The sequence below is a fragment of the Azospirillum griseum genome, from assembly GCF_003966125.1.
Classification (GTDB): Bacteria; Pseudomonadota; Alphaproteobacteria; order Azospirillales; family Azospirillaceae; genus Azospirillum; species Azospirillum griseum.
Genome location: NZ_RXMA01000022.1, coordinates 1 through 57671, shown reverse-complemented (window position 1 = coordinate 57671; position 57671 = coordinate 1). Strand labels below are relative to the sequence as shown.

Sequence of the window (57671 nt, the reverse complement as noted above, 5' to 3'; positions counted from 1 at the left end):
AGCCGAACAGGACCTTGTGCTTCAACAGGCTGTTGGCGTACTGCACCAGGATCGACGGGAAATATTTCGGCGACCAGCCCGACAGGTCGATGTAGACGTTCGGCTTGTGGGTGGCGACGGCCAGCGCCTCTTCCTGCCAGGGAAAGGACGGGTGGGCGAGGATGATCGGCATGTCGGGGAAATCCGCCGCCACATCGTCCATGTACATCGGGTTGGAGTATTTCAGCCGCAGCCCGGCCCCGCCCGGCATGCCCGCCCCGATGCCGGTCTGGCCGGTGTGGAACAGGGCTGGCAGCTTGTACTCCGCGATGACCTCGTACAGCGGGTAGGCCATGCGGTCGTTGGGGTAGAAGCCCTGGACGGTGGGATGGAACTTGAAGCCGCGCACGCCGTATTGCTCGATCAGCTTGCGGGCCTCGCGCACGCCCATCTTGCCGCGCGCCGGGTCGATGCTGGCGAACGGGATCATCACGTCCTTGTTTTGGGCGACCAGTTCGGCCACCTCGTCGTTGGGGACGCGCGGCATGCCGGTGCAGCATTCGGCATCGACCGGGAAGATGACGCAGGCCATCTTGCGCTGGCGGTAATACTCGGCGATCTCCGGGATGCCGGGCTGGCCCAGATCGTTCTTGAAGTATTTCGCCTTGGCCTCCTCCATCGCCAGCGCCTCTTCCAGCAGCGGGGCGCGGCAGGATTTTTCGGCGTGGGTGTGGATGTCGATGGCGACCAGCTCGTCGATGTTCATCAGGCTGCTCATGGTGGGGTGACTCCGGCCTTTGGGCGTGGGGAGAGTGTTTGCGGGACAGCGTTGGGGTGTGGTCCGTCGTCGCAGGGCGGGCGGACAGTTGACATATCATCACTATAATATTTTATAACATTCATGGCGATACCATATCGCGTGGGCCTCTGCTAGGATCGCTCCCAACCGCACAATCAGAGCCGTTCCGTCATGACCGACCGCCGTCCGACCCGCCGCGCCGCCGCCGCGCCCGTCCTGTCCACCGCCACGGAGCCGGAGGCCGACGGGGCCATCGATTACGGGCTGTTGGGCGAATCGGTGGGCTTTCTGCTGAAACGCGCGCAGATGGCGGTGTTCGCCGATTTCATCGCCACCTTCGCCACCGCCGATCTGCGACCGGCGCAGTTTTCGGTTCTGGTGATCGTCGGGCGGAATCCGGGGCTGAAGCAATCGCAGGTCAGCGCCGCGCTCAGCATCAAGCGGACCAACTTCGTGCCGCTGCTGGATTCCCTGGAGGATCGCGGGCTGGTCAAGCGCAAGATGGCGGCGACCGACCGCCGGTCGCACGCGCTGCACCTGACCGCCAAGGGAACCGCGCTGCTGAAGGACCTGACCGCCCTGTGGGAACAGCACGAGCGGCGCATCGCCGACAAGCTGGGGGCCGATGGCCGCAGCCAGCTTTTGGCCCTGCTGAACGGTCTGGACGGCTTTGGCGGCGGGGACGGCCTGGACGAGGCCGATCTCGCCGAACTGCCGCCGCCCGCCGCCAAGCCGCGCGGACGCCGCCCGGCCAAGGCCGCCGCCGAACCCGCCTGACGGCCAAATCCGCCGGATGGGGGATTGCGTGCGCCCGGTCGGTGTGGTGCCGGACCGACCGGGCGCAGCCCCGCTCTGACGCCTCTGCGGCGAAGCCTCAGCGCGGCGGCAGGCGCAGAGCGCCATCCAGGCGGATGACCTCGCCGTTCAGCGCCGGGTTGGCGACGCAATGGGCCACCAGATCGGCGAACTCCTCCGGCTTGCCCAGACGCTTGGGGAAGGGGATCGACGCGCCCAGGCTGGCTTGCACCTCTTCGGGCAGATTGTGCATCATCGGCGTCAGGAACAGGCCGGGGGCGACGGCCAGCACACGGATGCCGAACTGCGCCAGTTCGCGCGCGGCGGGCAGGGTCAGCGCGGCGATGCCGCCCTTGGACGCCGCATAGGCGGCCTGGCCGACCTGCCCCTCGAACGCCGCAACCGAGGCGGTGGAGACGACCACGCCGCGCTCGCCGTCCTCCAACGGGTCCAGCGTCGCCATGTCGGCGCTGGCCAGACGCAGCATGTTGAAGCTGCCGATCAGGTTGACCTGAACGACGCGGGCGAAATCCTCCAGCGGCTGCGGGCCGTCGCGGCCCAGAATGCGCTTGGCCACACCGATTCCCGCGCAGTTGACCAGCACGCGCGCCGCGCCATGGGCCGCGCGGGCGGTGGCGATGGCGGTTGTGGCCCCCGCCGGGTCGGTCACGTCGCAGACAACGGCAACCCCGCCGATGTCCGCCGCGACCGCCTGGGCGGCCTGCGCGTTCACGTCGAACACCGCGACCTTGGCCCCGGCGGCGGCCAGCGCGCGCGCCGTGGCCGCGCCCAAACCCGAACCGCCGCCGGTGACGATGGCGGCCTGTCCCTGGATCTTCATGGAATGCTGTCCTTGTTCGTGGCACCGGCGGGGCGGCACCGGATCATCAGAATTCGGTGACTTTCTTGGCGCGCTTTTCCAGGAAGGCGCGCAGCCGGTCCTTGGCGTCGTCGCTGCCCTGGGCCACGGCGGCCATCAGCGCCTCCATCATGAAGCCCTGGCGCGGGTCGGCCTCGGCGATGCGGGGCAGGGCGTGGATGACGGCGAAGTTGGTGATCGGCGCGTTGACGGCGATCTTGCCCGCCAGTTCCATCGCCTTGGCCAACCCGTCGCCCGGTTCGACCAGATACTGCGCCAGCCCCATGCCATAGGCGCTTTCGGCGTCGTGGACCCGGCCGGTCAGCATCATGTCGGCCATGCGGGACGCGCCGATCAGGCGCGGCAGGCGGATGGAACCGCCCCCTCCGACGAAGATGCCGCGCTGGCCTTCCGGCAGGGCGAAATAGGCGGAGCGTTCGGCGACCCGGATGTGGGTGGCGCAGGCCAGTTCCAGCCCGCCGCCGACGACGGCCCCCTTCAGCACCGACACCACCGGGACCCGGCCGAACTCGATCCGTTCAAACACCCGGTGCCACATCATGGAGTGGGACACGCCCTCCACCGTGCTGCGTTCCGACAGTTCGGACAGATCCAGCCCGGCGGAGAAATTGTCGCCCTCGGCGGCCAGAACCACGGCCTTCACGCTGTCCGGCAGCGCGGTGAAGAAGGCTTCCAGCCCCAGGATGGCGGTGTCGTTCAGCGCGTTGCGCTTTTCCGGCCGGTTGAGGCGCAGGACCGCCACGGGACCGATTTGCTCGGCTTGCAGGAAGGACGGCAGGACGCCGGTCAGGATCGGTTCGCTCGCGGTCATGGCGCTCACCACTTAATTCTTTTGAATGATGGTTATATTTAATAACAGTTAGTGGCGCGGCGGTCAACCACCGAAACGACGCTCAGGCGCGACGAAAACGCACAGCGCCCATCGCCCACCACCCAACAAAGGGGTGTGGACCTGCGGTGGGCGCTGTGGTGGCTGTCGCTGCGGTGTGGGCGATCAGTCGGCCGTGGCGGCGGCCAGATGGGCGCAATAGGCGCGCCAGCCGCCAAAGCCGGTGATGTCCGGCGCGCCGATCACCGCCGCCGCTTCGCACAGAAAACCGCTGACGCGCCGTCCGTCCGCCAGCATCACCCGCCCAACCCCCAGCGGGGCCGGGATGGCGGCGACGAAGCGGCCAAAGGCGTCGGGCGTCAGCGCCCAGATCTCACCAGCGATGGAGCCGCCGGTTTGCCCGTCCGCCACCCGGACCAGACCGGGGCGGGCGGGTTCGCCGGGCAGGGCGTGGAAGCGGTAGAGCGGGGCGGTGCTGGCGGTTTCGACCAGCCGCGCGCCCAGGTCGGTCAATTGCCGGTTCAGCGCCATGCCCTGCAAATGCCCACCGACGACGAACAGCTCCAGCAAGCCGCCGGTGGTGTAGGGGTTGGGGCGGCTTGCTTTGGGCCGGGTTGGCGGCAGCGGCGCGCCGCTGGCCCCCAGCGGCAGGGCGGCGGCCCGGTGCAGCGCGGCGGCGACGGTGCCGACCGCCTCCTCGGCAAAGGCGGGGGCGAGCAAGGTGATCCCGGCGGGCAGGCCGTTCGCCTGGAATCCGGCGGGCACGGCGATGCCGCACAGATCCATCAGATTGACGAAGTTGGTGTAGAGGCCAAGGTTGCTGTTGGCCCCGATGGGGTCGGCCTCCAGCTCCGCAATCGTGTAGATCGTTCCGGAGGTGGGCAGCGCCATCAGGTCGATCCGCTCCCACACCGGGGCGGCCTGCGCCCGCAACGCTTCCAACCGGTAGGCGGCGCGGAAGGCGTCGATGGCGGTCGGCGTGGTTCCGCCCTGAATGATCTTGCGGGTGACGGGCAGCGTGTCGTCCGGGTGCGCGGCGATGAAGTCGCCCACCGCCGCCGCGCGTTCGGCCACCCAAGGGCCGCTGTACAGCAGGGCGGCGGCCTCGGCGAAGGGGGTGAAGTCGATCTCCACCCGCTGCCCGCCGCAGGCTTCCAACCGGTCCAGCGCCTCTCTGTGGATGCGTTCGGCCTCGGCGTTGCCGAAGAAGCGCAGCTGGTCCGGGCGCGGCGTGCCAAAGCGAAAGGGCGCACGCGGGGCGGCGGGCGTCGGCGGGGCCTTGCGGCTGTAGGGATCGGCGGGATCGGGGGCGGCCATCACCGCCAGCACGTCCAACGAATCCTCCACGGTCAGGGCGAAGATCGACACGCAATCCAGCGACCGGCAGGCCGGGACCACCCCGGCGGTGCTGATGAGGCCCTTGGTCGGTTTCAGGCCGACGATGTTGGTGAATCCGGCGGGAACCCGCCCCGACCCCGCCGTGTCGGTCCCCAACGCGAAGCTGACCAGCCCGGACGACACCGCCACCGCCGACCCGGAGCTGGAGCCGCCGGGGATGAAGGCCGGATCGAACGGGTTGCGCGCCACGCCATAGGGGGAGCGCACGCCGACCAGCCCGGTGGCGAACTGGTCCAGGTTGGTCTTGCCGATCAGCATGGCCCCGGCGTCGAGCAGCCGTTGCACCCCGGTCGCCGAGCGGTCGGGGTCATAGGCGTAGGCCGGGCATCCGGCGGTGGTCGGCAAACCGGCGGCGTCGATGTTGTCCTTGACCGCGAAGGGGACGCCGTAGAGTGGCAGCGCTGCCCGCTCGGCGGCGGGCAGGGCGGCCAGCGCCTGCGCCCGCGCCAACAGGTCGGCGTCGGCAACCCGGCTGATCCACACCTTGTCATCCCCCGCCGCCGCGATCCGCGCCAGCACCGCCCGCGCCACCGCCACCGGGGACAGGGAGTCGTCGCGGTAGCGGGCCAACAGACCGGCGATGTCGAGGGAGCCAATCTCGGGCGTGTCGGCGATGGCGTTGGGCATGGTGGGGCCTCGTCGGGGCTGAAAGGGGAAGCGTCACAACTGCATGCGAGATTGCATGCAAGTTCCGTGACGCGCAACAGCCAAGTCATGGCAAGGGATTGACGGAATTGTGGCCGGTGATTGTGCCTGATTGTCGGGCGTGTATGAACAAAAAACAGGCAAGTGAACCGATCCGTTGAAAACGCACTCTCTTTCGGCGAAGCGCGCCGGTTCGGCTGCCCATCGGGCGGGCGTGGCGGGATGGGCGGTGCGTGGGTGGATTTTCGCAACCCACGGATTGAGCGCGATTTTCCCCACTGGCACACCCCTTGCTGACGGAATCGCCTGCACAACACAGCGGAGAGTGGCGCATGACCGCATTCGACCCAGACCGTCACATCGACGCCATGGCCCCGGCCCTGGGGTTGGACATCCGCCCGGAGTGGCGGGTCGGTGTGGCCGGTTTCCTCGCCGTGGCGGCGTCGATGGCCCGCCTTGTGGAGGAGGTGGTGGACGATGGCATGGCCGAGGGCGCGCCGGTCTATTGCCCTGGCGAGATTCAGCCCGCCGACGCACGCCGGGGAGAAACGCCATGACCGCCGCGCAAGCGCTGCCCACCAGCGCCACCGCCATCGCCCGCGCTGTTGCGGTGGGTGATCTGTCGGCGCGCGAGGTGGCGGTGGCGGCGCTGGACCGCATCGCCACCGAGGATTCCCGCATCGGGGCCTTCACCGACGTCACCGCCGCCCGCGCGCTGGCGGAGGCCGAGGCGGTGGACCGCGCCCGCGCCGCCGGGGAACCGCTGGGGCCGCTGGCCGGGGTTCCCTTTGCGGTCAAGAATCTGTTCGATCTGGCCGGTCTGCCGACGCGCGCCGGGTCCCGGATCAACCGCGACCACCCGCCCGCCGCGACCGACGCCGCGCTGGTGGCGCGGATGACGCGGGCCGGGGCGGTCACGCTGGGCGGCCTGAACATGGGCGAATACGCCTATGACTTCACCGGGGAAAACGCCCATGACGGCCCGTCGCGCAACCCGCACGACCCAACGCGGATGTCGGGTGGCTCGTCGGGCGGCTGCGGGGCGGCGATCGCGGCGGGCTTTGCCCCGCTGGCGCTGGGATCGGACACCAACGGGTCCATCCGCGTGCCGTCGGCCCTGTGCGGCGTGTTCGGGCTGAAACCGACCTATGGACGGCTGACGCGCGCCGGGGCCTTCCCCTTTTGCGACAGCCTGGACCATCTCGGCCCCTTCGCCCGCTCCGCCGGGGATCTGGCGCTGTGCTACGACGCCTTGCAAGCGGCGGACGGGTTGGATGCGGCGGGGACGGATGCCGCCTGGGCCGGGCGACCGCCGGAACCGACTCTGCCGGAGCTGGCCAAGGGGGTGGAGGGGCTGCGCGTGGCGGTCGCCGGGGGGTATTTCCGCCAGGGTGCAACGGCGCAGGCGCTGGACGCGGTGGACCGGGTGGCCCGCGCCCTGTCGGCTGGTCGCGAGGTGGAGTATCCCGATGCCCAGCGCGCCCGCGCCGCCGCGTTCCTCATCACCAACGCGGAAAGCGCGGCCTTCCATCTGGACCGGCTGCGGTCGCGGGCGGCGGAGTTCGACCCCGACACCCGCGACCGTTTTCTCGCCGGGGCGATGCTGCCCGCCGTGTGGCTGGCCAAGGCCCAGCGCTTTCGCCGCTGGCACCATGACCGCGCGCTGGAGCTGTTCGCCGGGGTCGATCTGATCCTGGCCCCCTGCACCCCCTGCGCGGCCCCCCGGCTGGGCCAGAAGACCATGATGCTGAACGGGGCCGAGGTGGCGGTGCGCCCCAATCTCGGCCTGTACACGCAACCGGTGTCCTTCATCGGCCTGCCGGTGGCCGCCGTGCCGGTCTGGGGCGACGCGGACGCGCCCAACCCGCTGCCGGTCGGCGTGCAGATCATCGCCGCGCCGTGGCGGGAGGATCTGTGCCTGCGCGCGGCGGCGGCGGTGGAGGCGATGGGCGTCGCCCGCGCCCCGATGGCCTCTCTGCCAGCCGCCCGCCCTGATGCGTTGACCCCGTGAGGCCACCCGCAATGGACACAAACGCCATGGACATCAACGACCCCGAGACGCTGGCCGAAGTGACCGCGTTGTTTGCCCGTTACGAAACCGCGCTGGTGACGAACGACCTCGCCACGCTCGACGCGCTGTTTTGGAACAGCCCGCTGGTGCTGCGCTTTGGTGCCGGTGAAAATCTGTACGGGATCGACGCGATCCGCGCCTTTCGCGCGGCGCGCCCGGCGGGCGATCTGGCCCGCAGCCTGTCCAACACCGTCATCACCTGCTTTGGCCGCGATTTCGCCACCGCCAACACCGAATTCCGCCGCGACGGATCGGGCAAGGCGGGCCGCCAAAGCCAAAGCTGGGCGCGCCTGCCCGAGGGCTGGCGCATCGTCGCCGCCCATGTCAGCTTTGTGTAAAGTGAGCTTTGTGTGATTCAGCCGTTCGCTGACAACGGGTGCGGGGCCAGCGGGTGGGTGCTGGCGATGTATTCGGCGGACGCGGCGCGGACGATCTGCACATGGGCGCGGATCGCCCGCGCCGCCGCGTCGCCGTCGCCGCACAGGATGGCGCGCACGACCTGATCGTGCTCCTCCCAGCTTTTGGCCAGACGGCCCAACACATGGAACTGCGCGCGGCGGAAGGCCGCCACCCGCCGCCGGGCCGCCAGCACCGTGTCTTCCAAGGCGGCGTTGTGCGCCCCGCGATAGAGCGCGGCGTGAAAGCGGCTGTTCAGCGCCTCATACGCCTCGCGGTCGCCGGAACGCACCAGCGCGGCGGATTCCGCGTGCAGCGCCTCCAACGCCTGTCGTTCGGCGGGCGTCATCCGTTGCGCGGCCAGCCGGGCGCAGACGCCCTCCAGCTCGGCCATCACCTCGAACAGCTCATACAGGCGGTCTTCGCTGATGGTGGCGACGATGGCCCCCCGGTTGGGGCGGTTTTCCACCAGACCATTGGCCGCCAGCAGGCGCAGCGCCTCGCGCACCGGGGTGCGCGACACCTGGAACCGCGCGGCCAACTCCACCTCTTCCAACCGCACGCCGGGGGGCAGCCGCCCTTCGACGATGTCGTCGGCGACGCTCTGGACGAGCCGTTCCACCAGCGTTCCGCGCGCCGGGGGCGTGGTGGTCTGTCGCTTTGCCGCCCGCATGGGGTGTCCTCCGGTCACGAGGCGGGCCGGATTGCCCGCTCGCTCCGCCATGGGAGATACGCTGTTGCGGTCCCTGTTTTCAACGGTCTCCTGCGCGGATCGGCCCGGCGTCGGCGTTTTGCGTGCAAGATTGCATGCAATTTCACCGCTGGATCAGCCATTGATCAAAAAACAGGCTGTTCAGTTTCTATCCAATCGCGAAAAATCGGTAGAAAACTGTTCTTTATCAGGTGATTGGCGATTGCACACAATCTGGCACAGCGCTTGCTCTCTCCTCTGACAGGTCTGAAGCTTCATCCGTCGAAGGGGATTGAGACATGGTTGATCGTTTGCGCCTTTCCCGCCGTTCCGTTCTGGGGACCATGACCGCCGCCGGTGGCCTGGGTGTGCTGGGGTCGGCCTTGCCCTTCGCGCCCGCGTTGGCCAAGGATCTGACCATCGGCTTCATCTATGTCGGGCCGCGCGACGATTTCGGCTACAACCAGGCCCACGCCGAAGGGGCGGCGGCGGTGCGCGCCATGGCGGGCGTGAAGGTGTTGGAGGAGGAAAAGGTCCCGGAAACGGTGGACGTCGAAAAGACGATGGAAAGCATGATCAGCCTGGACGGCGCGTCGCTGCTCTTCCCCACCTCCTTCGGCTATTTCGACCCGCACATGCTGAAGGTGGCCAAGAAGCACAAGGATCTCGTCTTCCTGCATTGCGGCGGGCTGTGGACCAAGGGCAAGCACCCCGACAACGTCGGCAGCTATTTCGGCTACATCGACGAGGCGCAATATCTGTCCGGCATCGTCGCCGGTTACGCCAGCAAATCGAAGAAGCTGGGCTTCATCGCCGCCAAGCCGATCCCGCAGGTTCTGCGCAACATTAACTCCTTCACGCTCGGCGCGCGGTCGGTTGACCCGACCATCACCACGTCGGTCATCTTCACCGGCGATTGGTCCATGCCGGTGAAGGAGGCGGAGGCGGCCAACAGCCTGATCGGCCAGGGGGTCGACGTGCTGACTTGCCATGTCGACAGCCCCAAGGTGGTGGTGGAAACCGCCGAAAAGCGCGGCGTCTTCGTCACCGGCTACCACGCCAGCCAAGCCAAGCTGGCCCCGAACGGCTATCTGACCGGCGCGGAATGGAACTGGCCAAAGGTCTACACCGATTACGTCAAGATGGTGCAGGGCGGGGTGAAGCCGCCCAATCTGGTGCGCGGCGGCCTGAAGGAGGGGATCGTCAAGACCTCCCCCTATGGCGTGGCGGTGTCGGAAAAGGCGCGCGCGCACGCCGACGGCGTCAAGGGCCAGTTCATGGCGGGAAGCTTCGTCATCTACAAGGGGCCGCTGAAGGACAACAAGGGCAACGTCGTCGTCGCGGCGGGCAAGGAGCATGGCCAGACCGACATCGCCCTGGAATCGATGAATTGGCTGGTGGAGGGGGTGGTCGGCAGCCTGGGGTGAGGCCCGGCGATCCGCCTGGGGGCTGGTTGACGCTCCCCCCGTCCGGTGCGGCGGGGTGGAGCGGGCGACCGGTTTCCGTCCGCGCCGACGCGCCACCATCGCGCGCCACCATCGCAAGGGGCCTGCCATGCCGTCCTTCCTGTCCTCCCTGGCCGTGCCCGCCGCCGCGCTGGCGGCGTCGCTGGCGCTGTTCGGCCTGTTCGTGGCGTTGGTCGGGGTCAACCCGCTCGACGTCTACCAACTGATGTACACCGGGGCGTTCGGCTCCTGGTTTTCCTGGCAAAACACGCTCACCCGCGCCGCGCCGCTGATCCTGACCGCGCTGTGCACGGCGCTGCCCGCGCAACTGGGTCTGGTCATCATCGGCGGCGAAGGCGCGCTGGTGCTGGGCGGTCTGGCGGCGGCGGCGGTCGGGCTGGCGCTGGAGGGGGCCTCCGCCCTGATCGTCCTGCCGGCGATGGGGTTGACCGGCATGGCCGCCGGGGCGCTGCTGATCGGGGCCGCCGGGGCGCTGCGCCACGGGCGCGGCGTGAACGAGACCATCGCCAGTCTGCTGCTGTCCTACATCGCCGTCGCCGTGCTCAACCACATGGTGGAGGGGCCGTTGAAGGACCCCGCCAGCCTCAACAAGCCATCCACCGCCCCGCTGGCCGACGATTACACCATCGGCACCCTGCCCGGCATGGATGTGCATTGGGGGTTGGTGGTGGGGGTGGTGTGCGCGGTGGCGGCCTGGGTGCTGATGCGGCGGACCACCTTTGGCTTTGCCGCGCGCATGGTCGGCGGCAACCCACGGGCCGCGCGCATGGCCGGGCTGCCGGTGGGCCGCCTGCTGATCGTCACCACCGCGCTGGCCGGGGCGATGGCCGGTTTGGCCGGGATGGTGGAGGTGGCGGCGGTGCATGGCCGGGCCAACGCCTCCCTGATCGCCGGTTATGGCTCCACCGGCATCCTGGTGGCGTTCCTGGCCCGGCAGAATCCGTTGGCGGTGATCCCGGTCGCCATCCTGTTCGGCGGCATCGGGGCCAGCGGCGGCCTGCTGCAACGCCGCCTGGGCCTGCCCGACGCCAGCGTTCTGGTGTTGCAGGGCATCATCTTCGTCACGCTGCTGGCCAGCGAGGGGCTGCGCGGTCGCCTGCGCCTGCCGCGTCTGGCCAAACAACCGCAGGAGGCCTGACCATGGACGACACCGCGCTGGGTTGGTGGGGGGTGCCGCTGGCGGTGCTGGCCGGGGCCATCCGCGTGTCCACGCCCTTTCTCTTCGTCAGTCTGGGCGAATGCCTGACGGAAAAGAGCGGGCGCATCAATCTGGGTTTGGAAGGAACCCTGGTGATGGGGGCGATGAGCGGCTACGCCGTGTCCTACGCCACCGGGAATCCCTGGCTGGGGGTGTTGGTCGCCGGGCTGGCGGGGACCGTCTTCGGCGCGCTGCACGCGGCCATCTGCTCGCTGGACCGGGTCAACGACATCGCCGTCGGCATCGCCCTGATGCTGCTGGGGACCGGTTTGGCCTTTTTCCTGGGCAAGCCCTACATCCAGCCGCAGGCCCCGCAACTGCCCGCCATCGGCTTTGGCTGGTGGAGTTCGTCGCAGCAGGTGCGCGACGCGTTGCAGGTCAACGCCCTGTTCCTGATCGGGGCCGTGCTGGCCCCGGTCCTGCTGTGGGGGCTGCGCAACACCCGCTGGGGCATGACCCTGCGCATCGTCGGCGAAAGCGCGGAGGCCGCGCGGGCGATGGGCTACGCCGTCAACCGGACGCGGATGCTGGCCACCATGGCGGGCGGCTTCCTGGCCGGGGTCGGCGGCTCCTTCCTGTCGCTGCATTATCCGGGAAGCTGGAACGAACGGCTGTCCAGCGGGCAGGGAATCACCGCCGTGGCGCTGGTGATCTTCGCGCGCTGGGATCCCGTGTTGTGTTTCTGGGCGGCGCTGCTGTTCGGCGGGGCGGGGGCCTTGGGTCCGGCCCTGCAATCGGTCGGCGTCACCCAGGGCTATTACCTGTTCAACGCCGCGCCCTACGCGCTGACGCTCGCCATCATGATCGCCACCTCGTCGGCGCGCCACCGGTTGGCCGGTGCCCCGGCCGAGCTGTCCGTCACCCGTTGATAAGGACGCCGCCATGCCCGAACGCTTCATCCCCGCCAACCCCTATCCCTGGCCCTACAACGGCGCGCTGCGGTCCGACAACACCGCGCTCATCATCATCGACATGCAGACGGATTTCTGCGGCGTCGGCGGCTATGTGGACAGCATGGGCTATGACCTGTCGCTGACCCGGGCACCGATCGAGCCGATCCGCCGCGTGCTGGCCGCCGCCCGCCGCGCCGGGTGGCACGTCCTGCACACCCGCGAGGGGCACCGGCCCGACCTGTCCGATCTGCCCGCCAACAAGCGCTGGCGGTCGCGTCAAATGAACGCCGGGATCGGCGACCCCGGCCCCTGCGGGCGCATCCTGGTGCGCGGCGAACCGGGGTGGGAGATCATTCCCGAACTGGCCCCGCTGCCCGGCGAACCGATCATCGACAAGCCGGGCAAGGGCAGCTTCTGCGCCACCGACCTGGAGTTGATCCTGCGGTCGCGCGGCATCGACAACCTGATCCTGACCGGCATCACCACCGACGTCTGCGTCCACACCACCATGCGTGAGGCCAACGACCGGGGGTTCGAGTGCCTGTTGCTGGAGGATTGCTGCGGGGCCACCGACCCCGGCAACCACGCGGCGGCGGTGAAGATGGTGACGATGCAGGGCGGCGTGTTCGGTGCGGTCAGCGGGTCCGCCGCGCTGCTGGAGGCCATGCCATGACCGCCGCTCCCCCCGTGGCCCCGGCGCTGGAAGCGGTGGCGATCACCAAGCGGTTCGGGGCCTTCACCGCGCTGGACGCCGTGACGCTGAAGGTGCGGCCCGGCACGGTCCATGCCCTGTTGGGCGAGAATGGGGCCGGGAAAAGCACGCTGGTCAAATGCATCATGGGCTTTTACCGGCCCGACGAGGGGGCCGTGGTGGTGGACAACCACGAGGTCGCCATCGGCAACCCGCGCGTGGCCCAGAAACACGGGCTGGGCATGGTCTACCAGCATTTCACCCTGGTCCCGCGCATGACGGTGCTGGAAAATCTCGTGATGGCGCGGGCGGAGGTGCCGGGCCTGATCGATTGGGCGGCGGAGCGCGCCGCGCTGACCGACTTCATGCGGACCATGCCCTTCGCCGTCGATCTCGACGCGCCGGTCGCCACGCTGGCGGCGGGCGACAAGCAGAAGGCGGAGATCGTCAAGCAACTCTACCTGAAGGCCCGTTTCCTGATTCTGGACGAACCGACCTCCGTCCTCACCCCCGACGAGGCGGACGAGACGCTGGGGCTGATCCGGGGGATGGCGCGGGCCGGGCGTCTCAGCGTCCTCATCATCACCCACAAGTTCCGCGAGGTGATGGCCTTTGCCGACGATGTGTCGGTGCTGCGCCGGGGGCGCTTGACCGGCAGCGGGCTGGTGGCCGGGCACACGCCGGACACGCTGGCCCGTTTGATGATCGGCGACACGGCGGTCGCTGCCCCGGCGGCGCGCGCGGCCACCCCGCAGACCGATGTCCGGCTGGAGGTGGTCGGCTTGCACGCGCAGGACGACGCCGGAAACCCGGCGGTGCGCGGCGTCGATGTGCGGGTGCGGGCCGGGGAAATCGTCGGCGTGGCCGGGGTGTCGGGCAACGGGCAGGTGGAGTTGGTGCAGGTGCTGGCCGGCCAGCGCCCGGCCAGCGCCGGGGCCTTGCGCGTGCACGGCGCGCCCTACACCGCCACGCGGGCCGAGATGCGCCGCCACAAGGTGTTTTCCCTGCCCGAGGAGCCGTTGAAATCGGCCTGCGTGCCGGGCATGAGCGTGGCCGAGAACATGGCCTTCCGCAACTTCGACCAGCCCCCCTTCGCGCGCGGCGGCTGGTGGCTGGACACCGGGGCGATGCGGAAGGCCGCGCTGGCCCTGATCGACCGCTACCGGGTGAAGACCAACGGGCCGGAGGCCGCCATCGCCACCCTGTCGGGCGGCAACGTGCAGCGCGCGGTTCTGGCGCGGGAGCTGTCGGGCGACGTGTCGGTTCTGATCGTCGCCAACCCGGTGTTCGGCCTGGATTTCGCGGCGGTCGCCGACATCCACGCCCAGATCGTGGAGGCGCGGAACCGGGGAACCGCCGTGCTGCTGGTCAGCGAGGATCTGGACGAGCTGCTGGAGCTGTCCGACCGGCTGCTGGTGATGTCGCACGGCCGCATCGTCCACGAAACCACCCCGGCCAGCGCCGACCTGACCGTGATCGGCCGTTGCATGGCCGGGCACGCCGCCCCCGCCGCTGCCCATACCCCGCCGAACGGGCGGACGGCGGAGACCACCCCAGCGGCGACGATTCCAGCGGAGACGACCCATGCCGATCATCCCAGCCCAGCCCTATGAATTCGACCTGCCGATCCCCGGCACGGCGCTGATCGTCATCGACATGCAGCGGGATTTCCTGGAACCCGGCGGCTTTGGCGCGGCGTTGGGCAACGACGTGTCGCGGCTGGCCCCGGCGGTGGGGCCGACCCGCGCGCTGCTCGACGCCTTCCGCGCCGCTGGCTTGCCGGTCATCCACACGCGCGAGGCGCACCGCCCCGACCTGTCCGATTGCCCGCCGTCCAAGCGGGCGCGCGGGCGCGGCGATCTGCGCATCGGCGACCCCGGCCCGATGGGGCGGATTCTGGTGGCGGGGGAGCCGGGGGCGGCGATCATCCCGGCGCTGGCCCCGCTGCCCGATGAAACCGTGATCGACAAGCCCGGCAAGGGGGCCTTCTGGGCTACCCCCCTTCATGACCTGTTGACCGCGCGCGCTGTCACCCATCTGGTTTTCGCCGGGGTGACGACTGAGGTGTGCGTGCAAACCACCATGCGCGAGGCCAACGACCGGGGTTATGAGTGCCTGTTGGTGGAGGACGCGACCGAGAGCTATTTCCCCGCCTTCAAGGCCGCCGCGCTGGAGATGATCCGCGCCCAGGGCGGAATCGTCGGCTGGACCGCGCCCAGCGCCGCCGTCTGCGCCGCCCTTTGCTCCAGCATGGCGGGGTGAACGCACCCGATCCAACCGATGCTGGTGTTGGCGGGCCGCTTCCTGTACAAGGAAGATCGTCGCCGCTGCGCTGCGAAAGGTCCATGCGCCCGCCACACCCGTCACCCGGTCCTCGCCGCGTTCCGCGCCGGAGACTGCCGTGAGCAAAGACCGACCGTCCGGGGCGTCCGATTCGGAGCCTCCAGGGGCCGTTGCTGGTCGCGCGCGCGCGTCCGATCTGCTGGAATCCATTCTGGTGGCCGCCCATCAGCCGCGTGTCGCGCTGGGTGACTTGGCGGCGGCGCTGGGGGATCGCGCCTTTGGCGCGCTGCTGCTGATCCTGTCCATTCCCAATATTTTGCCGGTTCCCGGACTGTCCACCGCGACCGGCCTGCCGATGATCCTGCTGGGCGCACAACTGGCGCTTGGCCGGTCCAGCCTGTGGCTGCCCCGCCGTTTGGCGGCGGTCACGCTGGATCGTGATGCCTTTCTGGCCGTGGTCCGGCGCGCGCATCCCTGGGCCTTGCGGGTGGAGCGCCGGTTGCGGCCCCGCCTGCCCGCGCTGGTCGGGGCACGGGCCGAACGCGCCCTGGGGCTGGCGGTGATGCTGCTGGCCGCCGTGCTGGCGCTGCCCATCGTGTTCGGCAACCAGCCCCCCGCTTTCGCCATCGCCCTCATCGCCCTTGGGCTGATCGAGGGGGATGGGCTGTTCGTTCTGGCCGGTCTGGTGACGGGCCTCATCGCGCTGGGCATCGTCGCCGCCGTTCTGCTGGGCCTGGGCCTGGCGGGCGACGCGGCCCTGCGCTTGTTTTACGGTTGAGGGAGCGCCCTTCGGGCAAAACGCCATGATCTGGGAATTGTTGGTCATTCTGCTGCTGATCCTGCTCAACGCCTTTTTCGCCATGTCGGAAATGGCGCTGGTGTCGGCGCGCCGCGCCCGGCTTCAGCAGTTGGCCGAAGGGAAGGCGGGGAAGGGTGCCCGCGCGGCGCTGGCCCTGTCGGAGGATCCCAGCCGCTTCCTGTCCACGGTGCAGGTGGGCATCAGCGTCACCGGCATCGTCGCCGGTGCCTATGGCGGGGCCACCCTGGCCGACCGGCTGGGCGTGGTCTTGAATCAGGTGGAGTGGATCGCCCCCTATGGCCAGCCGGTGGCCTTCGCCCTGGTGGTCGCGGCCATCACCTATTTCTCGCTCATCATCGGCGAGCTGGTCCCCAAGCGCATGGCGCTGGTGGCGTCGGAGCGGATCGCCTGTCTGGTCGCCGGGCCGATGAGCACGGTGTCGCGCGTGTCCGCCCCCGTCGTCTGGCTGTTGGGCGTGTCGAGCGACGCGGTGCTGAAGCTGCTGCGCCTGCCGACCGTGCGCGAGCAGACGGTGACGGAGGAGGAGGTCAAAACCCTGATCAAGGAGGGTGAGCAGACCGGCGTGTTCGACCCTGTGGAACGCCAGATGATCGAAGGCGTGCTGCATCTGGCCGACCGCAGCGTGCGGTCGATCATGACGCCGCGCCCGGATGTGATCTGGCTGGACGTCAACGATCCGACCGACGTGGCGAGCCGCGAGATCCGCGACAGCGGCTATTCCCGCTTTCCCCTGTGCAGCGGCGATGTGGACGAGGTGTTGGGCATCGTCTCCACCAAGGCGTTGCTGGACCAGTCCTTGAACGGCACGTCCTTCGATCTGCGGGCGGCGATGGTCAAGCCGCTGGTCGTCCACGACGGAACCCCGGTGCTGCGCCTGCTGGAGCTGTTCAAGCAGGCCAGCGCGCAGATGGCCGTGGTGGTGGACGAGTATGGCAGCGTCGAGGGCATCGTCACCATGACCGACATTCTGGAGGCCATCGCGGGCGAACTGCCCGATCTGGGCCAGGATGGCGATTCCAGCGCGGTCCAGCGCGAGGACGGCAGTTGGCTGGTGGACGGCATGTCCCCGGTCGAGGAGGTCGAGGCGCTGATCGGTGTCAAGAACATGAAGGGCGACGGCGATTTCCACACGCTGGCGGGCTTCCTGCTCAACCATTTCGGCCATGTGCCGCGCGCGGCGGAGTTTTTCCACTGGCGCGGCATCCGGTTCGAGGTGGTGGACATGGACGGGCGGCGCATCGACAAGGTGCTGATTCAACGCAACCCCGACGCGGCGGACGAGTGACGCGGCGGGAACAAGACACAATCGGGGAAGGGGCGCGGCATGGCGGGGCGGTGGTTTGAAGAGTTCCAGGTCGGCGATGTGATCGAAACCGAAGGCGCGACCCTGACCGACAGCATGATCATGGATTTCGCCCAGCGTTTCGATCCCCAGCCCTTTCACATGGATGTGGTCGCGGCGGCGGCGGGGCCGTTCCAGGGCCTGATCGCCAGCGGTTTCCACACGCTGTCCCTGACCTTCCGGCTGCTGCGTGACACCGGGATCATCACCGGCACCGGGCTGGGCGGATCGGGGATGGACGATGTGCGCTGGCTCATCCCGGTGCGCCCGGGCGACACCCTGCGCGTCCGCGTCGAGGTGGTGGAGGCCCGCGCCTCCCGGCGTGGCGACCGGGGAACGGTGCGGCTGGCCTACGCCACCGTGAACCAACGCGGCGAAACGGTGATGACCTGCGTCATGAACCACATCGTCGCCACCCGCTCCATCCCGGTGTGAGCGCGCATCGGCTGTTCCCTGCCGGAGGTTGAGGATTGTCTGTGGGGAATGCTGGATTGCTTGGTTGAAGTGACAATTTAGAATAATATCAATTCTTAATATCTTTTATAAATGCCAGTGGAAGTTGTTGTCGCAATATTGTAAGATGTCTGACCAATTCAGTACAATTCGTTTGGGATGCTGCCATCGTGTTCGGTGATCTGTTTCGCAATCTGTCCATTCGGGCCACTCTTGGGGTTCTGATCGTTCTTCTTGGCGTTCTGCTTGTTGCGGAAAACACCCAAAATCTGGTCGATGCCGTTCGTCAGACGCGCAGCGCCGACCGCGCGGTGGGTTTGAGCACGACCAGCCGGGATCTGCTGAAAACGCTGTTGGCCACACGGCTGGAGCGCGGTTTGGTGACGCCCGCGCTGGGGGCCGAAGGGGCCATCACCGACGCCGATCAACGCCAGATCGGGACGCGCCAGCAGGAAACGATGGACGGGTATCAGGCGATCAGCGCGGCGCTGGCCGTTCTGGACCTGCCCGGCGCACGGGCCGCTGCCGATCAGTTGCGGACCGCATTCGAGGCGCTTGGCCGTGTCCGTGCCAAGGTGTCCACGGCCCTCGCGCAGCCCAAGGCCTCGCGCGATCCGGGAATCGCGGGCGAGTTTTCCAAGGCGCTGACCGATGTGCAGGATGCCTTGACCGTCAGCACCAATCTGCTGGACGAGTCGATCAAGTTTGTCGATCCGGTGCTGGATGGCTTCCTGTTGACCAAGCGATCCGCCTGGAACGCGCGGTTGAGCATCGGCCTGGTCATGTTCCAGATTCAGAGCGCCCTGGCCTCGGGCAAGCCGTGGACGGCGGCGGACGCCCAATCGGTGGCGGAATCCTGGGGGCAGTCGCGCCAAAGCTGGGCCGCCGTGGTGGAGGCGACCAGCCGCAGCGACACCCCGAAGCCCCTGAAGGCGGCGGTTGAACAGGCCAAGGTCAATTACGAAGGCGCTGCGGTTGACCGGCGCAAGGCGATCCTGAGCGCCCTGGCGGACGGCAAGACGCCGCCCGTGGACCTGTCCACCCTGCGCCCGCAAGACACCGAGCAGTCCGGCCACATCGTCACCGTTGCCCTGGTGGCGGTCGATCAGATGCTGGACCGGGCGCGTGAGCAACTCCGTGTGGCCAAGCAGGACATGATCCTGTCGGTCTGCACGCTGCTGGTCGCGCTGGTCCTGTCGGTGGGCGGGGTGATCGTCACCCGCCTGCGCGTGTCGCGCCCGATTGAACGGATGACGGACGCCATGCGGCGTCTGGCGGATCGGGATCTGTCCGTGGTGATTCCGGGGCAGGACCGCCGTGATGAGATCGGGGCGATGGCGGCGGCGGTCGCGGTGTTCCGCGACAGCATGATGACGGCGGACCGTTTGGCCGCCGAACAGGCGCGCGATCAGGCGGCGAAGGAAAAGCGGGCGGTTGAACTGGACGCCCTGATCCAGGATTTCAGCAACAAGACCACCCACATCGTCCAGGCCGTGTCCGACGCGGCCCGGCAGATGCACAGCACGGCCGGTGGCATGGCGGACAACGCCACCCAGGCGGGCCATCTGGTGACGGCGGTCGCGGCGGCGGCCGAACAGGCGTCGGTCAACGTCCAGACCGTGGCGTCGGCGACCGAGGAGTTGTCGGCGTCGATCCACGAAATCGGGCGGCAAGTGACCAACTCCACCCAGATTTCCGGTCAGGCGGTGACGCAGGCGGCGGACACGAAGACCAGCATGCAATCCCTGGCGGACGCCGCCCGCGACATCGGCACGGTGGTGGACATGATCAACTCCATCGCCGGTCAAACCAACCTGCTGGCGCTCAACGCCACCATCGAAGCGGCCCGCGCGGGCGAGGCGGGCAAGGGTTTTGCCGTGGTCGCCAGCGAGGTGAAGGCGTTGGCCTCCCAAACCGCCCGCGCGACCGAAGACATTCAGGCCAAGGTGCGCGACATCCAGATCGCAACCGGCGGGGCGCAGGAGGCCATCGAGGGGATCGGTCAAACCATCGGTCAGATCAGCGAAATCACCACCGCCATCGCCGCCGCGATCGAAGAGCAGGGGGCGGCAACCCGCGACATTGCCGGCAGCGTGGTGGAAGCGGCGCGCGGAACAGGCGAGGTGTCGAGCAACATCGTCGGCGTCAACCGGGTGGTGTCGGAAACCGGCAGTTCGTCGGCCCGCGTGCTGGACGCCGCCAGCGGTCTGGCGCAGGAAGCGGACATCCTGCGCAAGGAAGTCACCGCCTTCATCGCGTCGGTGCGCAGCGCCTGACGCGACGGCGGAACGACCGCAAGGCCCCATCCGGCATCAGACGGAAGGGGGCCTTGGTTTTCGGGTGCGGTCCGCTGCTTCAGGCCGCCAGCGCGACGACCGGTGCGCTTCCCCGGTTGCGGTCGCGGATGTCGGCGACAAAGCCTTCGACGCTGCGGCGGAGCTGGTTGGCTTCGGCGATCAGCGCGTCGGCGGTGCTGGCGACGTCGGCGGCGACGGCCAGGGTTTGCTTGGCCTCGTCCGACACGCTGGCGGCGTGGGCGTTGATGTCTTCCGTTCCGGCGGCGGCCTGCTGGATGTTGCGGCCGATCTCGGCCAGCGCGCCGCGCTGCTCCTCGATGGCGTTGGCGATGGCCTCGGCGGCCTGATGAAGCTGGGTGACGATGCCGACGATGTCGCGCACCGCGCCGACGGTGCGGTTGGTGTCGGTCTGCACCACGGCGATCTGCGCGGCGATGTCGTCGGTGGAACGCGCGGTCTGGCTGGACAATTGCTTGACCTCGTTGGCGACCACGGCGAACCCCTTGCCGCTGTCCCCGGCGCGCGCGGCCTCGATGAAGGCGTTGAGCGCCAACAGGTTGGTTTGCGAGGAAATCGCCCGGATGATGTCCACCACCTCTGAAATGCGCAGCACGGCGTTGGCCAGCTCCTTCACATTCTGATCGGCCCCGTCGGCCTGGGCGGCGGCGGCGACGGCGACCTGGGCGGAATGGCCGATCTGCCGGGCGATTTCCTGGCTGGTGGCGTTCATCTCCTCGGTGGCGGCGGCGACGGAGCGGACGTTGGCGGAGGCCAGCAGGCTGGTGTCGGCGACAGAGGCGCTGTGCGCGCTGGTCCGCTGGGCGTTGTCGGCCATCACGGCGGCGGCGGCGCGCAGCCCCTCGATGCGCTCGCTCATCCGGCTGACCATGGTCTGGATGCCGGTTTCGATGCCATCGGCCAGCGCCAACATGCTGGTGCGGCGTTCGGCGCGGGCGGTGCGTTCCATCTCTTCGCGTTCCTGCCGCATCCGCTCCACCCGTTCGCGGTTTTCCTGGAAGACGCTGAGGGCGCGGGCCATCGTGCCGATTTCGTCGCGGCGGGCGGTGTCGGTCAGCACGATGTCCGCCCCGCCGCGCGACAGGGCGTCCATGATCCGGGTGATGCGCAGGATCGGCACGGCGATCATCCGGCCCATCAGGACGGAGGCGAGCAGCCCAACCACCACCAGAACCGCGCCGATGACGAAGACCGACGCCACCGCGTCGGCGGCCTGGGCGACGGCGCTTTGCCCCAGACGGTCGCGTTCGGCGCTCTGCACGGCGGACAGCGCCTCCATCTCCTTGCCGACCTGCAAGCCGTTGGTGTCGAGCACGCCGGTGGCGATGCGTTGGCGTTCCAACGCGACCTCCGCCAGATCGGCGACGCTGCGGCTGTAGACGGCGACGATGCCGGTGGCGCGCGTCACCGATTCGGCGATGGTGGCGGCGTCCGGGCGGCCCTTCAGGGCGGCCAGTGCCTGGGTCAGCGCGTCGATGGCCTTGGTGGCGGTCTCGGCGTCGCTGCGCTCGCTGGTCACGGCCAGACGGCCGACCGCCAATTGCGCGGTCAGCGCCAGCTTGACGATGTCCCCCGCCGCGTCCGCCAGGGGCGGGGCGTCGGCCTTGCGCGCGGCCTCCATGATGCCCGACACCTGGGCGTTCAGCGCCGTGCCCAGCCCGCGCAGCAGCGCCACCGCCGCGTCCCGTCGCCCTTGCAACTCCTGCACGCTTTTGAACGCGTCGCTGTAGCTGGCGATCAGTGTCCCGATGCGGGTCAATTCCTCCGCTTGCCGGGAATCACGTGCCGACGCTTCTGCCAGGATGGCGGTGATCGATTTGAGGCCTTGCTGAACCTCGTCGACGTTCGACGCGTCACCTCTGGCCAGAAAACGTTCCAGCGCCAACCGGGTTTCCAGCATGTCGACCCGCAATTGCCGCAGGCGGATGTCCTGCTGCGAGATGGATTCATACTGGATCAGGGCACCGCTTGTGGCTGAAATGCCGTCGTCGCCCTTCCAGGCGACGACGGCGGTGCCGATGGTCATCACCACACCAAGACTGACGATCTTGACGGTGATGGGCAAATCTCTGAGCCGGAGCATGATGATGCCTTCCTCCCCGGCGGATTTTGGGTGCGTTTGACGATCGCCGTTTGATGGCCACCGCCTCCCATCGCCGGTCTGGGGGCGGCTGTTGCGCGCAACAATCGGTCGTTTGGTGTTGGTTTTGATTGATAGTGTTACGAACAATAAGACGCGCGTCAATAACTAATTCAAACTGAATTATTTAAAACAACCGAACGTCGTGCGGCGCAGGGTGGCCGATGGAGCGCGTGCAGGGGCCGCGCGGGAAACGCGCGGGGGTGGGCAACTCAGCCCTTGGCGGCCAGCGCCCGGATGGCCAATGCGGCGGCGGACGCGCGGTTTTCGACGCCCAGCTTGGAAAACACCTGTTCCAGATGCTTGTTCACCGTGCGCGGGCTGATGCCCAGGATCTCGCCGATGTCGCGGTTGGCCTTGCCGTTGGCGATCCACAGCAGCACCTCGGCCTCGCGCGCGGTCAGGCCCAGCGCGTCGCGCAGGATCGCCTCCTGCCGCCCGGCGGTGGGTTCGCTCAGGCGGAACAGGAACTCGTCCGGGCTGGCCGGGCTGAGATAGGCGAAATCGAGCGTCCGCACCCCGTCGCCGTCAGGAACCTCCAGCCGGAAGCTGTCCTGCGGCCCGGCGGGGGCGCGGCGCAGGCGGTTCAACCCCGCCGACAGGGTGGCGGCGAGCGGGGAGGCCGCCCCGTCCGGTCCCGGCAACAGGCCGTGCAGCAACCGTTCGGCCTGCGGCGTGCACCACAGGAGACGACCGTCGCCGTTGGTGGCGAGCAGAAACCGCCCGGTGGCGTCCAGCGCGGCGCGCGCGCCATAGGAGACGCGGGCGTTGGTCAGATGCACGCGGATGCGGGCGATCAGCTCATCGACGATGATCGGTTTGGTGACGTAATCGACGCCGCCCGCCTCCAACCCCTTCACCACATGTTCGGTGTCGCTGAGGCCGGTCATGAAGATGACGGGCAGATGCGACAGGTGGGGGACCTGTTTCAACCGTCGGCAGGTTTCGAACCCGTCCAGCCCCGGCATCATCGCGTCCATCAGGATCAGGTCAGGGGTGATCTGGCCCAGCAGATCGAGCGCGCTTTCGCCATCCACCGCAACCAGCACGGTCAGGTCGGCCTGTTCGATGGCTTCGGTGAGGAATCCCAGCGTGTCGGGCGTGTCGTCCACCACCAGGATCATGTCGCGGCGCTTCATCTCGGCTCAACCTTCATCCCGGGGGCCTGCTTCTTTGGGGCCTTCATCGCTGGGGCGGAGCGTCGCGGCGATCTCCTCCAGGCTACGCATGTAGCCCTTCAGATCAAAGGCGCGCAACAACGCCCGCAGCCGTTCGACCACGGGGCGGGTGGTGGCGTCCTCCTCCGCCTCGATCTCGCGCAACTTGGCCTCGATCCCCCGAATGTAGCCGATCCGACCCAGTTGGCGCAGGTCGTCGATGTGTCGCAACAGGGTGGGAGACGGCCCAACCGCCGGGGCGGTGGCCGACTCCGGCGCAAGCGCGGCGGGAGGGGGAGGAGAGGGGGGAAGGGATGGGGCGGGTGGGGCGGGGTCGCCCCCACCGCCACTGTGAATCCACTCCAGACCGGTCAGCGCCTGGATCTGGTCGAGCAGGGCGTTGATCTCGATGGGTTTGGCGACAAAGGCGTTGTGCGGCGCGCGCCCGTCGCCCGGCCCCTGCGCCTCATAGGCGTTGGCCGACACCATGATGATGCGGATGCGGTCGCCGAACAGGCGGCGCAGCCCGTCGGCCACGTCCCACCCGCTCTCGCCGGGCATGGAGATGTCGAGCAGGGCCAGATCGGGTTGGCAATCCGCCGCCAGGGCCAGACAGGCGGCGGCGTCCGTCGCGGTGAACAGGGTGAAGCCCAGCGGGGCGAGCAGCGCCGCCATCATCGCCAGATGGTCGCGGTCGTCGTCGGCCAGCAGCACCTTGATCGGCGGCCCGGCGAAACCGCAGATCGGGCGGCGGGTCGGCTCCACCCCCGGCTTGTGCATCGCCTCGGCCAGCATCAACCGCACGGTGAAGGCGCTGCCCTCGCCCAACCGGCTGCGCAGGGTCAGATCCCCGCCCATGATCCGGGTCAGCAGCCGGGTGATGGTCAGGCCCAGCCCGGTGCCGGGGATGGTGCGCACGGCGCTGCCGTGGCCGCGTTCGAACGGTTCGAACACGCGGTCGAGATCCTCGGGACGGATGCCGATGCCGCTGTCGGCGATTTCGAATTCGGCGGTCTGGCTGCGGTAGCGCACGGTCAGGGCGACATGGCCCTTTTCGGTGTATTTCACCGCGTTTGACAGCAGATTGATCAGGATTTGCCGCAGGATCTTGCTGTCGCTGTGGACGTGGCTGGGCAGGTGGCGCACCCGCTCGTAGCGGAACTCCAGCCCCTTGGCGGCGGCCTGGATGCGGAACATGTCGGCGAGCTGGTCCAGGAACTCGATCAGGTTGATCTTGTCGCGGCTCAGGCGGCGCAGGCCCGATTCGATCTTCGAGATGTCCAGCAAACCGTCGATCAGGTTGGACAGATGCTCGGCGCTGCGGCGGATGACGCGGACGGCGTCCTGCGGGCGGCTGCTGGTGTCGCGCTCCAGCAATTGGGCGTAGCCGGAAATGGCGTTCAGCGGCGCGCGGATTTCGTGGCTGACGCCGATGATGTAGCGGCTTTTGGCGGCGTTTGCGGCCTCGGCCACCTCCTTGGCCTTTTGCAGGGCGGCGTCGGTGCGTTCGTGCGCGGCGATTTCGTCCATCAGCATGGCGGTTTGCCGGGCGGTTTCCTCTTCGGCCTTTTGTCGGCTTTCGTGGGCCAGCACCAGCAGCCACGCCGCCACGCCCGACAGGATGAACAGGCAGATGAACACGCCGGTCAGCGCGGTGTGGATGGCGGCGCGTTCGGCGGCCTCGGCGTTGGCGTATTGGAAATCGATGACCAGCAGGACGCCGCCGATCACCAGCGTGAACAGCGTCATCACCCCGATGAAATGGCCGGTCCGACTGTGCACCCCCGCCGCGATCCGGCGCGGCAGAACCCCTTGCAGGAAGTGGGCGATCTGGTCGGCAAAGCGGCTGTTGGTCTTGCACAGATCGTGGCAGCGGGCCTCCAGCGTGCAGCAGAGCGAGCAGATCGGCGCGTCATAGGCCGGGCAATGGGCCATGTCGCTGCGCTCAAAGGTGTTTTCGCAGATGGAGCAGCGCAGCTCGGCCGTGCCCTCCGGCAACCCGCTGTTGGGGCGGGCGAGGTAGTAGCGCCCCTGCGTCCGCCAAGCGATCAGCGGGGCGGCGGCAAAGGCGACCACCAACCCCAAAAAGGGGGCCAGCGCCTGGGCGACCGGCCCCAGCAGGCCGAAAAAGGCGCTGGTGGAGCACAGCACCGACAGCCCCATCGCCCCCACCCCCACCGGGTTGATGTCGAACAGATGGGCGCGCTTGAACTCGATGTGGCGGGGGCTGAAGCCCAAGGGTTTGTTGATCGCCAGATCGGCGGCGACGGCCCCCAGCCAGCCGACGGCGACGTTGGCGTACAGCCCCAGAATGCTTTCGATGACGCCGAGAATGCCGATTTCCATCAACAGCAGCGCCAACAGCACGTTGAAGACCAGCCAGACGACGCGGCCCGGATGGCTGCGGGTCAGGCGGGAAAAGAAATTCGACCAGGCGATGGACCCGGCATAGGCGTTGGTGACGTTGATTTTCATCTGGCAGACGACGACAAAGATGCCGGTCAGCGCCAGCGCCACCCCCGGCGACCCGGACAGGTCGAGAAAGGCCAGATGGTACATGTGCGTCGGCTGCGCGGCGTCCTCCGCCGACAGGCCGTGTTTCATCGCCAGAAAGGCCAGCAGCGACCCGGCGACCAGCTTCAACCCGCCGATCAGCACCCAGCCGGGGCCGCCGACCAGCATCGCCGTCCACCAGCGCGCCCGCCCAACCCGCGCCACCGGCGGCAGGAAGCGCAGATAATCCACCTGCTCGCCGATCTGCGGCAGCAGCGACAGCAGCACCGACGCCGCCATGCCGAAGGGCAGCAGCGACAGGCCGTCCCCGCCCACGCTGCCGGGCAGGCTGACCCATTCGCCCAGCGTCGCGCGGTCCAGCAGGGCGAGCGAGGCCAGCGGGGCGCATTGCAGGGCGATCCAGATCGGTTGCGTGGCCACCTGCATCCGGCTGATGAAGCGGATGCCGTAGACCGCGATGGGGATCACCGCCAGCGAGCTGATGACGTGGGCGATCCAGGCCGGGATTCCCAACACCATCTGAAGCCCGGCCGACATGATGCTGGCCTCGATGGAAAACAGGATGAAGGTGAAGGACGCGTAGACCAGCGAGGTGATGGTGGATCCCAGATAGCCGAACCCCGCCCCGCGCGCCAACAGGTCGATGTCCACCCCCGATCTGGCGGCGTGGTAGGTGATCGGCAGGCCGACCAGGATGCTGAGCAGGCTGACCGCCAGGATGGCGGCCATGGCGTTGGCAAAGCCGTAGGTCAGCGTCACCGCCGCGCCGATCGCCTCGCAGGCGAGGAAGGAGATGGCCCCCAAGGCGGTGTTGGCGACCCGCCACGCCGTCCAGCGCCGCGCCCGCTCCGCCGTGTAGCGCAGGGCGTAATCCTCCAGCGTCTGGTCGGCGGCCAACTGGTTGTATTGCCGACGTTCGCGAACAATTCGTTGCCGTGCGCTCATGCCCGCCTGTCGTTCCAAACGCGGTTTTGTGGGGTGCGTCCCGCCGCATCGCATCGTCCGAACTTTGTCACCGCTTGGCAAGACGGGAAGCGGGGCTGAGGTTGACAGGCGGCGGGCGGTCCCGTTAGCTCTGGCCCATTCGGCGGGGGCTTCATCAGCGAAGCCGTCGGCACCCACTTTTTCATTTTGAAAGCGGAATTATGTCCGTCGAGCTTCTGGTTTGCGAAACCTGCCGTCGCGACGGCGACACGCCGGAGGCCGGGCCGATGGCGGGCGCGCGGCTGGTGGAACGGATGGAACGCGCCCTGGCCGACGCGCCCGATCTGGCCGGGCTGGTGCGCCTGCGCCGCCAGCGCTGTTTGATGAGCTGCCGCCGCGCCTGCTCCGTCGCCGTGCGCGCGCCGGATCGGATGAGCTATGTTCTGGGCGATTTCCCCCCCGACGATTCCAGCGTCGAAACGCTGATCGCCTATCTGCGCGCCTACGCGGCGACGCCGGACGGACTCGTTCCGTTCAAACAATGGCCTCAGGGAGTCAAAGGTCGTTTCGTGTCCAGAATGCCTCCCTTTGCGGATATGCCAGCTTCGGAAACCAAGACCTAAGTCGGTGCCCGCCTCAGCACAAAGCGCCATTTGACAAGCGTGCGTTGCGGCGCGCATATTGTTTGCGTTGCGAACAATATGCGCGGAGGCACGGGTCATGAAGATCGAACAGGATGTGTTGGCCTGCGCCACGTCCCTGCTTCAATCCGCACGCGACGCGGAACGCCAAAACGGGTGGGAGACTGGCGACCTGCTGCGCACCACCTTGCGCCTGCTGGTCGTCGCCGGTGCCGATGGCCATGGGTGGAGAGCCGAAGAGTTGACGGAGGAGATCCGCGATCTGGTGGAGGCGGTTGAGCTGCGCAACGCCAGCGCGGTGTCCGGTGCCTTCGACTGTCACGGCATGACCGCGCACTGACCATTGTTGCGTGAGCAAAATGAACGTTCAATTCAAGGCGATTGAACGATGACCCCGTACCAGCCCATGCCTTTGTAGGTTTCGTAACCCGGGGTCAACGCGTAGCCGACCAAACGCCCTTTCGGGTCGCGGTAATGGCCCATGCTGTCGGCGCCGCGCCGCAACGGCAGGCTTTCGGTCAACACACCCTGGCCGTCGGACGCGGCGATCACCCGATGGCGGGCGTCGAGCAGCAGGCAGCGCGTGCGGTCCCGTTCCGCCTCCTCCAACCGCACGCCTTGCACGACGGCGGCGGCCTGGGGTTCCCAATCGAAGAAGATGCCCAGCGCGCCGATGACCTCGCCGTTGGCGTCGCCGTTGCGGCGGATCGCGGTGGCGTAGGTGGCGACCACGCGGTCGTCCAGCGTCCGGTTCCGGCCCACATCCCCCACCACGAACTCCCCGCCGTCCTTGGTTGCCAACGCCTGACGGAACCACGCCTCCTCGGCAACCGACGCGGATTGGGCGGTGTGGTAACGGTCGGGGCGGCCGTTGGCGATGACCCGCCCGTCGCGGTCGGCGATCCACAGATCGAGATAGACGGTGTAGGATTCCAGGATCACGCCCAACCGGCGGGCGGCGTGGCGGCGCGCGACCTCCGTCGGGTTGGCGGCGCAATCGACGACCGCGCGGTCGGTGGCCCACCAGCGCACGTCACAGGATCGCTCATACAGATTGCGGTCGATGATCTCGATCATGTTCAGCGACAGGTCGGCCAGCCGCTTGCCGTGCATCTCCTGGACGATGGCGGTCCCGGTGGTGGTCAGGTGATCGACGCGGGCGACGATTTCCGATTTCAGTTCCTTGGTGATGCCGCTGACCTGGGTCGAGATGTCCGACACCTCGTTCGCCACCACGGCGAAGCCGCGTCCGGTGTCACCCGCGCGCGCCGCCTCGATCAGCGCGTTCATCGCCAGCATCTTCATGCGGCGGGTGATTTCCTCGATGCGCGTGACCTTTTGCGACGCAACGTCCAGCACGCCGCGCGACAGATCGAACAGGGTGTTGCCGGGATTGGAGTGGCCGGGATTGGACATGGGCGTTTCCTTCACGGCTGTGACGGGGGAGGGGCGCGTGTCTTGTGAACGGTCGGGGATGGCGTATGCTGCGTTGCAACAACTTTGAGGTCAATCTTCTTTCCAAATCGTTACCAGGATATGTCAGTGACGGGTCTTTGGTCACGGGTGCGAATATTACGGTTTTGTTTCATTGTGGATCGAATTTTACTGACATTGTTATTAAACGACCGGCCAACAAACCGCGCGTGCGGCGGTGGCGGCAGGCCCACAAAAATAACAACGCGCCCGGGGCGAATGGGGGCAGGATGACGGCCTTCGTCGCATCCATTGCAGGAGGACGGGTGATGGACAGCGAATGGCCGCACCGCGCGCTGAATCGCTTGGGCTTCGGCCCCAAACCGGGAGAGGCGGAGGCGCTGCGGCGCGTCGGCCTGCCGCGTTGGCTGGACGAGCAGCTTGCCCCCGACACCGGGCCGGACGACGCCTGCCAGAGCGCCTTGGACGCTTGCCGCCTGCGGATCAAATACGACGCGGGCGAGGGCTGGGCGGCGGTGGAGGAGATGCGCCCGCTCGCCAGCCTGTCCAAACCGATTGACGCCTTGTGGCCGCTGTCGGACGGCAAGAAGCCGTTTGCCGGGCCGGAACGCCAGTTTCCCCGTCTGGAGGTGGCGGCGGCAACCCTGCTGCGGGCGGTGCACAGCCGGTGGCAATTGCGCGAGGTGATGACGGATTTCTGGCACAACCATTTCAACGTCTATGCGGGCGAACAGGCGGTGGCGGCGGCGCTGCCCGCCTATGACCGCGACGTCATCCGCCGCCACGCCCTGGGCAATTTCCGGGATTTTCTGGAGGCGGTGGGCGGCAGCACCGCCATGCTGGTCTATCTGAACAACCGGTCGTCCCGCGCGGGCAGCGCCAACGAAAACTACGCCCGCGAATTGTTCGAACTGCACGGGTTGGGCCGGGGGGCCTATCTGAACGCGCTGTACAACAAATGGCGCGACGTGCCGGGGGCGACGGCGGGCAAGCCCGCCGGGTACATCGACCAGGACGTGTATGAAGCCGCCCGCGCCTTCACCGGCTGGGCGGTGGAGGATGGGGCGGGGTTGGGCGGCGAGCAGCGGTTGCCCGCGACCGGGCGATTCGTTTATGTCGAAAGCTGGCACGACAATTATCAGAAACGCGTGCTGGGGCAGGAGTTCGACCCCTATCAACCGCCGATGGCCGACGGGCGGCGGGTTCTGTCGCTGGTCGCCGATCACCCGGCCACCGCGCTGCATCTCTGCCGCAAGCTGTGCACCCGGTTGCTGGCCGATGACCCGCCGGAAACCCTGGTCAAGGCCGCCGCGCAGGTGTGGATGGACAACCGCCGCCAACCCGACCAGATCGCCCGCGTGGTCCGCGCCATCGCCCTGTCCCCGGCCTTTGCCGACACCCCACCGGCCAAGGTCAAGCGTCCGCTGGAGCTGGTGGCCTCCTTCGCGCGGGCCACGGCGTTGGACATGACCGTCACCAACGGGCTGTTGAACGAGGTGGACAGCAGCGGCCAACGCCTGTTCGGCTGCCCGCCCCCCACCGGCTACCCCGACCGGTCCGACGCGTGGCTGGGCGCGGCGGCGATCCGGCGGCGCTGGTCGTTGCTGCTGGGGTTGGCGGAAAACTGGTGGAAAACCGGAGCGTTGAACGCCGCCTTGCCCTTTGCCGGGCCGGTGACGGCGGCCGAGGCGGCGGAGGGGTGGCAACGCGCCTTGGTCGGCGGGCCGCCCAGCGCCGACGTGACCCAGGCGATCATGACCGGCATGGCGCTGGCCCCGACGGCCCGTCTGACACCGGGCCAGAAGGACGGCGACGCCAAGCTGCGCCGGATGGTCGCCTTTGTCGCCATGTCGCCCCAGTTCCAAACCCGCTGATCGGAGGGCTTCCCCCATGACGCACGATCCGCTGTCCGTGACCCGCCGCCGTCTGTTGCAGGGTGGTCTTGCCGCCGGTCTGACCGCGCTGCCCGGCGTGCCGTCGGTGGCCTACGCCGCTGCTGGACCAACGGGAAGCGCCGCCGCGCTGGACACGCTGGTGGTGGTGTTCCTGCGCGGCGGGGCCGACACGCTGAACCTTGTGGCCCCGGTCAATGATCCCGATTACCGCGCCGCCCGCCCGCCGGAACTGCGGGTGGCGGAGGATGGGCCGGCGGCGGGCCTGCCGCTGTCGCAGAGCCTGGCCCCGTCGTTGGATTTCCGCCTGCACCCGGAGGCCGCGCCGCTGGCCGAGCTGTACCGCGAAGGGCGGCTGGCGGTGGTGCACGCGGTGGGTTTGACCGACGGCACGCGCAGCCATTTCGTCGCTCAGGATTTGATGGAGCGCGGCGTCGGGGCCGAGGCGGAGTTGAGCCGGGCCAACGCCGGATGGGCGGCCCGTTGGTTGGCCGCGCGCAACGCGGTGAACAAGGTGGGCGTTCCGGCGGTGGCCTCAACCCCCCACACCCCGGCGGCGCTGAGCGGCTTTGCATCCGCCCTGGCGGTGGCCGATCTGCGCGCCGGGCTGGCACCCCCCGGCGGGACGCAGGCGGCGGAGGTGCTGGCCGGATTGATGCGGGCGGGCGATGGCCCCTACGCCCGGGCCGCCCGCGCGGCGCTCGATGGGTTGTCGCTGATCGACACGCGCCTGCCGCGCCTGCCCGATGGCAAGGTCGCCCCCTACAGCGCCGATGGCGGTGCGGTGTATGAGGAGACGGAGGCCGGGCGTGGTCTGCAAAACGTCGCCCGCCTGCTGAAGATGGACATCGGCTTGCGGTTGGCCTGGGTCGATGTTGGCGGTTGGGACACCCACGAGCATCAGGCCGGGCGCTTTTCCAACGCGGTCCGCCAGCTTTCCCGTGCGCTGGCGGCCTTTTGGGCGGACAACGCCCGCGACCGTGGGCGTGTGACCGTGCTGGTCATGAGCGAGTTCGGGCGGCGGTTGCGCGCCAACAAGAGCGGCGGCACCGACCACGGCCATGGCGGGGCCATGCTGGTGCTGGGCGACCGCGTGGCCGGGGGGCGCATCCATGGGCGTTGGCCGGGGCTGTCGAGCGCCCAGCTTGACCGGGGCGTGGATCTGGCCGTGACCACGGATTACCGCGCCGTGCTGGCCGAACTTGTCGGATCCGCCGTCTTTCCCGGATACAGCGCGCAACGGGTCGGGGTGATGGTCTGATCTTGCGCAATCTTGATCGAAAATGGACGCGCCGGAAGAAAAAACGGAAAAGCAATGACGGAATTTTGTTTTGAATTCCGTCAGATTTCCCCCAATTGCGAAGAGAGAGGCGGTGTGGACAATCCCATATGATGTTTGTCATTGATGGTGGTGACGATGAACGCCGTTTCAATCTTAGCTTTTTATTTGACGCTTGCCGTTTCAACCACAGCCTTTGCGAAATCCCTTGTGGTCGTGGCTCCGGAACTGCCGCCGATGTTCCAGGCCAATGGAACCGGGCGGGAGGCCACCGTCATCACCGAAACGTTGGCGGCCTGCGGGCATCAGGTGCGTTTCGTGGTGGTCCCCTTCGGGCGGCATTGGATCGAGTATGGCGAGAAGGCGGAGTTCGACGCCGTTGCCACCGTTCCCCCCGACATGGCGATCACGGGCGCGCGGTCCGTCCCCTACATTCGCTACCAGAACGGGGCGTCGGTTCTGAAGAGCAGCGGTCAGTCGATCAAAGCGCTGGGGGATCTGGCGGGCAAGCGTGTCGTCACCTTTTTTGGAGCCTCCGGGGTGTTGCCCGGTTTGAAGGATGCGGCCCCCAGCTTTGCCGAGTTTCGCGAACGGGCGGATCAGTTGAGCCACTCCAATCTTCTGTTCGCCGGTCGGGTCGAGGCGGTTCTGTCCGATGGCTTGATCTTTGCCGAATACAATCGTCAATTGATCGACAAGGTGAAGGCGGGTGGATCCGTTGGGTTCGATCCCACCCAGGATGTGGTGTTCACGGCGATTTTTCCACCAAGCGATTACACGATGATGTTTCGTGATGAGGGAGTCCGCAGCGACTTTGACCGCTGCTATGACGGGTTGGTCAAGTCTGGTCGGGCCGACGCCATCGACCGCGAGGTGGTTGGGCGATATTCGGCGACCGTTGGCAATCAATATTTGCAAAAGCCCTGAGGAGGAAAATTATCCAGTGACTTCCTGCGCTTTGTCTTGGCGAAGGGTAGGAAGGCCGTTTATGGTCGGAATATCAAAGGTCTTGGAATGGGGTTTGTAACGCCGTGGCGCGGATCATCGTGGTCGAGGACGAAGACGATCTTCGGGACGATCTGGTGGATTATCTGACCCGCTGCGGCTTCCGCGTGCGCGGGGCCAACAGCGGTGCCGCTTTGGATGGCCTGTTGCAGGCCGAAGACGCGGACATCATCATTCTGGATGTCAATCTGCCGGACGAAGATGGTTTTTCGGTGGCCCAGCGCGTGCGCTTGGCGTCCAAGACCGCCGTCATGATGCTGACCGGGCGCTCCGGCCTGATTGATCGGGTGATCGGGTTGGAACTGGGGGCGGACGTCTATCTGGTCAAGCCGGTCGATTTCCGCGAGGTGGAGGCGCAGGTCAAGGCCCTGCTGCGCCGCCTGCAAAAAAGCGCGCCTCCTTCCCCGGTCGCGCCCACCCCGGTTCCGGCCCCGGCACCGGCGGGTGCCGATGCGAAAAAACTGTGGGTGTTTGACGACATTGAATGGTGGATCCAGCCGCCGGGCGGTGCGGCGGTTCCGTTGACGGCCACCGAATACAAATTTCTGTCCCTGCTGGTGGCCACGCCGGGCGAACCGGTGACGCGGCAGGCCATCGCCTTTGCCCTGACGGGCCGCGACTGGGATCCCTACAGCCGCTCCATTGATTCGCTGGTCCGCCGGTTGCGCATCAAGGTCGAGGAGCAGAGCGGGCAGGCCCTGCCGGTTCAGTCGGTGCACGGTGTCGGCTACGCCTTTGTCGGCGCGGTGGCGATGGGCGGCAACGGAAAAGGGGCGGAGTGACCCCCGCCCCCTCCCGCGATCCTGACCGATCCGATCAGCCGCCGAACACGTAGGCCGTCTTGATCGTGGTGTAGAACTCCCGCGCGTAAGCGCCCTGTTCGCGCGCGCCATAGCTCGACCCCTTGCGCCCGCCGAACGGCGCGTGCGGATCGACCCCGGCGGTCGGCAGGTTGACCATGACCATGCCCGCCTGGGCGTGGCGCTTGTAATGGGTGGCGTGCTTCAGCGAGGTGGTGCAGATGCCCGACGACAGGCCGAATTCGGTGTCGTTGGCCACCGCCAGCGCTTCGTCGTAATCGCGCACACGCACGACCGAGGCGACCGGGCCGAACACCTCTTCCCGGTTGATCCGCATGTCGTTGGTGGTGTCGGCGAACAGGGCGGGGGACAGGTAATAGCCCTCCGTCTCGCGGGTCAGACGCTCGCCGCCCGTGACCAGCCGCCCGCCCTCGTCCTTGGCGATGGCGATGTAGCGCAGATCCTGTTCCAGCTGGTCCTGCGACACCACCGGGCCGATGTCGGTCCCGGGCTTCAGCGCGTGATCGACCTTCAGCGCGGCCATCTTCTCGGCCAGCGCGGCGACGAAGCGGTCGTGGATGCCCGCCGTCACCACCAGACGGGACGACGCGGTGCAGCGCTGCCCGGTGGAGAAGAAGGCCCCGTTGAGCGCGGCCCCGACCGCGACGGTCAGATCGGCGTCGTCCAGCACGACCAGCGGGTTCTTGCCGCCCATCTCAAGCTGGAACTTCTTGCCCGATTCGAAGGCGCGGGCACCGATGCGCCGACCGGTGGCGACCGATCCGGTGAAGCTGATGGCGTTGATCTTCGGCGACGAGACGATGGCCTCGCCCACCACGGAGCCGCGCCCCATGACCAGATTGAACACCCCCGCCGGCAGCCCGGCCTGCACCAGAATCTCGGCGATCGCCCAGGAGGAGGCAGGAACCGCGTCGGCGGGCTTCATCACCACCGTGTTGCCATAGGCCAGCGCCGGGGCGATCTTCCAGGCCGGGATGGCGCTGGGGAAGTTCCACGGCGTGATGAGGCCGATGACGCCCAGCGGCTCGCGGGTGATCTCCACATCCACGCCGGGGCGGGTCGAATCCAGCCGCTCGCCCGACAGGCGCAGCGCCTCGCCCGCGAAATACTTGAAGATCTGCGCGGCGCGCGTCACTTCGCCGATGCCTTCGGGCAGGGTCTTGCCCTCTTCGCGCGACAGCAGGCGGCCCAACTCGTCCTTGCGGGCCAGCAGCGCCGACCCGGCGGCGTCCAGGATGTCGCTGCGGCGCTGGGGCGAGGTCGCGGCCCAGGCCGGGAAGGCGCTGGCGGCGGCGTCGATGGCGGCGGCGGTCTGCGCGGCGTCGGCCTGCGCGTATTCGCCGACGACGTCGGACAGGTCCGACGGGTTGACGTTGCGGCTGACGGCGGTGGACGTGACCCACTCGCCGCCGATGAGATTCGCGTAAACGTCGGCCATGATCAAAGGCTTCCCTGTTTTTGTGCGGCACCCGACGCGTTCCACCGTTCATCGGGCGGCTGGGTGCGGGTGCAGTTGGCGCTGACAAACGTACCGCCCTGGTGCGCCTCGTCCAGTGCGTTCGGCATCGGATCTTGCATACCGGGCAGACCGGCGCACGCCTCGGCGTTGTCCTGGGGGTGATAGCCGATGGTCTGCGCCGATTGGTCGCGCCACCAACGTTGGCTGTTCGCCGACACGCCGTAGAAGATCGCCGCTCCCAGCCCCTCGGCCTTCAGGCAGCGGTCGATCAGATGGGCGAAATCATCGTGGCTGAGCCAGGTGCTGAGATGGCGCTTCTGGCTGGGTTTGTGCTCGCTCGATCCGATGCGCAGGCAGGCACTTTCCAGCCCGTGCTTGTCCCAATAGAAGCGGGCCAGCAACTCACCATAGGCCTTGCTCAGGCCGTAATAGCTGTCGGGGCGGGGGGCGGCGGTCTCGTCGATGGTCAGGCTGCGCGGGTACATGCCGATGGCGTGGTTGGAGCTGGCGAAGATCACCCGGCGGTTGCCCGCCCGGCGCGCGCCCTCGAACACATGGTGGCTGCCCCGGATGTTCACCTCCAGAATCCGTTCAAAGGAATCCTCCGACGAGATGGCCCCCAGATGCAGCACCGCGTCCACCCCGTCGCAGGCGCGGAACACGGCGGCCTCGTCGGTCAATTCCGCCGCGACGAAATCGGCGTCGTCCGGCAAACCGGCCGGGCGCACCCGGTCGCTGAAACGCAGGCGGTAGCCCAGCGCGGTCAGGCGCGGGGTCAGCGCGGTGGCGACGGCACCACCGGCACCGGTCATCAGAAGAAGCATCGCTGTCACCCTTTGATCTGGAAACGGCCAACCGGGACGCCTTCGACCTCGGTTCGCATCATGAAGACCCCGCCCGAGAGCGGGTGTTCGGCCAGCGCGGCGTCCGACAGCCCGTCGCGCAGGCTGGTGACGAACAAGGTGCGCATGTCCGCCCCGCCAAAGGCGCACATGGTCGGGGCGGGCACCGGCAGGGGGTAGCGCGCCAGCAGCGTGCCATCCGGGGTGAAGCGGTTCAGGAAGCCCGCCGACACCCCGCAGCTCCAATAGCAGCCCTCCACATCGGTGGCGGCCCCGTCGGGACGGCCCTCCTCGTTGGTCAGGGTGGCGATGCGCGTGCGGTTGGCGAGGTTCCCGGTCACGGGATCGAAGTCCCAGCGGTCGATCCAGGGGCCGCGCGAGTCGGAATGGAACATCGTCCGCCCGTCCGCGCTCCAGGCCAGCCCGTTGGACACCTTCAGCCCGTCGATCTTGCGTTCGGCCCGCCCGTCCGGCGTGATCCGGTAGAGCGCGGCCACCGGCTCCTTGACCGGGCGGTCGTCCATGCTGCCGACCCAGAACGCGCCGTCGGGGCCGAGCTTGCCGTCGTTCAGGCGGTTGGTCGGCTGGTCGGGTTCGGGATCCACCAACAGGCGCAGTGTGCCGTTGGTCAGGGACAGGATGTGCACGCCGTTGGGCAGGGCGACGGCCACATCGCCGTTGCGGCACAGCGCGATGGAGCCGACCGCCCCCGGCAGGCTCCAGGATTGCACCGATCCGCTGCGCAGATCGACGGCGGACAGCAGCCCCGCCAGGATGTCCACCCAGAACAGGCGGTTGCCGGCGGCGTCCCAGACCGGGCTTTCGCCGACGCGCGCGCGGGCGTCCACCAAACACTGTATCGGGCCGATCATGGGCCGAACCTCCCTCCCGCAGCGGCGCTGTGGATGACGCCGTGGATTCTGATGGCGGTTGTGTGCGGGCGGCGGCGTGCGCCGCGCCGAACCGCTTGTTGGGCGGAAGAATCGATCCGCGCGGCCATGTTGTCAAACAAATTTATAGACTGACCACTTTTTGCCGCCCGTGCTGCGCCGCAAAACAGGAAATTGGCGACTTGTTGCGCTTTTAACTTGTCAGACAACATGGATGATGTCATACCTTTTGACACAAGACGCCTGCATCACGACGTCGCACGAAGGAGGATTGAGGTGAAGACGACTGCCGTCACACGGGCCGATCTCGCACGGTCGGTCATTGCGGTGCCCCCGCTGGCGCGCAACGCCGACCTGTCGCTGAACGCGGAGGAAAACCGCAAGCTGGTCCGTCACCTGGAACAGGGCGGCGTGTCCACCCTGCTCTATGGCGGCAACGCCAACCTCTACAACACCAGCGTCGGCGAATTTCCCGAACTGCTGGCGATGCTGCGCGAGATCGCCGGGCCGGACACCTGGATGATCCCCTCGCTCGGCCCGGATTACGGCAAGGCGATGGACCAGGCCGCCATCCTGCGCGAGTTCGATTTCCCCACCGCGATGATGCTGCCGATGAGCTTTGGCGCGACCCCCGCCGGGGTGGCGACCGCCATCGCGCGGGTGGCCGACCGGGCGCAACGCCCGCTGACCGCCTATGTCAAATCCGACCACTACATCGCGCCGGAATCCCTGGCCGCGCTGGTGCGCGACGGGGCGATCTGCTCGATCAAATACGCCGTCGTCCGCGACAACCCGGCCCATGACGAGTATCTGACCCGCATCCTCGACGCCGTGGACAAGACCTATGTCGTCAGCGGCATCGGTGAGCGCCCGGTGCTCGATCACCTGCCGAAATTCGGTTTGGCGGGCTTCACCTCCGGCTCGATCTGCGTCGCGCCCCGTCTGTCGATGGCGATCCTGCGCGCGCTGAAGGCGGGCGATGTGGACCGCGCGGCGGCCCTGCGCGAACAGTATCTGCCCTTGGAAGACCTGCGCGACGGCTCGTCGCCGATCCGCGTGCTGCACGAAGCGGTGACGCTGTCGGGCGTGGCCGACATGGGGCCGATGCTGCCGATGTTCTCCAACATCGACGACCCGGACCTGCTGGCCCGCATCCGCACGGCGGCGCAAGCCCTGCTGGCCGCCGATCAGGCCTTTGCGGGCTGAGGCTGCCGCCGACGCGAGGGATCCGAACGATCCAGGCAAAGAGGGGGGGCGGGGCTGCGGTGCCCCGCTCCCCTTTTTTGCGCGCGGCGATCCGGTCATCCCCGCTCGACTCCCGTGCCGCCTTGGGCGATGGTAGCGCCCGCAAGTTTGGACACGAGAGCATCATGAGCGACAGCACCGGAACGACCGCCCCCGCCGCCACGGACGCCACCGCCGACCAGAGCGGTTTGTATCTGGTGGACGGGTCCGGCTTCATCTTCCGGGCCTTCCACGCCCTGCCGATGATGACCCGGCCCGATGGCACGCCGGTCAACGCGGTGCTCGGCTTTTCCAACATGCTGCTGAAGCTGCTGGCCGATGCGAAGGCCGAGGCGGTGGCCGTGGTGTTCGACAGCGCCCGGCTGAACTTCCGCAACGAATTCTACCCCGATTACAAGGCCCACCGGCCCGAAACGCCGGAGGAGCTGAAGCCCCAATTCGCCCTGATCCGCGAGGCGACGGACGCCTTTTGCCTGCCCAGCCTGGAGCTGGACGGCTATGAAGCCGACGATCTGATCGCCACCTACGCCCGTTTGGCGCGCGAGGCCGGGCGGCCCGTGACCATCGTGTCGTCCGACAAGGACCTGATGCAGCTGGTCGGGCCGGGCGTGTCGATGTACGACCCGATGAAGAACAAGCACATCGGCCCCGACGAGGTGTTCGAGAAGTTCGGCGTTCCCCCGGAAAAGGTGGTGGACGTCCAGTCTCTCGCCGGGGACAGCGTCGACAATGTGCCGGGCGTGCCCGGCATCGGCATCAAGACCGCCGCCCAGCTCATCACCGAATACGGCGATCTCGACACGCTGCTGGCCAACGCGGAGAAGATCAAGCAGCCCGCCCGCCGCCAGAAGCTGATCGAGTTCGCCGAACAGGCGCGGGTGTCCCGCCGTCTGGTACGGCTGGAGGACAACGCGCCCCAGCCCAAGCCGCTCGACGCCCTGCGCGTGCGCGAACCCGACCACCAGCGCCTGATCGACTTCCTGAAGGCGCAGGGTTTCCGCAGCATCGTTGCCCGCGTGGAAATGGAGATGCGCCGCGACGGCCGCATCGCCGACGCCGGTTTGCCCGCCCCGTCGCCGTCCACCGGGTCGCCGCAAGCCTCGTCGGCGGACGGGTCGGCGACGAAACCCGCTGCGGCGGTCGAGCAGCGGTACGAGCTGGTCCAGGATGTGGCCGCGCTGGAGGTGTGGGTGCGGCGCGCGCGCGAACGCGGCGTGCTGGCGGTGGACACCGAAACCAACAGCCTGACCCCGGCCACCGCCACGCTGGTCGGCGTGTCGCTGGCCACCGCACCGGGGTTGGCCTGCTACATCCCGCTCGCCCACGTCAACCCGGCGACGGCGGACGGGCAGCTTGATTTCGACGCCCCGCCGCCGCCCAGGCAGATCGCCACCGCCGACCTGATGGCGGCGTTGAAGGACGTGTTGGAGGATCCGGCGGTCCTGAAGGTCGGGCACAATTTCAAGTTCGACCATCAATTGTTCGCCCGCCACGGCGTGACGGTGTCGCCGATCGACGACAGCATGCTGATCTCCTACGCGCTCGACGGCGGCGCGCACGGCCATGGCATGGATGAATTGTCGGAACTGCACCTCGCCCACACGCCGATTCCCTTCAAGGAGGTGTGCGGGACCGGCAAAAGCCAGATCACCTTCGACCGCGTGCCGCTGGACAAGGCGCTGGCCTATGCGGCGGAGGACGCCGACATCACCCTGCGGCTCTGGAGCCTGCTGAAACCCCGGCTGGTCGAGGCGCGCATGGTCACGGTCTATGAAACGCTCGACCGCCCGCTGGTTCCGGTGGTGGCGGAGATGGAGCGCGCGGGCGTGCTGGTGGACCGCGAGGCCTTGAGCCGCCTGTCGCAGGATCTGGCGGTGCGGCTGGTGGAGATTGAAAAGGACGTCCATCAATTGGCCGGGCAGAGCTTCAACATCGGCTCGCCCAAGCAGCTTGGCGAAATTCTGTTCGATGTGATGAAGCTGGGCACCGGCAAGAAGGGCAAGACCGGGGCCTATTCCACCGATTCCAGCGTGCTGGAGGAGTTGGCCGAGCAGGGCCACAGCATCGCCCAGCGCGTGTTGGACTGGCGGCAGCTCGCCAAGCTGAAAAGCACCTACACCGACGCCTTGCAGGAGAAGATCGAGGCCAGCACCGGGCGGGTCCACACCGCCTTTGCCCTGGCGGCGACCAACACCGGGCGGTTGTCCTCAACCGATCCCAACCTGCAAAACATCCCCGTCCGCACGGAGGAGGGGAAGAAGATCCGCCGCTCCTTCATCGCCGCGCCGGGTCATCGCCTCATCAGCGTCGATTACTCGCAGATCGAACTGCGTCTGGTGGCCGAAATGGCCAACATCCAGGCGCTGAAGGACGCCTTCCGCGACGGGCTGGACATTCACGCCGCCACGGCGGCCCAGGTGTTCGGCGTGCCGCTGGACCAGATGACCTCCGACATCCGCCGCAAGGCCAAGGCGATCAATTTCGGCATCATCTACGGCATTTCCGGCTTCGGCCTCAGCCGCCAGCTTGGCATCACGCCGGGCGAGGCGAACAGCTTCATCAAGACCTACATGGAGCGGTTCCACGAGCTGAAAGCCTGGATGGAGGCGACCAAGGGCTTTGCCCGCGAGCATGGCTATGTCGAAACCCTGTTCGGGCGGCGCTGCTACATGCCGGGGATCCAGGACAAGAACCCGGCCCGCCGCGCCTTCGCCGAACGTCAGGCGATCAACGCGCCGATTCAGGGGACCGCCGCCGACATCATGAAACGGGCGATGAACCGCATCCCCGCCGCGCTGGCGGCGGCGGGCAGCCACGCCCGCATGCTGTTGCAGGTGCACGATGAATTGCTGTTCGAAGCGCCGGAGGCCGAAGCCGAACAGACCGCCGCCCTGGTGCGCGGCGTGATGGAGGCGGCGGCGTCCTTCAGCGTGCCGCTGGTGGCCGAGGCGGGGATCGGCACGAACTGGGGCGAGGCGCACTGAGCGTGCCGGTGGGGACTGGTGCCGTTGCAGGGGGTGATGGCCCTGTTTCCTTTTTATGCGTTTTGGGGCTGCAATTCGCACGAACAGAAATGCTTTCGTGCGAGATTTTTCCGTTCCTTGCGCGATTTACCGATCCCCGAACGCAACGATCTGTTGTTGCGTTGCGACATTCTGTTGACCGCGCGGGGCGTTTGACGCAATAACTTTGCGCAAAGGCCCCCGCAGAGGGGCCTGCGAACCGAGCGCACAAAGAGAATGGGACACGCAACGAGATGAGCACGCGGATTCGTCGCGGCGGCCTGGACGTCGCCCAAACCCTGTTTGATTTCATCGAGACCGAGGCGCTGCCCGGCACCGGCATCGACTCCGCCGCCTTCTGGGCCGGGGTGGACGCGCTGCTGCACGATCTGGCCCCGCGCAACCGCGCGCTGCTGGCCACGCGCGACGCCCTCCAGGCCAAGATCGACGCCTGGCACGTCGCCCGCCGGGGCCAGACGCACGACGCCGCCGAGTATGAGGCGTTCCTGCGCGAGATCGGCTATCTGGTTCCCGAAGGCCCGGATTTCGCCATCGAGACGACCAACGTCGATGACGAGATCGCCCGTCTGGCCGGGCCGCAATTGGTGGTTCCGATCACCAACGCCCGCTACGCCCTGAACGCCGCCAACGCCCGCTGGGGCAGCCTGTACGACGCGCTCTATGGCACCGACGCGCTGCCTGGCAAGGCGGCGGCCGGTGGCTACGACGCCGAACGCGGGGCCGACGTCATCGCCTGGGCGCGCCGTTTCCTGGATGAGTCCGTGCCGCTGGCCGAGGATTCGCACGCCGACGTCACCGCCTACGCCATCGTCGATGGCGCGCTGGTGGCGACGCTGAAGGATCACCGCAGCGTTGGTTTGAAGGATCCGTCGGCGCTGGCCGGCTGGCAGGGCGACGCGGCGTCGCCCTCGTCGGTTCTGCTGGTGCAGAACGGGACCCACATCGACATCCGCATCGACCGCAACCATCTGATCGGCAAGACCGATCCGGCGGGCGTGGCCGACGTCGTGCTGGAAGCCGCGCTCTCGACCATCCAGGATTGCGAGGATTCCGTCGCCGCCGTGGACGCGGAGGACAAGGTCGGTGCCTACCGCAACTGGCTGGGCCTGATGAAGGGGACCTTGCAGGCCAGCTTCGACAAGGGCAGCAAGACGGTTCTGCGCTCGCTGAACCCGGACCGCAGCTACACCACCCCCACCGGCACGCTGACCCTGCACGGCCGCAGCCTGCTGCTGGTCCGCAACGTCGGCCATCTGATGACCAACGACGCCATTTTGCTGTCGGACGGCAGCGAGGCACCGGAAGGCATCCTGGACGGCGTGTTCACCTCGCTGATCGCGCTGCACGATCTGAAGGGCAACGGCGCGCTGCGCAACAGCCGCACCGGGTCCGTCTACATCGTCAAGCCGAAGATGCACGGGCCGGAGGAAGTGGCCTTCACCAACGAGCTGTTCGGCCGGGTCGAGGATCTGCTGGGCCTGGACCGTTACACGCTCAAGGTCGGCATCATGGACGAGGAGCGGCGCACCACCGTCAACCTCAAGGAGTGCATCCGCGCCGCCAAGAACCGCGTCGTCTTCATCAACACCGGTTTCCTGGACCGCACCGGCGACGAGATCCACACCTCGATGGAAGCCGGGCCGGTCGTCCGCAAGGCGGCGATGAAGGCGGCCAAGTGGATCGGGGCCTACGAGGACAACAACGTCGATGTCGGCCTGCGCGCCGGTCTGAAGGGCCGCGCCCAGATCGGCAAGGGCATGTGGGCGATGCCCGATCTGATGGCCGACATGCTGGTCGCCAAGATCGGCCACCCCAAGGCCGGGGCGAACACCGCCTGGGTGCCGTCGCCGACCGCCGCCGTTCTCCACGCCACCCATTACCACGCGGTCAACGTCGCGTCGGTGCAGGCGCAGTTGGCCAACCGTCAGGCCGCCGCCCTGTCGGACATCCTGACCCTGCCGCTGGCCGACCGCCCCAACTGGTCGGAGGAGGAAATCCGCCAGGAGTTGGACAACAACGCCCAAGGCATTCTGGGCTACGTCGTCCGCTGGGTCGATCAGGGCGTGGGCTGCTCCAAGGTGCCGGACATCCACAATGTCGGGCTGATGGAAGACCGCGCCACCCTGCGCATCTCCAGCCAGCACATCGCCAATTGGCTGCACCATGGCGTGTGCACCGAGGCGCAGGTGATGGACACGATGAAGCGCATGGCCGCCGTGGTCGATGGTCAGAACGCCGGTGATCCGCTCTATCGCCCGATGGCTGGGAATTTCGACGGCAGCGTCGCGTTCCAGGCCGCGTGCGATCTGGTGTTCAAGGGCCGCGTCCAGCCGAACGGCTACACCGAACCGGTCCTGCACGCCCGTCGCCGTCAGGTGAAGGCGACGGCGTAAGACTCCTCCGCGTTGCGTGATGCAAAACGCCCCTGTTCTCGTAATTGGGAACGGGGGCGTTCTTGTTTAGGGATTTTTTTATCCACAGATGAACGCAGATAAACACAGATTTTTTTGAGTACACCCTGTTGCCCTGAGAGTCCGGGATACTCATAAATTCATTTCCCCTTGCAAAGCGCGGTGGCGCAGCCAAGAGGAAATCCAGAATTTTAAAATCTGTGTTTATCTGCATTCATCTGTGGACAAAAAACCATCCTCCTTCAGAACCCGGCGATCAGCCGATCCGCCGTCGCTTCGTTCAGCGCGGTCGGGATGTTGTACAGGGCGGTCAGGCGGATCAGCGCCTTCACGTCCACGTCGTGCGGCATCGGCGTCAGCGGGTCGATGAAGAAGAACAGGGCCTGGATGTTGCCCTCGCAGATCAGCGCGCCGATCTGTTGATCGCCGCCCAACGGGCCGCTTTTCAACGGGGTCAGGTTCAGTTCCGGGCAGGCGTCCTTGATGAGGCCGCCGGTGGTCCCGGTGGCGAACAGGGTGTGCGGCTGCAGGATGTGGCGGTGACGGATCACCCATTCGACGAATTGCGGCTTCAAACGGTCGTGGGAAATCAAGGCAGCCTGCACGGCGTCCATCCTCCTGCGGAAAACCGCGACAAACTAGCGCATCCAACAAGGAATGAAAAGCGGAAGGCCGAAAGCGGAAAGATTGTAACAGCGGGCTGCTACGCCGCCCCGCCGATGGCGCGAATCCGAAAGGCGACCTGCTTGGTGAAGGGGCTGACGGCAAAACAGTCATACGCCACCCGGTGGGCGGCAACAAATTCCTGAAAGGCGCGGTGTTCGTCCTCGCGCCAACTGTGGTTGCCAATGTACTCGTCGAACACCACGACGCTGCCGGGGCGGAAACGGTCGGCCAGCGCGGTCAGCACGGTGCGGGCCGAACTGTAAATATCGCTGTCGATGTTGACGAAGCGGACCGGCCCCGGATGGGCGGCCAGAAAGGGCGGCAGGCTGTCGTCGAACCATCCCACATGCAGCCGGGCGTTGGGGCGCACGTCGGGCAATTGCCGACCGGTGGTCAGCACCCCGGCGGGGGTGTTCACCCAGCCTTCCGGCAGCCCTTCGAACGAATCGAAACCGTGGACCTCTTGGCCCGCAGCGTCGGCGATGTGCTCCAGCGAGGTGCCGCGCCGAACCCCGAACTCCAGCACCAGACCGGGGGTGGTCGCCTGGGCCACGGCGTGGCGCAGCAACCGCCCGCTGCTGCCGAACAGACGATGGTCGGGGGCCAGATGCGGCAGCAGGGCGCGCACGCCATCGACCAGCGGGCGGCGTTTCGGGTTGTCGCCGATCTGTTCGACGGCGACCGCCTCGGCCTCCGCCGTCCGCCCCGTCAGAAGGAGAAGGGCGCAGATGAAAGCCCAATATTTGCCGTTGGCCCCGCCGCACCGGGTGGCGCGGCGCAGGCGGCGCAGCGCCTCGTCCGCGCCATGGCGGTGCATCGCCTGGGCGTGGCTGCCGAACCATCCGGCGGCATGCTCCGGGTCCACGGCGAGCAGGGCGTGAAAAGCGGCCAGCGCGTCGTCGTCCCGCCCCAGACAGGCCAGACAGGTGGCGCGTTCAAACAGCGTGTCCAAATCCGAGACCCCCCGCGCGATGGCGCGGTCGGCCAAGGCCAGGGCGTCGCGGTAACGGGCGTCGCGGCGATAGGCTCCGGCCAACGCGGCGGCGATGCCGGGCGCGTTTGGGGTCAGACGGGCCAGACGTTCGAACCAGCGCACCGCGTCGAATGGGGCGTTGGCTGCCTGATGCGCCAAAGCCAACGCCTGCGCAACCTCCGCGTCGTCCGGGGCAACGGCCAGGGCGCGGCGCAAATGGAGCAAACCGGTGGTGGGCGCGCGGTGCCCGACATAGGCCAAGCCAAGCAACCGGTCGCGCGTCACCCCGCGTGGCGCGCCCTCTTTCAGGCGGCGGATCGCCACCCGATGGCGGCGTGCGGCGAGCAGGGCGCGGATGTCAGCGAAGAAGGAGTCAGACTCGGTCAGGTCGGCGGTCACGGTTCACGGCAGGCGGTGAAAGGTCCAGACGGAGGCCGGAGGCAGGTTCCGGGCAATCCAGCTGTGCCGGTGAGGCTTCAAACGAAGCCGCCGGATCAGTTCGGGATTGATCGGTGCGAACGGCCCGTAGGTGAATTGCACGAAAACACCACCGGGGGCCAGCACGGAAAAGGCACCGCGCACGATCCGGGCCTGAACCGGCAGCGGCATGGCGATCAGCGGCAGGCCCGACACCACGCTGTCGCAATCAGACCACCCATGATCGTGAATGATCCGTTGGATGCGGGTCGCGTCACCCTGAACCACGGTGGCACCCGGATGGATCGCCGCCAGATGCCCGGCAAAGGCCGCATCCAACTCGATCATCAACAGATTTTCCGGGGCCACGCCATGGGCGCGCAACGCGGCGGTGACTGGGCCGGTCCCCGGCCCCAACTCCACCACACGTCGACTGGGGGTGATGCCCGCCGCCCGCGCCATCGCCCGACACAAATCAGTACCGCTTGGGGTGACGGATGCAACCTTAAGGGGCGATTTGAGCCACCGTTCGACGAAAAGCTTGCGATCCGCCAGAGACATGGACTGACCTCCCCCTTCGGGAACCAACCTGGATTTTCCGCCTCCTTTCTACAGACATGCGTTTCATTGCGCCAGCGCAATGGATTTTGAACGATCGTTTAACAAAACCGTCATGGAATACCTAAGATCACGGATTGGTGGGAACCCCAACTGTCTTCGCTCTTTTCAATCTGGTCCCACGATGACAAACTGTTCACAAAGCCGGGCCAGCCGGCAATTTAAAGACTCAGGAGGGTGCAACCGTGAATAGCCTTCTGCTGCGGCACAAGATACCTTGCGCGTTGGTGGCTTCGGCGGTGCTGTCCGCGGTGCTTCTGGGAAGCTTCGCGTATTGGGCAGCGACCGACCGGTTGCGGACGGCCGCGCAGGACAAGTTGGTGGCCTTGGCCAACGCGCGCGCCACCAGCGTGCAGTCCTACATCGAAGGGTTGGAAGGCGACGTCGTTCTGACGGCGAACACCCGCTCGATGCGCGACGCGGTGGTCGCGCTCAACAACGGATGGCGAATCGAAGCGGATCGCGGTGAACCGGGCGATGTCTTGCGCAAGCGTTACGTCGACGAGAACCCGAATCCGCCAACGGAACGCTACAAGCTCGAAAAGCCGTCGGGCAGCACCATGTATGACATGGCGCATTTCCGGTTGCACCCTTGGATGATGGATTTGATGCTGCGGCGTGGGCTGGCCGACGTGATGGTTGTGACCGCCGACGGCACGGTGCTCTACAACGCGGCCAAAGGCGATGATTTTGGCCGTTCGGTCAATGATACAGCGCTGGGTGCGCTGGTCGCGGACATGAAGCGCGAGGTGAAACCTGGGGTTTCCCGTGTGATTGACTTCACCGCCTATTCCTTGGCGGGTGGGACGCCGTCGGCCTTTCTTGCCAGCCCGGTGGTTTTGCAACAGCCGGACGGTGGGGTGCAGATGCTGGCTGTCCTGGTGTTCCGATTGGAGGCCACCGGAATCAACCGGATCATGCGCAGCACCGACGGCATGGGGGACACCGGCGACACCTTCCTCCTGGGGACGGACGGCAAGCTGCGCAGCACCCCTCGCTTCTCGTCGGAGCTTGCGGTGCTCAAACCTTATGTCGGGGGGGCCGCATCGGTCATCGCGGCGGACAGCGACCGCATCGGATTGGTTGAAGCGGGCAACGTCAGCGGCACCGGCCCGGCGCTCACCGCGTACCATGTGATGAAGCACAGCGCCTTGAACTGGACGGTCCTGGCCGAGGCCGCTGTGGACGAGATCCTGGCTCCGGTCATCAGCATGCGCAACCAAATGGTCATGGCGGGCTTCGGGTTGGTGCTGCTGGTGTCGCTGGGCGGTGTGCTGTTTGCGCGTGGCATCACCCGCCCGCTGTCGGCGATGAGCGGTGCCATGCAGCGTCTGGCCGATGGCGAACGTCAACTCGAGGTGCCGGCGCAGGACCGCACCGACGAAATCGGCCAGATGGCCGGGGCGATGCAGGTGTTCAAGGAGGCGCTCATCAAGGCTGACGCGCTCCACGCGGAACAGGAGCGGGTGCGTGCCCTGCGTGAAGAGCGGACCCGCAAGCTGGAGCATGTCACCCAGAATTTCGACTCGCGGGTTGGTTCCATCGTGCGGGCGGTGACGATGGCCGCCGGTGGGCTGGAAAACACCGCCCGGTCCATGAGCGACGGGGCCGACCGCACGCTGCATGAGGCCACCAACGTGGCCGCAGCGGCCGATCAGACAGCCTCCAACGTCGGAACGGTGGCGACGGCGGCCAATCAGTTGCGGGCGTCCATCGGCGACATTGGGCGGCATATTGATGAATCGAGTCGGATCACGCAGGCCGCCGTCGGTGCGGCGGCGCAGGCCGGTGACACGATGAAGGTGTTGGTGGACACGGCGAACCGAATCGGTGCGGTGGTGCAACTCATCCATGACATTGCCGCACAGACGAATCTGTTGGCCTTGAACGCCACCATCGAAGCCGCGCGCGCGGGCGAGGCGGGCAAGGGCTTTGCCGTGGTGGCGAGCGAGGTCAAATCCCTGGCCAACCAGACCGGCAAGGCGACGGAGGAGATCTCCGGGCAGATCTCCACCATGCAGTCGGTCACGGAAGGGGCGGCCACCGCCATCGGCCAGATTGTCAACGTGATCCAGGACATGGGCCGGATCTCCGGGGTGGTTTCCAACGCGATTGAAGAGCAGGGAACCGCCACCATGGAAATCGCCGCCAACGCCGAACAGGCGGCCAAGGCGACCCAATCCGTCACCCATATCATCGACGGGGTGGCCAAGGCGGCGGACACCACCAAGACGGTGGCGGGCGAAGTGCTGACCTCGTCCCAGGATCTGACCCGTCAGGCCGGGCATCTGCGCGACGAGATCGAACAATTCCTGTCCGACATCAAGGCGGCGTGACGGTCAACGGTCGCAGGGGCGGGACGGGGTGTTGACAGGGCTTGCCCTGGCAGGGCACCGTCCCAATCCGTGCGGAGAACGAGAACGTCATGCCAACACTGCCCTCGACCAGCAGCAATCTGTTCAATGACAAATCCAGGCCACCCCGGTTGGTGGAGTTGGAGGTCAGCCGCATCATCCGCAATCCGAATCAGCCCCGGCAGCGTTTCGATGCGGAAGAGATGGAGAGTCTGGCTGGGTCGATTGCCCATTACGGGCTGAAGCAGCCCGTGCTTGTGCAGGAGGTGGTTGGCGGTTTCCGGCTTGTGGCCGGAGAGCGACGGTTGCGCGCCCACGAGATGTTGGGGCGGAACAGCGTTTTTGCGCTCGTCACCTCCGGCAACGCCGACGAGTTGGCCCTGGTTGAGAACGTGCAGCGGGTGGATCTCGATGCGCTGGAGTTGGCGGAAGCGCTGGCGCGTTTGATCGACCGGCACGGGTATACCCAGGAGCAACTGGGTCGGATCATTGGCCGCAGCCAAAGCAACGTCAGCCACACCTTGCGGCTGAACAGCCTGCCGGATGCCATCAAGCAGGACTATGCGACGTCGCATCGCGACGTGTCGCGCTCCACGCTCATTGAGATCGCCTGGATGAAAGAACTGGTCGATCAGATGGCCCTGTGGGAGCAGGTCAAGCAGGGCGGCGGCACCGTGCGGGAGGCGCGCGACCGCAAGGAGAGTGCGAAAGAAGCCGGTGTCCGCACCCAATCAGCGATTGGCCGTTTCCTGGAGGCGCTGCGACGGGCGACCCAGCGTTTGGGCGACCCGCGCGACCATCGGGCCTACATCGACGACTCGCAACGGCGCGAACTGATCCTGATGCGGCGGCGGATTGACCTGCTGCTGGGCGACGAGGTGGAGATCGACTGAGGGACGCCGCTTCAATCCGTCAGAAAGGGATTGTACAGGCGCTCCTCGCCGAAGCTGGACATCGGACCGTGGCCAGGAACAAACGCGATGTCATCGCCATAGGGAAACAGCCGGTCCTTGATCGAGGCGATCAAATCGCCGTGGTTGCCCTTGGGGAAGTCGGTGCGGCCGATGGACCCTTGGAACAGCACATCGCCGACGATGGCAAGCTTGCCGGGTGTGTGGATGAAGACGACATGACCGGGAGTGTGGCCGGGGCAATGCCGCACCTCCAGCGTCGCCTTGCCCACGGTCACGGTGTCGCCATCCTCCAGCCAACGGTCGGGTGTGAAGGAGCGAACGGCGGGGAAGCCGAACATCTGGCTTTGCATCGGCATGCCGTCGATCCAGAATTGATCGTCACGGTGAGGGCCTTCGATGGGAAGCGACAGCCGTTCGGCCAGGTCGGCCACGGCCCCGGCGTGGTCGATGTGTCCGTGCGTGACGAGAATCTTTTCCAGAGTGACGCCCTTGGCCTGCACCGCGCGCAAAATCCGATCAAGGTCGCCGCCGGGATCCACCACCGCCCCCGTCATCGTTTCGGGGCACCAGAGAACCGAGCAGTTCTGTTGAAACGGCGTGACCGGAACGATGATGTGCTGCATACCCATGCCTCTTGTCGTCCTGCGCCCGGTCGCTGAAGCGCGACCCTGACGATGGCCGAACCATAGCCCGTCGGTCAAAGGCGGGGCAAGACGGCGCTTGACGTTCCACTCCCGATAGGGAAATCGTTGCCGTGTGGGGACAGATGGCGGATCATCTTGATCCCAGGCCTTTTTTGCCCGATTCAACCACGATCAAAAGGTTCGATGCCTGAATGCTGACGCAGAAAGCCAAATACGCGCTGCGCGCCCTCATCATGCTGGCCGAACAGCCTGACGACAGGTTGGTGCTGATCGCGGACATCGCGGAGCGAGAAAACATACCCCGCAAGTTTCTGGAAGCGATCCTGGTGGAACTGCGCAAGCAGGGCCTGCTGTACGCCAAACGGGGGAAGAGCGGCGGGTATCGCTTGGCCCGTCCGGCCCCGCAGATCACGTTTGGGGAGGTGATTCGCCTGATTGACGGTCATTTGGCCCCAATTCCCTGCGCCAGCAAATTTTCCTTCAAGCCGTGCGAAGATTGTGGTGACCCGAATCTCTGTTCGGTGCGGTGGTTGATGGTGCAGGTGCGCGACGCAACGGCGAATGTCCTGGACCATTGCACCTTGGCCGACGCCTTGCGACACCGGCAATCCACCGGTGGCCTGGCGCTGATGTTCGACATCTGAGGGCAATGGGATCATTCCCCGACCTGTGGCACGGGCCTCTGGCCAAGCCCATCATGCTGCTTCGACCCATCGCATGATCCAAGGCGGGGAGCTGTGTCCAGAGTTGTGCCTTTCCGGCGGAGCGCGCGAGAGGTGGCCTGCATCCGCCTCCCGCCCGATGGCGTTCGCCCACAGACGTTGTTGGTGCGCCGTGTCCGGCTGACCTCGGCCAAGTCGCTTCACGACGCGTTTTGCCTCAGACAACGCGCTGCTACGGCGAAGGGAAAGGGGTGTGGCAGGTTTGATGCGGATCCATCGGTCGGTTGTTGGCAGGAAAAAACACATATTATCATGCGTAAACCTGCGACTGACATCATGCTTGGCGCAGGTAGAATGTAAAAATATTTTTATATAAAACAATATCTTACGGAGAAACTCATATTGTCTTCTCTAACGTTGGGAAAAAAGTGCTTTTCACGCAGCTCACGGTTTGGCAAAGTCTAGAGACGAAATAGAAATGAACCCACGCGTTTCCGGTGTGAAATGGGCCGGATCGTGAGGGCAACGAAGGAGACATTGATGTCGTTCCATCGCCGCCTGTCCATCCTTGCCACCGGTTTGACTCTGGCCTGGTTGGGTGTTGCTGCCGCCGATGCGCAAGACACGCTGCTCAACGTGTCCTACGATCCAACCCGGGAATTGTACGTCGATTTCAACCAAGCCTTTGCCAAAAAATGGCAGAGCGAGACCGGCAAGAAGCTGACGGTCAAGCAGTCGCATGGCGGTTCGGGAAAACAGGCCCGGTCTGTGATCGATGGTCTGGACGCGGACGTGGTGACGTTGGCGTTGGGCTATGACATCGACGCCATCGCCGATACGGGGCTGCTGGCGAAAAATTGGCAAAGCCGTTTGCCGAACAACAGTGCACCCTACACCTCGACCATCGTGTTTCTTGTGCGCAAGGGCAATCCCAAGGCGATCAAGGATTGGAACGATCTGGTCAAGCCGGGCGTGTCGGTCATCACCCCCAACCCGAAGACCTCGGGCGGTGCACGCTGGAACTATCTGGCGGCCTGGGCCTATGCGTTCGACAAGAACGGCAATGACGAGGCCAAGGCCAAGGAGTTTGTGGAGCAGCTGTTCAAGAATGTTCCCGTTCTCGACAGCGGTGCGCGCGGTTCCACAGTGACGTTCACCCAGCGTGAGTTGGGCGATGTTTTGCTGGCCTGGGAAAATGAGGCGTATTTGTCGCTTCAGGAATTCGGAGCCGACAAGTTCGAAATCGTTGTGCCCAGCCTGTCGATTCTGGCCGAGCCGCCGGTTGCGGTCGTGGACACCGTGGTGGATCGCAAAGGGACCCGCAAGGTGGCGGAGGCCTACCTCCAGTTCCTGTACACCCGCGAAGGGCAGGAGATCGCGGCCAAGAACTTCTACCGCCCGCGTTCGCCGGAATTGGCGAGCCAGTATGCGGGGCGCTTCGCGAATGTTAAGCTGGTGACGATCGACCAGACCTTTGGTGGCTGGCGCCCGACCCAGGAGAAGCATTTCGCCGATGGTGGTGTCTTCGATCAAATTTACCAGAAGGGCCGCTGATCCGTGGTCGCAGCCGCTTCTGCCGACGTCGCGTTCCCCACAAAGGGGAGCGCGGTGACGTCCATCCTGAAGAAACCGAGCGTGCTGCCGGGCTTCGGTCTGACCTTGGGCTTCACGCTCAGCTACCTGGGCATCCTCGTTCTGTTGCCGTTCGGCGCGTTGATCGTGAAGGCTGGTGGTTTGGGTTGGTTCGGCTTCTGGAACGCGGTGCTGACGCCCCGTGTTCTGGCCGCGTTCCAGGTCAGCTTCGGGCTTTCCCTGGTTGCCGCCGCCATCAACGCGGTCTTTGGCTTCATCGTGGCGTGGGTGCTGGTGCGCTATCAGTTTCCAGGCAAGCGGTTGGTCGATGCGCTCGTTGATTTGCCGTTTGCCTTGCCGACGGCGGTGGCTGGCATCGCCCTCAGCGCGCTCTACGCACCAAACGGTTGGGTCGGCAAACCGTTGAACGAGTTGTTCGGGTTGAAGGTTGCCTTCACTCCCCTCGGCATCGCCATCGCGCTGACCTTCGTCGGTTTGCCGTTTGTCGTGCGGACCGTGCAACCGATCCTTCAGGAATTGCCGCCGGAGGAGGAGGAGGCCGCCGTATCGCTGGGGGCCACGCGCGGGCAAACCTTTTGGCAGGTGGTGTTTCCGGCGGTTTTGCCCGCCCTGGTCACGGGATTTGCCCTGTCCTTTGCGCGTGGGGTTGGCGAATACGGTTCGGTCATTTTCATCGCGGGCAACATGCCGGGCCTGACCGAAATCCTGCCCCTGCTGATCGTCATCAAACTGGAACAATATGATTACGCCGGGGCGGCGGCGGTCGGCACGTCCATGCTGTTGGTGTCATTCGTCATGCTGTTGATTCTGAACATTCTGCAACATTGGATGAGGTCGCGTCATGCCCGCTAACGCGACCGCTTCGGCCTTGAGTGATCCGGCCTGGATGCGTCGTCTGCTGATCGCCACCGCGTTGGTCTTCTTGGCACTCTTTCTGCTGCTGCCGTTGGTGGCGGTGTTTGCCGAGGCGCTGCGCCGAGGCGTGTCGGCCTATTGGGCGGCGCTGGTGGAGGAGGATGCCCTCGCGGCGATCAAGCTGACGCTGATTGTGGCCGCCATTGCTGTCCCGGCGAATCTCGTGTTTGGCATGGCCGCGTCCTGGTGCGTGGCCAAGTTCGATTTTCGTGGCAAGAATCTGTTGATCACCCTGATCGATTTGCCGTTCTCCGTCTCCCCTGTCATTTCCGGCCTGATTTATGTGCTGCTGTTCGGGTTGAACGGGTTGATGGGGCCTTATCTGAAGTCCCATGGAATCCAGATCATCTTCGCGGTGCCGGGGCTGGTGCTGGCCACCATTTTCGTCACATTCCCCTTCGTGGCGCGCGAACTGATTCCGCTGATGCAGGAACAGGGGTCAGAGGAGGAGGAAGCCGCGTTGGTGTTGGGTGCCAGTGGCTGGCAAACCTTCTGGCGGGTGACGCTGCCCAACATCAAATGGGGCCTGTTGTATGGCGTTCTGCTGTGCAACGCCCGCGCGATGGGCGAATTCGGTGCGGTGTCGGTGGTGTCCGGTCACGTCCGGGGTTACACCAACACGATGCCTCTGCACGTCGAGATTCTGTACAACGAATACAATTTTGTCGCTGCTTTTGCGGTGGCTTCGGTGCTGGCCATGCTCGCGCTCGTCACCCTGGTGGCGAAGACGGCGCTGGAATGGCGCTTCGGGGCTGAGCTGGCGGCTTCACGGCACAAGTAAAGGGGGCGTGGTCCATGGCGATCCAGGTTTCGGGAATCACCAAGCAATTCGGCACCTACCGCGCGCTCGACTCGGTCGATCTGGAGGTTCGATCCGGTGAACTTCTGGCGTTGCTGGGGCCGTCGGGGTCCGGCAAGACCACGCTGCTGCGCATCATGGCCGGGCTGGAAAGCCCGGACGCGGGCAGCCTTCAGTTGAATGGGGAAGAGGCGTTGGGGCTGAAGCCGCGCGACCGTCAGGTCGGTTTCGTCTTTCAGCATTACGCTCTGTTCCGCCACATGACGGTGTTCGACAATGTGGCGTTCGGGTTGAAGGTGCGCCCGCGCGCCCAGCGCCTGCCCAGCGCTGAAATCAAGCGCCGGGTGATGGAATTGCTGGAACTGGTGCAGCTTGGTCATTTCGCCGAACGCTATCCGGCTCAGCTTTCGGGAGGGCAGCGGCAACGTGTGGCGTTGGCGCGTGCGCTGGCGATCGAACCCAAGGTGTTGCTGCTCGACGAACCGTTCGGTGCGCTGGACGCCAAGGTGCGCAAGGAATTGCGCCGTTGGTTGCGCAAGCTGCACGACGAGATTCACATCACCTCGGTCTTTGTCACCCACGATCAGGAAGAGGCTCTGGAACTGGCCGACCGTGTGGTGGTGATGAGTCAGGGCCGCATCGAACAGATCGGGTCGCCCGCCGAGGTTTATGATCATCCCTCATCGGCCTTCGTGTATGAGTTTCTTGGGCAGGTGAACCGTTTTGACTGCACGGTCGAGGGGGGCGTGGCACGGATTGGCAACGGCGCACTGTCCATCACCACCGACGAAACGCTGCGCGGCTCCGGCATCGCCTATGTGCGTCCGCACGATCTGGGGGTGGCTCCGGCGGCGGCGGGACCGGGGCGTGTGTCTGGCATCCATGTTGTTGGGCCGGACGCCCGCGTTGAAATCGAGCTGGATGGCCTCAGCCTGGAAGCCGAAATGGACCGGGAGCGCTTCACGTCGCTTGGCATGGTGGTGGGCGACCGCTGCACCGTGCAGATTGACCGCGCCCGCGTGTTCACGCGCTGATGCTTTGGTCTGGATGGTGACGGTGGGAGGGGATCACTCCACGCCCTCCCCACCATTTGCCCGTGTGACTGGACTGGCCAACGCGGCGTACTCCTTGGCGCGGTGCGCCTGAAGGCTGTCATCAATCACCTGCTGGGAAACGCCGGCGCTGCGCAACACCAGCCCGGCCAACTGCAGGCTGGCCTCCATCGCTTCGGGAACCACCGCGCTGGCCCCGGATTCACTCAGGCGACGGCTCTGCGTCAGATCATGGGCGCGGGCGATCACCGGCAGATCCGGGGCGGTCTGCCGCACCGCCTCCACGGCGCGTTGAGCCAACTCGGGGCGGTTCAGTGTGATGACGGCAGCCTTGGCTCGTTCGATTCCAGCGGTGCGCAACACGGTGGCGTGGCTGGCGTCGCCATAGAACACCGGCAAGCCTTGCGCGCGGGCGGCCGCGACGCGTCCGGGTTCCAAGTCCAGCGCGACGTAAGGCACCTGGTTTGCGGCCAACAGGCGGGCGACGGCTTGCCCAACCCGACCGTAACCAGCGATCAGCACATGCTGGTGGGTGTCGCCGGTGGCGATGCCAAAGGACTCCGCTCCATGCCGTGCTTCGATCTCCTGGGCAAGGCGGTGGGCGAAGGCGGCGATCAGCGGTGTCACCGCCATGCTCAACGCCACCACTGACGACAGCAATAGGCCTAGGCCACTGTCCAGAACCGTCAGCGAGGTCGCTGTGCCGATCAGAACGAACGCAAATTCACTGCCCTGCGACAGAATCAGACCGATGCGGATTGATGTTGCCAACCCCAGCCCGGACAACCGACACAACACCACCAGAAGCGTGCTTTTGCCGACCAACAGAACCGCTGTCAGACCGACGATGGTCCCAGCTTCCCGCGCCATGGTTGGCAGATCCAGGGTCATGCCGACGGTCATGAAAAACAAACCGAGCAACAAGCCGCGAAACGGCTCGATGTCCGCCTCAACCTGGTGGCGGTAGGCGGTGTCGGCCAACAGCATACCAGCCAGGAAAGCCCCCAACGCCATGGACATTCCGGCTTGTGCCGTCAGCCAACCCACCGCCAGAACAACGAAAAGATTGGTGGCCGTGAACAACTCCGGATTGCCAGCCGAGGCAATGAAACGGTAAGCCGGGCGCACCACGAAGCGGCCGAGCAGCATGATCACGAGAATCGCCAACACGGCTTTGACCGTGGCGATGGTCAACGCCAAAGGAACGCTGGCGTTGGCGTCGGCCAACAGTGGCAGAAGCGTCAGCAGTGGGACAACGGCCAAATCCTGGAAAATCAACACCGCCACGGAGATGCGGCCAAAGCGTGCCACAGTTTCCCCGCGCTCCACCAAAAGCTTGAGCACCGTGGCGGTGGAGGAAAACGCCAACATTCCACCCACCACCAGCGCGGCGTCTGGAGCCAATCCCAAGGTGTAGGCTCCGCTGCCCAGAACCGCCGTGGTCAGGGTCACTTGCAGCAACCCCAGACCGAAGATGTAGCGTCGCATCGCTTGCAAACGGGACAGGGGCAACTCCAGCCCGATCGCGAACAAAAGAAAGACAACGCCGAACTCCGACAGGACTTTGGGCAATTCCAGATCCACGACTGGTCCGGGTGTGTGTGGACCAAGCGCCATGCCCGCCACCAGATAGCCGAGCACCGCTGGGATGCGCAGTGTTTGGAACAGCGGAACCACCACGATGGCGGCCAGCAGCAGATACAGAATGTCGAGAAGAAGGCTGGCGTCGTGCATCAGGGCTGTGGCGTTTGATGTGGAGCTGACGTTGTGTATGGGCCGTGCGTGGGGACGGCTTCAAGCGTTCCGCGTACCGAATGGAAAAATGCAGCCAAAGGCATTTTCTTCTGGACGATCGCAAAATGGCTGCGTATACACCCGTCCCTCAGCCGGTGACGCTGTCCCGACGGACAACGCCAAGCGGTTGAGGCCCCGACTGATCGGGGGAAGGTGGTTTTGTGTGTTTGGTTTTGTCGAGACATCGACGAGACAGTGCGAAAAAGGGCTTGACCCACTTCGCCGAAAGCGCTAAAAAAACTGCCTGCCAGCGCGAACTGCTCAGTTCGGCGCTCTTCCGATCAGAAAGCAACTGGATCATATCATCCGCTTTGGCGTTTGAGAATGTCTTTGTGCGATCATCGGGATGGATCTTTGACATTGTGGTCGTGAAGTCGAGAAGGGATGCGCAGACGGCGGGCTTATGTCTTGCGGTTAGTTGCTGGGTCTTGAGGGATTGGGATCGGCACATCAACGGACGTCTGTTGAGCATCCAAGTTGAAGCAAGTTGACTGTAACAGGTTTTCTAACGCTTGGGTTTGGAACGTCTATCAGGCGATCCGTCTCGATCGGTTGTTGGCCTTGGCTGATGATCGGTTCGAACCTGAGAGTTTGATCCTGGCTCAGAACGAACGCTGGCGGCATGCCTAACACATGCAAGTCGAACGAT

Annotated in this window: 48 protein-coding genes and 1 rRNA gene (1 of these 49 running past the window's edge); 31 read left to right on the top strand and 18 right to left on the bottom strand. The window is 66.5% G+C overall.

From position 1 onward, the window contains the following. Positions 1–757, bottom strand: the 5' portion of a protein-coding gene (locus EJ903_RS19495; RefSeq protein ID WP_281274768.1) for an amidohydrolase family protein. The gene continues 131 nt to the left of window position 1, outside the view; the window shows 757 of its 888 coding nt (coding positions 1–757); it begins with the start codon at positions 755–757; the stop codon falls past the left edge of the window. A 192-nt stretch (positions 758–949) separates the two neighbouring features. Here EJ903_RS19495 and EJ903_RS19490 point away from each other — a divergent pair, with 192 nt between their 5' ends. Further along, complete coding sequence (locus tag EJ903_RS19490; protein WP_126618570.1) at positions 950–1555, top strand: MarR family winged helix-turn-helix transcriptional regulator; 606 nt, start codon at positions 950–952, stop codon at positions 1553–1555. A gap of 97 nt (positions 1556–1652) precedes the next feature. On the opposite strand, the gene EJ903_RS19485 is transcribed toward EJ903_RS19490, so the two are convergent. From EJ903_RS19485 to atzF, 3 genes are all read right to left on the bottom strand, one after another. Beyond that, entirely contained in the window at positions 1653–2414 is a 762-nt protein-coding gene (locus EJ903_RS19485) for an SDR family NAD(P)-dependent oxidoreductase (RefSeq protein WP_126618568.1), read from the bottom strand. 46 nt (positions 2415–2460) lie between these two features. After that, a complete protein-coding gene (locus EJ903_RS19480) occupies positions 2461–3264 on the bottom strand; it encodes a crotonase/enoyl-CoA hydratase family protein (protein WP_126618566.1) in 804 nt (267 codons plus the stop codon). Between the two features lie 183 nt (positions 3265–3447). Next, the gene (gene atzF / locus EJ903_RS19475) at positions 3448–5307 is read right to left on the bottom strand and encodes an allophanate hydrolase (protein ID WP_126618563.1); all 1860 of its coding nucleotides are present in this window, start codon (positions 5305–5307) and stop codon (positions 3448–3450) included. Positions 5308–5657: 350 nt separating this feature from the next. Between atzF and EJ903_RS19470 the strand changes: the two genes are divergently transcribed. Genes EJ903_RS19470 through hpxZ form a run of 3 tightly spaced genes read left to right on the top strand, consistent with a single transcriptional unit; the run spans position 5658 to position 7734 of the window. After that, the gene (locus EJ903_RS19470) at positions 5658–5882 is read left to right on the top strand and encodes a DUF4089 domain-containing protein (RefSeq protein WP_126618561.1); all 225 of its coding nucleotides are present in this window, start codon (positions 5658–5660) and stop codon (positions 5880–5882) included. Then, positions 5879–7336: an AtzE family amidohydrolase gene (locus EJ903_RS19465; protein ID WP_126618559.1), complete on the top strand. Its 1458-nt coding sequence runs from the start codon at positions 5879–5881 to the stop codon at positions 7334–7336. The genes EJ903_RS19470 and EJ903_RS19465 overlap by 4 nt, the downstream gene beginning before the upstream one ends. Before the next feature lie 26 nt (positions 7337–7362). Then, positions 7363–7734 (top strand): oxalurate catabolism protein HpxZ, encoded by a 372-nt coding sequence (gene hpxZ, locus EJ903_RS19460; RefSeq protein ID WP_126618557.1) that lies wholly within the window; start codon positions 7363–7365, stop codon positions 7732–7734. Positions 7735–7751: 17 nt separating this feature from the next. Here hpxZ and EJ903_RS19455 read toward each other — a convergent pair whose 3' ends face one another. After that, positions 7752–8465, bottom strand: coding sequence for a GntR family transcriptional regulator (locus tag EJ903_RS19455; protein ID WP_126618555.1), 714 nt, complete (start codon positions 8463–8465; stop codon positions 7752–7754). A 317-nt stretch (positions 8466–8782) separates the two neighbouring features. Here EJ903_RS19455 and EJ903_RS19450 point away from each other — a divergent pair, with 317 nt between their 5' ends. The 10 genes from EJ903_RS19450 to EJ903_RS19405 all read left to right on the top strand — a co-directional run bounded on the left by EJ903_RS19450 (position 8783) and on the right by EJ903_RS19405 (position 19905). Continuing rightward, positions 8783–9910 carry a BMP family ABC transporter substrate-binding protein gene (locus tag EJ903_RS19450; protein WP_126618553.1) on the top strand — a complete coding sequence of 376 codons (1128 nt, stop codon included), beginning with the start codon at positions 8783–8785 and terminating at the stop codon, positions 9908–9910. A 127-nt stretch (positions 9911–10037) separates the two neighbouring features. Then, entirely contained in the window at positions 10038–11087 is a 1050-nt protein-coding gene (locus EJ903_RS19445; protein ID WP_126618551.1) for an ABC transporter permease, read from the top strand. Positions 11088–11089: 2 nt separating this feature from the next. After that, a complete protein-coding gene (locus EJ903_RS19440) occupies positions 11090–12016 on the top strand; it encodes an ABC transporter permease (RefSeq protein ID WP_126618549.1) in 927 nt (308 codons plus the stop codon). A gap of 13 nt (positions 12017–12029) precedes the next feature. After that, positions 12030–12713, top strand: a complete 684-nt coding sequence (biuH, locus tag EJ903_RS19435) for a biuret amidohydrolase (protein WP_126618547.1) — start codon at positions 12030–12032, stop codon at positions 12711–12713. Continuing rightward, positions 12710–14344, top strand: coding sequence for an ABC transporter ATP-binding protein (locus EJ903_RS19430; protein WP_126618545.1), 1635 nt, complete (start codon positions 12710–12712; stop codon positions 14342–14344). Before biuH ends, EJ903_RS19430 begins: the two co-directional genes overlap by 4 nt. Beyond that, positions 14316–14993 carry a cysteine hydrolase family protein gene (locus tag EJ903_RS19425; RefSeq protein WP_126618543.1) on the top strand — a complete coding sequence of 226 codons (678 nt, stop codon included), beginning with the start codon at positions 14316–14318 and terminating at the stop codon, positions 14991–14993. The genes EJ903_RS19430 and EJ903_RS19425 overlap by 29 nt, the downstream gene beginning before the upstream one ends. A 139-nt stretch (positions 14994–15132) precedes the next feature. Further along, complete coding sequence (locus EJ903_RS19420) at positions 15133–15792, top strand: exopolysaccharide biosynthesis protein (RefSeq protein ID WP_126618541.1); 660 nt, start codon at positions 15133–15135, stop codon at positions 15790–15792. Between the two features lie 25 nt (positions 15793–15817). After that, positions 15818–17119: a hemolysin family protein gene (locus EJ903_RS19415; RefSeq protein ID WP_126618539.1), complete on the top strand. Its 1302-nt coding sequence runs from the start codon at positions 15818–15820 to the stop codon at positions 17117–17119. A 39-nt stretch (positions 17120–17158) separates the two neighbouring features. Beyond that, entirely contained in the window at positions 17159–17611 is a 453-nt protein-coding gene (locus tag EJ903_RS19410; RefSeq protein ID WP_126618537.1) for a MaoC/PaaZ C-terminal domain-containing protein, read from the top strand. Between the two features lie 188 nt (positions 17612–17799). Further along, positions 17800–19905 (top strand): methyl-accepting chemotaxis protein, encoded by a 2106-nt coding sequence (locus EJ903_RS19405; RefSeq protein ID WP_246015761.1) that lies wholly within the window; start codon positions 17800–17802, stop codon positions 19903–19905. A gap of 79 nt (positions 19906–19984) precedes the next feature. Here the strand turns inward: EJ903_RS19405 and EJ903_RS19400 are convergent, their stop codons facing one another. The 3 genes from EJ903_RS19400 to EJ903_RS19390 all read right to left on the bottom strand — a co-directional run bounded on the left by EJ903_RS19400 (position 19985) and on the right by EJ903_RS19390 (position 26700). Then, positions 19985–22027: a methyl-accepting chemotaxis protein gene (locus EJ903_RS19400; protein WP_126618535.1), complete on the bottom strand. Its 2043-nt coding sequence runs from the start codon at positions 22025–22027 to the stop codon at positions 19985–19987. Positions 22028–22296: 269 nt separating this feature from the next. Next, the gene (locus EJ903_RS19395; RefSeq protein ID WP_126618533.1) at positions 22297–23223 is read right to left on the bottom strand and encodes a response regulator transcription factor; all 927 of its coding nucleotides are present in this window, start codon (positions 23221–23223) and stop codon (positions 22297–22299) included. 6 nt (positions 23224–23229) lie between these two features. Then, positions 23230–26700, bottom strand: coding sequence for a hybrid sensor histidine kinase/response regulator (locus EJ903_RS19390; RefSeq protein ID WP_126618531.1), 3471 nt, complete (start codon positions 26698–26700; stop codon positions 23230–23232). Positions 26701–26900: 200 nt separating this feature from the next. Here EJ903_RS19390 and EJ903_RS19385 point away from each other — a divergent pair, with 200 nt between their 5' ends. Both EJ903_RS19385 and EJ903_RS19380 read left to right on the top strand, forming a co-directional pair. Continuing rightward, positions 26901–27302 (top strand): DUF1636 domain-containing protein, encoded by a 402-nt coding sequence (locus EJ903_RS19385; RefSeq protein WP_126618529.1) that lies wholly within the window; start codon positions 26901–26903, stop codon positions 27300–27302. Between the two features lie 97 nt (positions 27303–27399). Further along, entirely contained in the window at positions 27400–27660 is a 261-nt protein-coding gene (locus EJ903_RS19380) for a hypothetical protein (protein WP_210211485.1), read from the top strand. A gap of 32 nt (positions 27661–27692) precedes the next feature. Here the strand turns inward: EJ903_RS19380 and EJ903_RS19375 are convergent, their stop codons facing one another. After that, positions 27693–28736, bottom strand: a complete 1044-nt coding sequence (locus tag EJ903_RS19375; protein ID WP_126618527.1) for a methyl-accepting chemotaxis protein — start codon at positions 28734–28736, stop codon at positions 27693–27695. 326 nt (positions 28737–29062) lie between these two features. Between EJ903_RS19375 and EJ903_RS19370 the strand changes: the two genes are divergently transcribed. From EJ903_RS19370 to EJ903_RS19355, 4 genes are all read left to right on the top strand, one after another. Further along, a complete protein-coding gene (locus EJ903_RS19370; protein ID WP_126618525.1) occupies positions 29063–30628 on the top strand; it encodes a DUF1800 domain-containing protein in 1566 nt (521 codons plus the stop codon). Between the two features lie 16 nt (positions 30629–30644). After that, positions 30645–31907 (top strand): DUF1501 domain-containing protein, encoded by a 1263-nt coding sequence (locus EJ903_RS19365; RefSeq protein ID WP_246015760.1) that lies wholly within the window; start codon positions 30645–30647, stop codon positions 31905–31907. 255 nt (positions 31908–32162) lie between these two features. Beyond that, the gene (locus EJ903_RS19360; RefSeq protein WP_246015758.1) at positions 32163–32852 is read left to right on the top strand and encodes a substrate-binding periplasmic protein; all 690 of its coding nucleotides are present in this window, start codon (positions 32163–32165) and stop codon (positions 32850–32852) included. Between the two features lie 104 nt (positions 32853–32956). Continuing rightward, entirely contained in the window at positions 32957–33712 is a 756-nt protein-coding gene (locus EJ903_RS19355; protein WP_174237332.1) for a response regulator transcription factor, read from the top strand. Positions 33713–33746: 34 nt separating this feature from the next. Here EJ903_RS19355 and EJ903_RS19350 read toward each other — a convergent pair whose 3' ends face one another. Genes EJ903_RS19350 through EJ903_RS19335 form a run of 4 tightly spaced genes read right to left on the bottom strand, consistent with a single transcriptional unit; the run spans position 33747 to position 37154 of the window. After that, entirely contained in the window at positions 33747–35189 is a 1443-nt protein-coding gene (locus tag EJ903_RS19350; protein ID WP_126618521.1) for an aldehyde dehydrogenase family protein, read from the bottom strand. Between the two features lie 2 nt (positions 35190–35191). Continuing rightward, positions 35192–36034, bottom strand: a complete 843-nt coding sequence (locus tag EJ903_RS19345; protein ID WP_126618519.1) for an NAD-dependent epimerase/dehydratase family protein — start codon at positions 36032–36034, stop codon at positions 35192–35194. Between the two features lie 5 nt (positions 36035–36039). Next, the gene (locus tag EJ903_RS19340) at positions 36040–36924 is read right to left on the bottom strand and encodes an SMP-30/gluconolactonase/LRE family protein (RefSeq protein ID WP_126618517.1); all 885 of its coding nucleotides are present in this window, start codon (positions 36922–36924) and stop codon (positions 36040–36042) included. Then, on the bottom strand, positions 36921–37154 hold the full coding sequence (locus EJ903_RS19335) for a hypothetical protein (RefSeq protein ID WP_126618515.1): 234 nt from the start codon (positions 37152–37154) through the stop codon (positions 36921–36923). Before EJ903_RS19335 ends, EJ903_RS19340 begins: the two co-directional genes overlap by 4 nt. 64 nt (positions 37155–37218) lie before the next feature. Between EJ903_RS19335 and EJ903_RS19330 the strand changes: the two genes are divergently transcribed. From EJ903_RS19330 to EJ903_RS19320, 3 genes are all read left to right on the top strand, one after another. Further along, entirely contained in the window at positions 37219–38148 is a 930-nt protein-coding gene (locus tag EJ903_RS19330) for a dihydrodipicolinate synthase family protein (RefSeq protein WP_126618513.1), read from the top strand. 164 nt (positions 38149–38312) lie between these two features. After that, on the top strand, positions 38313–41171 hold the full coding sequence (gene polA / locus EJ903_RS19325) for a DNA polymerase I (protein ID WP_126618511.1): 2859 nt from the start codon (positions 38313–38315) through the stop codon (positions 41169–41171). 272 nt (positions 41172–41443) lie between these two features. Continuing rightward, complete coding sequence (locus EJ903_RS19320; protein WP_126618509.1) at positions 41444–43603, top strand: malate synthase G; 2160 nt, start codon at positions 41444–41446, stop codon at positions 43601–43603. Positions 43604–43863: 260 nt separating this feature from the next. Here the strand turns inward: EJ903_RS19320 and EJ903_RS19315 are convergent, their stop codons facing one another. From EJ903_RS19315 to EJ903_RS19305, 3 genes are all read right to left on the bottom strand, one after another. Continuing rightward, positions 43864–44226 carry a methylglyoxal synthase gene (locus EJ903_RS19315; protein ID WP_417281856.1) on the bottom strand — a complete coding sequence of 121 codons (363 nt, stop codon included), beginning with the start codon at positions 44224–44226 and terminating at the stop codon, positions 43864–43866. Positions 44227–44324: 98 nt separating this feature from the next. After that, positions 44325–45659 carry a class I SAM-dependent methyltransferase gene (locus EJ903_RS19310; protein ID WP_126618507.1) on the bottom strand — a complete coding sequence of 445 codons (1335 nt, stop codon included), beginning with the start codon at positions 45657–45659 and terminating at the stop codon, positions 44325–44327. Positions 45660–45662: 3 nt separating this feature from the next. Beyond that, complete coding sequence (locus EJ903_RS19305; RefSeq protein WP_126618506.1) at positions 45663–46238, bottom strand: class I SAM-dependent methyltransferase; 576 nt, start codon at positions 46236–46238, stop codon at positions 45663–45665. Positions 46239–46480: 242 nt separating this feature from the next. On the opposite strand from EJ903_RS19305, the gene EJ903_RS19300 reads away from it, so the two are divergent. Together EJ903_RS19300 and EJ903_RS19295 are read left to right on the top strand one after the other, a co-directional pair. Continuing rightward, on the top strand, positions 46481–48631 hold the full coding sequence (locus tag EJ903_RS19300; protein ID WP_126618505.1) for a methyl-accepting chemotaxis protein: 2151 nt from the start codon (positions 46481–46483) through the stop codon (positions 48629–48631). A gap of 89 nt (positions 48632–48720) precedes the next feature. Next, entirely contained in the window at positions 48721–49542 is an 822-nt protein-coding gene (locus EJ903_RS19295) for a ParB/RepB/Spo0J family partition protein (RefSeq protein WP_126618504.1), read from the top strand. Positions 49543–49553: 11 nt separating this feature from the next. Here EJ903_RS19295 and EJ903_RS19290 read toward each other — a convergent pair whose 3' ends face one another. Beyond that, positions 49554–50186 (bottom strand): MBL fold metallo-hydrolase, encoded by a 633-nt coding sequence (locus tag EJ903_RS19290; protein ID WP_126618503.1) that lies wholly within the window; start codon positions 50184–50186, stop codon positions 49554–49556. 212 nt (positions 50187–50398) lie between these two features. On the opposite strand from EJ903_RS19290, the gene EJ903_RS19285 reads away from it, so the two are divergent. From EJ903_RS19285 to EJ903_RS19265, 5 genes are all read left to right on the top strand, one after another. Further along, positions 50399–50851: an RrF2 family transcriptional regulator gene (locus EJ903_RS19285; protein WP_126618502.1), complete on the top strand. Its 453-nt coding sequence runs from the start codon at positions 50399–50401 to the stop codon at positions 50849–50851. 558 nt (positions 50852–51409) lie between these two features. Beyond that, on the top strand, positions 51410–52423 hold the full coding sequence (locus tag EJ903_RS19280) for a sulfate ABC transporter substrate-binding protein (RefSeq protein WP_126618501.1): 1014 nt from the start codon (positions 51410–51412) through the stop codon (positions 52421–52423). A gap of 54 nt (positions 52424–52477) precedes the next feature. Beyond that, positions 52478–53314, top strand: a complete 837-nt coding sequence (gene cysT, locus EJ903_RS19275; protein WP_246015756.1) for a sulfate ABC transporter permease subunit CysT — start codon at positions 52478–52480, stop codon at positions 53312–53314. After that, entirely contained in the window at positions 53304–54158 is an 855-nt protein-coding gene (cysW, locus tag EJ903_RS19270) for a sulfate ABC transporter permease subunit CysW (protein WP_126618499.1), read from the top strand. Before cysT ends, cysW begins: the two co-directional genes overlap by 11 nt. Before the next feature lie 14 nt (positions 54159–54172). Beyond that, positions 54173–55210 (top strand): sulfate/molybdate ABC transporter ATP-binding protein, encoded by a 1038-nt coding sequence (locus EJ903_RS19265; protein WP_126618498.1) that lies wholly within the window; start codon positions 54173–54175, stop codon positions 55208–55210. A gap of 33 nt (positions 55211–55243) precedes the next feature. Here EJ903_RS19265 and EJ903_RS19260 read toward each other — a convergent pair whose 3' ends face one another. Further along, a complete protein-coding gene (locus EJ903_RS19260; protein WP_126618496.1) occupies positions 55244–56962 on the bottom strand; it encodes a monovalent cation:proton antiporter-2 (CPA2) family protein in 1719 nt (572 codons plus the stop codon). Between the two features lie 639 nt (positions 56963–57601). Between EJ903_RS19260 and EJ903_RS19255 the strand changes: the two genes are divergently transcribed. After that, positions 57602–57671 (top strand): 16S ribosomal RNA (locus EJ903_RS19255); the annotation flags it as partial.

Excerpts from the sequence above, each read along its gene's own strand:
- EJ903_RS19410 (WP_126618537.1), top strand. The coding sequence starts at position 17,159 with ATGGCGGGGCGGTGGTTTGAAGAGTTCCAGGTCGGCGATGTGATCGAA.
- EJ903_RS19380 (WP_210211485.1), top strand. The coding sequence starts at position 27,400 with ATGAAGATCGAACAGGATGTGTTGGCCTGCGCCACGTCCCTGCTTCAA.
- atzF (WP_126618563.1), bottom strand. The coding sequence starts at position 5,307 with ATGCCCAACGCCATCGCCGACACGCCCGAGATTGGCTCCCTCGACATC.
- EJ903_RS19265 (WP_126618498.1), top strand. The coding sequence starts at position 54,173 with ATGGCGATCCAGGTTTCGGGAATCACCAAGCAATTCGGCACCTACCGC.
- EJ903_RS19480 (WP_126618566.1), bottom strand. The coding sequence starts at position 3,264 with ATGACCGCGAGCGAACCGATCCTGACCGGCGTCCTGCCGTCCTTCCTG.
- EJ903_RS19455 (WP_126618555.1), bottom strand. The coding sequence starts at position 8,465 with ATGCGGGCGGCAAAGCGACAGACCACCACGCCCCCGGCGCGCGGAACG.
- EJ903_RS19305 (WP_126618506.1), bottom strand. The coding sequence starts at position 46,238 with ATGTCTCTGGCGGATCGCAAGCTTTTCGTCGAACGGTGGCTCAAATCG.
- EJ903_RS19425 (WP_126618543.1), top strand. The coding sequence starts at position 14,316 with ATGCCGATCATCCCAGCCCAGCCCTATGAATTCGACCTGCCGATCCCC.
- EJ903_RS19320 (WP_126618509.1), top strand. The coding sequence starts at position 41,444 with ATGAGCACGCGGATTCGTCGCGGCGGCCTGGACGTCGCCCAAACCCTG.
- hpxZ (WP_126618557.1), top strand. The coding sequence starts at position 7,363 with ATGGACATCAACGACCCCGAGACGCTGGCCGAAGTGACCGCGTTGTTT.
- EJ903_RS19390 (WP_126618531.1), bottom strand. The coding sequence starts at position 26,700 with ATGAGCGCACGGCAACGAATTGTTCGCGAACGTCGGCAATACAACCAG.
- EJ903_RS19280 (WP_126618501.1), top strand. The coding sequence starts at position 51,410 with ATGTCGTTCCATCGCCGCCTGTCCATCCTTGCCACCGGTTTGACTCTG.
- EJ903_RS19290 (WP_126618503.1), bottom strand. The coding sequence starts at position 50,186 with ATGCAGCACATCATCGTTCCGGTCACGCCGTTTCAACAGAACTGCTCG.
- EJ903_RS19415 (WP_126618539.1), top strand. The coding sequence starts at position 15,818 with ATGATCTGGGAATTGTTGGTCATTCTGCTGCTGATCCTGCTCAACGCC.
- EJ903_RS19400 (WP_126618535.1), bottom strand. The coding sequence starts at position 22,027 with ATGCTCCGGCTCAGAGATTTGCCCATCACCGTCAAGATCGTCAGTCTT.
- polA (WP_126618511.1), top strand. The coding sequence starts at position 38,313 with ATGAGCGACAGCACCGGAACGACCGCCCCCGCCGCCACGGACGCCACC.
- EJ903_RS19445 (WP_126618551.1), top strand. The coding sequence starts at position 10,038 with ATGCCGTCCTTCCTGTCCTCCCTGGCCGTGCCCGCCGCCGCGCTGGCG.
- EJ903_RS19295 (WP_126618504.1), top strand. The coding sequence starts at position 48,721 with ATGCCAACACTGCCCTCGACCAGCAGCAATCTGTTCAATGACAAATCC.
- EJ903_RS19365 (WP_246015760.1), top strand. The coding sequence starts at position 30,645 with ATGACGCACGATCCGCTGTCCGTGACCCGCCGCCGTCTGTTGCAGGGT.
- EJ903_RS19385 (WP_126618529.1), top strand. The coding sequence starts at position 26,901 with ATGTCCGTCGAGCTTCTGGTTTGCGAAACCTGCCGTCGCGACGGCGAC.
- EJ903_RS19260 (WP_126618496.1), bottom strand. The coding sequence starts at position 56,962 with ATGCACGACGCCAGCCTTCTTCTCGACATTCTGTATCTGCTGCTGGCC.
- EJ903_RS19350 (WP_126618521.1), bottom strand. The coding sequence starts at position 35,189 with ATGGCCGACGTTTACGCGAATCTCATCGGCGGCGAGTGGGTCACGTCC.
- EJ903_RS19370 (WP_126618525.1), top strand. The coding sequence starts at position 29,063 with ATGGACAGCGAATGGCCGCACCGCGCGCTGAATCGCTTGGGCTTCGGC.
- EJ903_RS19450 (WP_126618553.1), top strand. The coding sequence starts at position 8,783 with ATGGTTGATCGTTTGCGCCTTTCCCGCCGTTCCGTTCTGGGGACCATG.
- EJ903_RS19340 (WP_126618517.1), bottom strand. The coding sequence starts at position 36,924 with ATGATCGGCCCGATACAGTGTTTGGTGGACGCCCGCGCGCGCGTCGGC.
- EJ903_RS19465 (WP_126618559.1), top strand. The coding sequence starts at position 5,879 with ATGACCGCCGCGCAAGCGCTGCCCACCAGCGCCACCGCCATCGCCCGC.
- EJ903_RS19395 (WP_126618533.1), bottom strand. The coding sequence starts at position 23,223 with ATGAAGCGCCGCGACATGATCCTGGTGGTGGACGACACGCCCGACACG.
- EJ903_RS19430 (WP_126618545.1), top strand. The coding sequence starts at position 12,710 with ATGACCGCCGCTCCCCCCGTGGCCCCGGCGCTGGAAGCGGTGGCGATC.
- EJ903_RS19285 (WP_126618502.1), top strand. The coding sequence starts at position 50,399 with ATGCTGACGCAGAAAGCCAAATACGCGCTGCGCGCCCTCATCATGCTG.
- EJ903_RS19490 (WP_126618570.1), top strand. The coding sequence starts at position 950 with ATGACCGACCGCCGTCCGACCCGCCGCGCCGCCGCCGCGCCCGTCCTG.
- EJ903_RS19360 (WP_246015758.1), top strand. The coding sequence starts at position 32,163 with ATGTTCCAGGCCAATGGAACCGGGCGGGAGGCCACCGTCATCACCGAA.
- EJ903_RS19375 (WP_126618527.1), bottom strand. The coding sequence starts at position 28,736 with ATGTCCAATCCCGGCCACTCCAATCCCGGCAACACCCTGTTCGATCTG.
- EJ903_RS19345 (WP_126618519.1), bottom strand. The coding sequence starts at position 36,034 with ATGCTTCTTCTGATGACCGGTGCCGGTGGTGCCGTCGCCACCGCGCTG.
- EJ903_RS19335 (WP_126618515.1), bottom strand. The coding sequence starts at position 37,154 with ATGTTGTCTGACAAGTTAAAAGCGCAACAAGTCGCCAATTTCCTGTTT.
- biuH (WP_126618547.1), top strand. The coding sequence starts at position 12,030 with ATGCCCGAACGCTTCATCCCCGCCAACCCCTATCCCTGGCCCTACAAC.
- EJ903_RS19470 (WP_126618561.1), top strand. The coding sequence starts at position 5,658 with ATGACCGCATTCGACCCAGACCGTCACATCGACGCCATGGCCCCGGCC.
- cysW (WP_126618499.1), top strand. The coding sequence starts at position 53,304 with ATGCCCGCTAACGCGACCGCTTCGGCCTTGAGTGATCCGGCCTGGATG.
- EJ903_RS19440 (WP_126618549.1), top strand. The coding sequence starts at position 11,090 with ATGGACGACACCGCGCTGGGTTGGTGGGGGGTGCCGCTGGCGGTGCTG.
- EJ903_RS19485 (WP_126618568.1), bottom strand. The coding sequence starts at position 2,414 with ATGAAGATCCAGGGACAGGCCGCCATCGTCACCGGCGGCGGTTCGGGT.